Here is a 55,945-nt window from a genome sequence, read left to right as displayed (position 1 = left end):
CATTATCGCCCGTCCGGCGGAAACCGCCGCGTGAGTTCCCCCGGGTTTCGGTATTGTCTGCCGACCCTGACACCGATCAAGCCATGACCCCTGCCGCCTCCCGTCGTCGCGCCACCCTGGCCGGGTTCGCCGCGGTGCTGCTGTGGTCGTCGCTGGCCGTGTTGACCACGGCCACCGGCGACATCCCGCCGTTCCAGCTGCTGGCGCTGGGCTTCGGCATCGCCGGCGTGTCCGGCGTGCTGTTGCTGTTGCGGCCGGGTGGGCCGGGCTTCCCGGCGCTGAAACAGCCGCTGGCGGCCGGTGCGCTCGGCATCGGCGCGCTGTTCGGTTACCACGCGCTGTATTTCATCGCACTCAAGCGCGCGCCGGCGGTCGAGGCGAACCTGATCAATTACCTGTGGCCGCTGCTGATCGTGGTGTTCGCGGCGATGCTCGGTGGCGTAGCGGTGCGGCCGGCACAGTGGCTGGGCACGGCGCTGGGGCTGGCGGCGGCCTTCCTGCTGGTGTCACGCGGCGGGCGCGTCGACATCGATCCGGCGCACGTGCCCGGTTATCTCGCGGCGCTCGGCGCGGCCCTGGTCTGGGCCCTTTATTCGGTGCTCAACCGGCGCTTCGAAGCGGTGCCCAGCACCGCGATGGCCGGCGCCTGCCTGGCGGTGGGCCTGCTGGGCGCCATGGCGCATTTCGCGCTGGAGACCACGGTGGTGCCGACGCCGCTGCAGTGGGGCGTGATCGCCGTGCTCGGCCTGGGGCCGACCGGCATCGCCTTCTGGCTGTGGGACATCGGCACCAAACGCGGCGACATCGCCGTGCTGGGAACGCTGTCGTATGCGGCGCCGCTGCTGTCCACCGGCCTGCTGCTGCTCTTCGGCCGCGCCGCGCCGCATTGGACGCAGGCGGTAGCGGTGGGCCTGCTGCTGGCAGGTGCTTGGCTTAGCGTGCGTTCCGCCGGTCCGAAGGCCTAGCGCAGGGCCAGCTTCCAGGCCATCAGGGCGAACGGGAACGGGATCAGCAGGCCGATCACGACCATCCACATCGGATGCGTGAAGGACAGGAAGTTCATGACGATCAGGGCCAGCATCACGACGGCCAGGACAAAGGCGACGCCGCGCCGGTGCGCCAGGCTGATGGTGCTGGCGGTGTAGGCGCCCAGGAACATGCCGAAGGCGTAGGCGATCAGGACGAAGCCCAGGGCCATGGCGGGCATGGCGGCGATGGCGGCGTCCATGGCGGCGCGGTCGCTCATGTCCAGGGGCGGCGGCGGATACAGCGTGTGCCCCAGCCACTGCACTGCGGCCACGGTGATGCCCATCACCAGGAAACCCGCCAACACCGCCAGGATGCTCCGCAACATGTCTTCACTCCTTGCCCGGGATGGTCGGGAGCTTCCTGCTCCGCGTGACGGAAGGCAAGTGGCTTGGTGGGTATGGCGCCGTCGATACCGGAGAGTCGAAGGTCTCTTTCTGCTCAGTGAAGCCTTTTATTTCGCAGAAAGAGACCTTCGACTCTCCGGCACCGCCGGTACCACCCGTGTCGTTTCGTGAAGGGAGTTCCTGACGGCGTCGGCGCTTTGCTTGCGCGTAGGCCTTGCGGGCTTTCGCATGGAGGATCTTTCTTGCGCCACGCGGTTTGTTAAGTGGGGGCTCGCTCAAAATCGGGGTGGATCGCCTATCGTGGGGCGCGTTCCCCTGAACGCGTCCGGTGCCATTTCGGCAAGGTTGCGACGAAGACTCGCCGCTGGGCGGCGAACCGCAACTGCAACGACAACTGCGACGACAACTGCACATGGCAGGCCGCATACCCTTGGGCGGGTGATCACCTCGCCGCAAGGATTCCGTTTTGGCCTTTCGCCGCGCAGCGGCGAGTACGCCTGACCAGTTTGCGCAAATGGCACCGGACGCGTTCAGGGAACGCGCCCCACGGGAGGCGCGCTGCCGACAAGGGACGCGAGCGTTTTAGCAAACGACAAGGCGCAGGAAAGATCCCACATGCGGAAGCCCGCAAGGCCTACGCGCAAGCAAAGCGCCGATGCCGCTCATGAACTCCAATCAGCGATCCGGATGATCCGAACCGGAAGTGCCGGAGGAGTGAGACCCTCTTTCTGCGAAATAAAAGGCTTCACTGAGCAGAAAGAGGGTCTCACTCCTCCGGTGCTTCCGGCGACGCCAACCCCCAACCGCGAGCCCAAAGAAAGGGCCGCACAAGGCGGCCCTTTCCATCAAGCGAAACAGCAGGAATCAGCGAGCGGCGCGCGGATTGTCGCCACGGCCGCGGCTTCCGTCGCGGCTGCCGCTGTGGCTCTTCGGGCCGGCATGCGCGTGGCGCTCGCCATTGCCCGCGTGCGGACGGCGCGCATGGCGCTGCGGCGGACGCTGCCCACCCGGACGACCGGCCGGCGAAGGCGCATCGTTGCCCATGCGGATCGGACGGCTCGGCGAATAACCCTCGACCTCGACCATCTCGATGTCGGCCTTGAGCACGCGCTGGATCGCCCGCAGCAGACCGCCTTCGTCATGCGACACCAGCGAGATCGCCTCGCCGGACGCACCGGCGCGGCCCGTGCGGCCGATGCGGTGCACGTAGTCTTCCGCGACCATCGGCAGATCGAAATTGATCACCATCGGCAGCAGCGGAATGTCGAGGCCGCGCGCGGCGACGTCGGTGGCGACCAGCACCCGGGCCTTGCCCGACTTGAAGTCGCGCAGGGCCTTCAGGCGCTGCGCCTGGCTCTTGTTGCCGTGGATGGCGACCGAATTGATGCCGGCCTTGTCCAACTGCTCCGACAGGCGGTTGCAGCCGTGCTTGGTGCGGCCGAACACCAGCACCTGGTCCTCGTAGCGCTTGCTCAGGATCTCGAGCAGCAGGTCGCGCTTCCGGCTCGCATCCACCGGATGCACGATGTGGGTGACGTTGGTGGCGACGGCGTTGCGCACCGACACCTGCACTTCCTTCGGCTCGCGCAGGAATTCCATCGCCAGCTTCTTGATCGCGTCCTCGAAGGTCGCCGAGAACAGCAGGGTCTGGCGGCGCGACGGGATCTTGGCCATCACGCGCTTGATCGCGGGCAGGAAGCCCATGTCGAGCATGCGGTCGGCTTCGTCCAGCACCAGGATCTCGACGTGCGAGAGGTCCACGCTGCGGCGCTCGAGATGGTCGAGCAGGCGGCCCGGGGTGGCCACCAGGATGTCCACGCCGCGGCGCAGCGCGTCGATCTGCGGCTGCATGCCGGCGCCACCGTAGATGGTGGTGGCGTTCAGGCGCAGGTGCTTGCCGTAGGCGCGCAGGCTGTCGAACACCTGCACGGCCAACTCACGGGTCGGCACCAGCACCAGCGCGCGCGGCTTGCGCGGGCCGTGCATCGGGCCGGCCTGGGCCAGGCGGTGCAGCAGGGGCAGCGAGAACGCGGCGGTCTTGCCGGTGCCGGTCTGGGCGCCGCCCATCAGGTCGTGGCCGGCCATGACCAGCGGGATCGCTTCGGCCTGGATCGGGGTGGCGTTGGCGTAGCCGAGTTCGGCGAGCGCACGGTTCAGCTCGGGCGCGAGCCCAAGGGTTTCGAAAGACATGGTTGTACTCCGTTGCGTAACCCGGAGCGTTCCCTGAAACCGCGCTGCGAGCTGGTGAAGCTGGTTTTACGGCAGGGCCCAAGTCGGGCCTGACGGGTTTGCGCAGCGAAAGGCGTGCGGAGTGGGGCCAGACGCAGGGCGAGCGACGCTCGGGGCCTGGGTGGCGGGCATACCGGGGAAAACGGTCAGCCGTGCAGCAAACGCCGCGAACTGTACGCGAAAGCCGCGTCCGGGGCCAGTCGGCGCCCGGAAGGGGTGAATGGCCTGTTCAGGCTGAAGTAGGATGGGCGCGTGAAGATCTCATTCGAACTCGAACCCGGCGACATCGACCGTTTCCACGAAGCCCTGGCCCGTGCCGAGCGCCGGGTGGCCTGCGCCGAGGAATGCGACATCGTCGCCGCGGCCCGGCACGGGCTGGAAACCCTGCCCATCGCCACCGCCCCCGGCTACATCCGCCGCCGCATCCTGGAGGTGCAGGGGCTGATCGACATGCTGGAGGACGAGGCCTGGGCCCTGCCGCAGGTCGAACGCGCCGAGGTGTTGCGGCTGCTGGCCTATTTCAGCGACCCCGAGGACCTGATCCCCGACGACGTGGCCGTGATCGGCCTGCTCGACGACGCGATCATGCTCGAACTGCTGATGCGCCGGATCCGCCACGTGGTCGGCGCCTATGCCGACTTCTGCCGCGCGCGCCGACCAGGCCGTCGCGCCGGACAGCGACACCCGGATCCGGCTGGCCCGCGATCTGGCCCGCCGCCGCGACCGCCTGCACGCGCGCATGCGCCGGCGCGCCGTGCGCGACGCGCTGGCCGGCGCCGCCGACCCCGTCACGGATGTCTGAACCCACCCCGCCGCGATGCGGCAAGGAGCCGGTGCATGAGCGGTGAACAGCGCGAACTGACCTTCCGTTTCCTGGCCGAGCCCACCGACGTCAACTACGGCGGCAAGGTGCACGGCGGCGTGGTGATGAAATGGATCGACCAGGTCGGCTACGCGGCGGCGGTCGGCTGGAGCGGGCACTACAGCGTCACCGTCGCGGTCGGCGGCATCCGCTTCGTGTCGCCGATCCACACCTCCGACTTGGTGACGGTCACCGCCAAGCTGGTCTATACCGGCACCAGCAGCATGCATTTCGCGGTCGGCGTGCGCGCCCGCGACCCGATGCAGGACGGCAACGACAGGCTGTGCACGCACTGCGTGATCGTATTCGTGGCGCTGGACCAGGCCGATGGCCGGCCCACACCCGTGCCGCCCCAAACCCGTGGATGAAGACGATTGCCGCCTGGCCAGGTACGCGACCGAAGTGATGGCCCTGAGCAAGGACATCGAACAGGCCGTCGCCAACCTGCGCTCCTGATGGGCACTGGCCTCAAAGTCCGCCGCTGGCTGTGGCTGATCCTGGCCTATGTGTGCCTGGGCCTGGGCATCGTCGGCATCTTCCTGCCGGGCCTGCCGACCACGCCCTTCGTGCTGCTGGCGGCCTATGCCGCGGGCCGGGGTTCGAAGCGCCTGCATGCCTGGATGCTTGCGCACCACGTATTCGGGCCGATGATCCGCGACTGGGAAGCCAGCGGTGCGGTGAGCCGCAAGGCGAAATACTGGGCGATCGGCACCATGGGTCTGAGCGCGGTGGTGTTTTTCCTGACCGCGCCGGAATGGTGGATGGCCGCGACCGGCACCACGATCATGGTCGTCGTCGGCATCTGGCTGTGGCTGCGGCCGGAGCCGAAGCGCTGAGCCGGTCGCGCCGGGATGCTCCCGGCGTGATCGTCAGTAGGTCACGGTCGCCGTGACGGTGTCTTCATAGGTGCCGGTCGGCTTCGCCGCCTGCGGCGGCACCCGTCCGTACACCGGCACGGATTGCGCCAGGCCGTTGCCGGTGCCGCCGACCACGTTGCCGGCCGTGTTGCCCCAGACCAGGGTCCGTCCCGCATCGCGATAGAGCTGGTAGCTGACGGTGTTCGGTCCGGCGCCGAGGCGCATCTGTCGGTTGGCGACGGTGTTGGTGACGGTGCCGCCGTTCAGGGCAATGCTGTAGGCGGCGCTGCGGGTGCAGGTCACCGCGATGTTGCTGGTGGCGTTGTGGCCGGTCAGCGCGCCGACCGTGCCGAAGTCGAGTGGCGCCGCGGAGACGGTGCAGGCGGGGTTGAGCAGCAGGTGCGCCTGGAACGTGGTCGGTGCGAGGGTGGTGCCGCCCGTTGTTCCGCAATCCGGCGGCGAGCCGAACAGCGAATAGGGTTGCGCCTGCGCGGAGACCGTCAGCGTGGACAGGTAATTGCCGACCGAGTGCCCGGTCTGTCCCGGCGTGAGTTGGCCATGCACCGATACCGTCTTGGTCTGGGTGAAGGACAGGAACGTGTTGAACAGGACGAGGACGCGGGAATTGCCCGTGTTTCCGAACGCGGTCGCCAGCGACGGGTCCTGGTAGAGCGCATAGCCGATGTTGTCGGCCACCGGCGTGGTGATCGACATCCTGCGGCCGGCCACGGTGCTGCCGGTGCCCGTGCCCGCGGAGATGCCGACGCAGACCCGGATGCCCCAAGGCGGGACGCTCGCAGGTGATGTCGATGTCGGCGGTGACGGTGGTGCCTGGCGTCGGCAGCCCGACTTGGGTGCCGAACTCCAGTATCGGGTCGACGGTCGCGGTGCAGTTCTGCGCGAACGCCGGTGTGGCTGCGATCAGCAGCCCCAGCGTGCACGCCAGTCGGGCAAGGAAGGATTTCATCGCGCTCTCCATTCGCAGGCTACCGGCCCCAGGCGGACGGGCGTGCCATCGGTATTCGAATCGACGGCAGGCAGCGCGTGCCGGCAGACGCCATCGTCGGCCGGGGTTTCCAGCACGGTAGCCTGATCCAACGACTCGAAATAGGCCTCGCCGTCGAAACCGACGACCAAGGTGCCACCGTCGTCACGGTTCACGCGCTGGCCGGCGGGCAGGGGCTCGCCATCGCGGCCCAGCAGGACGGCGATCGCCGGCGCCTGCACATGCACATCGAACTCGACCAGCACACCGCTGCGGTCGGTCGGCGTCACCAGCCTTTCGATGTCGCCGATGCGGTAATTGGCCGGCAGTTCGTCCGGGTCGATCGCGACGCGGTTGCGCTGCCAGCCGCGCAGGTCGGGCAGCAGCAGGTGGCCGTCGGCGTCGGTATGGCCGTACAGGCGGTTTTCGTACAGCACCGGCACCCCGCCGATGCCGGTGGAGACCAGCGCGAAGGAGTCGTTGATGCGGCGCGCGAAGAAGACATTGCCGCCGAGCCCGACGATGCTGCCGGAGGTCTGCGCGAACATGCTGTCGGAATTCGGGTTGTGTTCGATGCCGGCGGCGGCTTCGATGTGATCGTTGCGATAGCCGGCGTAGGCGCGGCCCTGGCCCTCGCCATGGGTGCGGTCGCTGGCCTGCACGCCCCAGCCCCAGCCGCCCTCGTAGGGGATGTCCTGGCGCAGGGCGGCGACGGTTTCGGTGCCGCCGATCTGCGAATCCTGCACCGAGACCGACGCCTGCCGGTTGCCGGACAGGGGGATCGTGATGTTGATGCCGCCGCCGCGCTGGCCGCCGTCGTCGAAGACACTCGCGGTCAGGAAGAAGCCGGCCTCGAACTGCCGGTTCCAGGAAAGCGAGCGCACCTCGTTGCGGTTGCCGAAGCGGTCCTCGAAGCGGATCCAGCTCGCCGAGAAATCGCCGGCGATCGTCGGCACCCAGAACGTCGCCCGGTCTTCCTCGGGCAGCGAGGTGGGCAGTTCGTCGATGAACACACTGGCGTCGCCGAGGTCACGGAAGCCTTCGCTGCGGCGCTGGCTCTGCAGGTCCAGGCCCCAGTGGCGCGTGCTGTACTGATAGCCGATCGAATGCTGCCAACCGTCCTCGTCGCCGCTGTTGCGCGCGAACGAGGCATTGACCAGGCCCCAGCGGTTGCCCGGTGCCCAGACGATGCCGGCGCCCGCGAGCGTGAGTCCGCTGGTCGCTTCGGCATGCGCCTCGAGCGTGAGCGTGTCGGTCATGCCGCGGCGCCAGCTGGCGCTGGCGGCGGCATCGTCGCCATAGTCGTTCGCGCGGCCGCCGTAGCCACGGCGCAGCAGGCCGAGTTCGACGCTGAAGTCGGTCAGTCCGGTGGCGAGGCGCTCGTTGTCGAAATAGAGCGGGATGGTCGTGGTGGTCTCGCGGCCGAGCGCGTCGCGCACGACCAGCTGGGCCGTGCCGGCGCCGCTGATGGACGGGATCGCGTCGAGCACGAAGGGGCCGTCCTGCACGGTGCTGCCGAACTGGCGGACATTGTCGACGTAGAGCTCGACGGCCGACGGCAGCGTCGCATCGGCGCTGAAGCGCGGCAGCGGCATCGTCACCAGGTCGGGGCGGGTGGAGAAATTGCGGCGCCACTGGCCGCCACCCATGCGCACCGGGCGGGACCACGCCAGGCCGCCATTGACCAGGTCGCCGACGGTCCAGGTCCACATCCGTTCGGGATCGCTGTAGGTCCAGCGGGTGTCGAGACGTTCGAAGCCGCGGCCGGTACCGCCTTCCGGGGCGTCGGCGAGATGGGTGACGCCGTCCAGTTCGAAGGTGCCCAGCCGGCCGAACCAGGCCAGCGATGTTCCCAGGCCAGCGTGTCGATGTTTTCGGCATGCTGGCCGTAGGCGTCGTAGCCAAGCCGCCAGCCGCTCGAACGATCAGCCTTCACCGCCGTTGGCGCCTTGTAGCCGAGTGCCTGCTCCGGGCGCAGCGAGGGAGGGATGCCCAGGTGGAGGCGCTGCGCCGCCGCGTCGTAGCGCCATGACAGGCCGGGCAGGGCGTCCAGCGGCACCAGGCCCTCGTCGTCGGTGGCGAGGTTGGCGGGGACGATCAGGCCGATCTCGCCCAGCTCCTGCGGAGTGGCCCACATGCGCTGGTCGCGCAGGCGCATTTCGGCGACCAGGCCGATCGGCCGGTCGTCGTGGAAAATCTCGAGGAACAGGCGCTGTTCGCCCAGCGACTCCGCCTTGGACGGCGCCTCGTCGAGCGAAACATAGGCGCCGGCCGACGCATCCGCGCGCGCCCCGCCAGCCAGACCGAGGCAGGCGGCAGCGATGGCGGTGGCGATGAGCTTACGGCCGTCGTTCGACGGTGACGGTCGCGGCTTGGCCATTGATCCAGGTATCGAGAGTCATGGTGCCGGCGAGCGCGGGGCGTTCCGTCGGGAGCGTCCAGAGGCGCTCGCTGCCGGGCAGCACATAACCGAAGAGGCCCTCGCTGAGGGCCAGCTTGCTGGCTCCGGCGACCAGGGTGGTCGCGCCGAGCTGGGCCGGCTGGCCACCCGAGTTGCGGCAGGCCAGTCGGGTATCGCCATCGCGCAGATGGCAGGAAAGGGCAGGTGCCTTCGCACCTTTGGAGCGCACGAACGCGGGCAGCACGAAGCGCATGCGGACGCGGACGCCACTCGTGTCGGCGTCGGCCGAACCCGGAAGTTCGTCGACCACGACGCGGTAGGCCCGGTCCCGTCCGTCCGTCGGCGCGGGGCCGGCGAGCACGACGCGGACCAGGTGTTCGCCGCCCGCCGGCACTTCGGCGATCGGCGGGCTGGCGACCACGACATCGGTTTCCTGCAGTTGGTCTTCGCCGTCGACTTGCGTCCAGGCGTAGACACGGACCTGCGCCGCCACCAACTCGTCGCCGGTGTTGCTTAGCTGCAGGCGCGTGGACGTGGCCCCCGGCTGGATCTCGAGCAGCGTCGGTCCCGCCTGGAGTTCGCCGCGCGCCGAAACGGCGGACGCGGCGAACATCAGGCCCAGGGCCGTCGCGATGGCGGCGGCGCGGGAATGCATCAGTACGTCATCGTCGCGATGATGTCGGACGTGTACGTGCCGCCCGGCTTGATCGGCTGGCCGGCCGTGGTCTGGCCGAACACGGTGAAGGTACCGGTGCCGGTCAGGGCGACCGTGCCCGCGGGGGTGTTGTCGAGCACGGTGGTGTGGCCGATTTCCTTGTAGATGTTGTAGGAGATCGTGTCGGTGCCGTTGGTCATCAGTCGGCTGGCATAGGTGCCACCGCCGCTGCCGACGTTGAAGGTCACGGCGATCGGGCTGGTGGTGGTGCAGGTGACGGTACCGGTCGCGGTGGCGGTCTTGGCGGCGACCAGGTCGGTGTGGGACAGGAAGTCCAGATCGGTGATGCCGATCGTGCAGGTGTTGGCGATGGTGATCGACACGCGGAAGGTGTCGGTCGTCGTCGCCGCATTGGCGGTGGCGGCGAACATCGAGGCGGAAACGGCGATCGCGAGCAGGGAATTGCGGAGCAGGGTCATTGGTGGATCCTTTGATGGTTGACGAAGAGCCGCGCAGAAGCGCCGGTAGCAGGGCTTAAGCAAGTCCCATGCCAACAGGTCGATGCGAAGGTTTGGTGGGCCGAAAGGGGGTCGGATGACGCATTGCGTCACAGTTTGTCACCCAAACGGGAGCCTAGGGTGACGCAGTCCGCAAAAAATGGCCGCAACGGATCCGGAAATCCGTTCAGGCAATTCCGTCAAAGTACCCGGCGGGCGCCGGTGTAGACCCGACCCCAGTAGGGGCCGTCCAGCCGGTCCAGGCGGACCGTGCCGCCGGTGCTGGGGGCATGCACGAAGCGGCCCTCTCCGACGTAGATGCCGACGTGGAAGACCGAGCCGCGGTCGCCGAACAGCACCAGGTCGCCCGGCGCCAGCTTGTAGCGGGGCGGGGTGTCGGCGTCGAACTTCGCGATCTCTCGGGTGGTGCGCGGCAGGTAGACCTTGGCCGCGTCCAGGAACACATAACCGACCAGGCCGCTGCAGTCGAAGCCACCTTCGGGCGTATTGCCGCCCCAGCGGTAGGGGGTGCCGACCAGGCCTAGGGCGCGCATCAGCACATCGTTGGCGCGCAGCGGGTCGTCCGGGGTGACGTCCTCGACCTTGAACGGCGCCGTGGACGCGGCCGAGGGGCGGGGCGGGGGAGAAGACGAGCAGGCGGCCAGCAGCAGGGCCAGCAGCAGCGGAAGGGTGGCCGCAGCCCGGGGAACTGGCGCCGGGCGGGAGGGGCCGGGATAATGCGCGCTCGCTGTCACGGGCCGAGTTTGCCCGATCCTGCCGGTCGCGTCACCGGCCCCATCCCGGAATCCCCATGAAGATCGAGAAGAACCGCGTCGTCCGTTTCCATTACACCGTGTCCGAACCCGGCCAGCCTGCGATCGAGACGTCCAAGGAGCGCGAGCCCCTGGCCATCCTGATCGGCCACGGCGCCATCATCCCCGGCCTCGAGGCCGCGATGATGGACCACGCCGCGGGCGACAGCTTCGAGACGGTCGTGGAAGCGGACCAGGCCTATGGCCAGCGCCGCGACGAATTCACCCAGCGCGTACCGAAGAAACATTTCCGCGAGGCGCGCCTGCGCCCGGGCCAGGAAGTGATGCTCAACACCGCGATGGGCCCGCGCCCGGTCACCGTGCTCAAGGTCGGCGCCACCGTGGTGGACGTGGACCTCAACCACCCGATGGCCGGCAAGGCGCTGCAGTTCCAGGTCGAGATCGTCGACGTGCGCGAAGCCGAGCCGGTCGAGATCGAACACGGCCACGTGCACGGCGAGGGCGGCGCGCAGCACTGACGCGTCCTGCTCCGGAAACCGCGACGGCCCGCTTCGGCGGGCCGTTTGTTTTGCGCCGGGCTTGCGGCCGTGCAGGGCAGGCCGGATGATCCGGTGACTCTTCAAGCGAGCACGACCCGATGACCGGACCGACGATCGCCGCGCCCCTGCTGCCGCAGGAGCGCATCCAGGCCATGGACGTGCTGCGCGGCTTCGCCCTGCTGGGCATCCTGCTGATGAACATCGAGGGCATGGTCGGGCCGCTCAACGGCGCGCTCACCGGCGTGGACCAGGCGCTCACCGGCGCCGACCGGATCGCCGACACGCTGGTCTACCTGTTCGTCCAGGGCAAGTTCTATCCGCTGTTCTCACTGCTGTTCGGCATGGGCTTCGCGGTGATGCTGGTGCGCGCCGAGGCGGCGCAGCGGCCGTTCTTCATGACCTACCTGCTGCGCGTGCTGGCGTTGATGGCGATCGGCCTGGCGCATGCGCTGCTGGTGTGGTCGGGCGACATCCTGTTCACCTATTCGCTGATCGCGGTGGTGTTGCTGCTGTTCTTCCGCCGCACGCCGGTGTCGCGGCTGCCGAAGTGGGGCATCGCCTTCATCCTGCTGCCGTCGGTGCTGATCCTGGGCCTGGGGGCGCTCGTTTCGCTGGTGCAGATGGTGCCGGGGTCGGCCGCGCAGATGGATGCCTCGATGGCCGAACAGGGCGCGCAAATGGCGGCCGTGCTCGAGGCGCAGCGCCAGGCCTACGGCAGCGGGACTTTCGCCGAGGCCACGGCCCAGCGCCTGGCCGACCTGAAGATGATGATGGGCTTCCTGATGTTCTGGGGCCCGCAGCTGCTGGGCCTGTTCCTGGTCGGTGCCTGGTTCGTGCGCAGCGGCGTGATCGCGCGGCCGCAGGAACATGAGCGTTTCCATCGCCGCCTGCGCGTGGTGGCATTGCCGGTGGGCCTGGCCATGGTGCTGGTGTCGTACCTGCTGGCGCCGACTTCGGACATGGTCACGATGAACCTGCGGACTTCCACCGCCATGGGCCTGTTCACGCTCGGCGGCACGCTGATGGCGCTGGGTTACCTGGCCTGGATCGTGAAGGGCCTGCAATCGCCCGCGCTCGCCGGTCCGCTCGCGCGGCTGGCACCGGCGGGGCAGATGGCGCTGACCAACTACCTGCTGCAGTCGCTGATCTGCACCGGCATCTTCTTCGGTTACGGACTGGGGTATTTCGAACAACTGTCGCGCGCCTGGCAGGTGCCCTTCGTGTTCGCGCTGTTCCTGCTGCAGGTGCTGTGGAGCCGGGCCTGGATGTCGCGCTTCCGCATGGGGCCGATGGAATGGCTGTGGCGCGCGGCCACCTACCTGCGCCTGCCGCCTATGCGCCGCTGAGCGCCGGAACCCGCAGGTAGAATGGCGGCATGAACGAAGCCGGCGAAGCCGATGTCCTGATCCTGGGGGTGGCGTCATCGGCCTTGCCTGCGCGCACTACCTGCTGGCCGAAGGCCGCTCGGTGCGGGTGCTCGAACAGGGGCGGATCGGCGGCGGCGCCTCGCACGGCAACTGCGGAACCATCACGCCCAGCCACGCGCCGCCCCTGGCCGCGCCCGGCATGGTCGGACAGGCACTGCGCTGGATGCTTTCGCCGTCTGCACCGCTCTACATCAAGCCACGCTGGGACCCGGCGCTGATGCGCTGGCTGCGCACCGCGGCCGGGCGCTGCAACCACCGCGACTGGCGCGCCAGCGGCTTGGCCAAGGGCGCGATGCTGAAACATTCGCGCGCGCTGATCGAGGAACTGGTGAGCTCGCACGCGCTCGACTGCGGCTTCGAGCCGGGCGGGTTCCACTACGTGTTCCGCCGTGCCCGCGCGCTGGAGAAACAGCAGCGCGACCTGCCGCTGCTGGCCGAACTCGGCATCGAGGCGCAGGTGTTCGATGGCGCGATGCTGGCGGCCGACGAACCGGCGCTGCATCCGGGCATGGCCGGCTCGCTGTTTTTCCCGGGCGATGCACAACTGCGCCCCGAACGGTACACCGCCGAACTCGCGCGCCTGGTGCGCGCCGCCGGCGGCGTGATCGAGGAGGGCGTGCGCGTGACCGGGCTGCATCGTGGCCGCCATGGCATCGAGGCGGTGCAGACCACGGAAGGCCGCCATCGCGCCGGCAAGGTGCTGGTGGCGCTCGGCGCGTGGTCGCCGGAATTCGAACGCATGATCCGCATGCCGATCCCGATCCAGCCCGGCAAGGGCTATTCAATCACCTACGAACGCCCGGTGCTGGCACCACGCCGCCCGCTGGTGCTCAAGGAGCGCAGCGTCTGCGTCACCGCCTGGGCCGACGGTTACCGGCTGGGCAGCACCATGGAATTCAGCGGTTACGACGACCGCCTGAACCGCACGCGCCTGGACGCGCTGGAACGCGGCGCCGCCGAATACCTGCAACAGCCGGTCGGGCCGAGCAAACGCGAGGAATGGTGCGGCTGGCGGCCGATGACGCCGGACGACCTGCCGCTGATCGGCCGGGTGCCGGGCAACAACAATCTCTGGCTGGCGACCGGCCACGGCATGATGGGCATGGGCATGAGCGCCGGCACCGGCCGCCTGGTCGCCGACCTGGTCTGCGGTCGCGAGCCCGCGATCGATCCCGCGCCCTACGCGCCGGCGCGTTTCGCCCGCTAGACTGCCGGCATGGACGTACTGACCCTGCATCGCGGCAAGGCACCGCTGCTGATCAGCCTGCCGCACGACGGCATCGCGCTGCCCGAGGACATCGCCGCGCGCGTCACCCCGGAAGCGCGTGGCGTGCCCGACACCGACTGGTTCGTCAGCCGGCTCTACGATTTCGCGCGCCGGCTCGGTGCGTCGGTGCTGGTGCCGAACTATTCGCGTTACGTGGTCGACCTCAACCGTCCGCCCGACGATGTGTCGCTCTATCCGGGCCAGAACACGACGGGCTTGTGTCCGGCGGTTCGTTTCAGCGGCGATCCGGTGTATCTGCCTGGACAGGAACCGTCGGCGGATGAAGTCGCGGCGCGGGTCGGACGCTATTGGCGCCCGTACCACCAAGCGCTCGCGCAGGAACTGGCGCGGCTGCGCGCCGAGCACGGCCGCGTGCTGCTGTGGGAAGGACATTCGATCCGCAGCGTGGTGCCTTTCCTGTTCGAGGGCCGGCTGCCTGACCTGAACCTGGGCACGGCTGCTGGAGCCAGTTGTTCTCCGGCGCTGCAGGCGCGGCTGGAATCGGTGCTGGCCGCGCAGAAGGACTACACCTGGATCGCGAACGGCCGCTTCAAGGGCGGCTACATCACGCGCAATTACGGAAAACCCGCCGAGGGCGTGGACGCGGTGCAGCTGGAAATCGCGCAGTGCACCTACATGGACGAAGATGCCGGTCGTTACGCGCCGGAGCGGGCCGAGAAACTTCAGCGACTGCTGCAGGCCCTGCTGCGCGCCGGACTGGGTTGAGCAGCCGCGCGTTCAGCGCCAGCGCGTGTCCAAAAGTAAGCCGTCATCCGGCCGTTGCCGGGGTCAAAAAAACAGACCGCCTGGCGGGCGCGGACTAGCCGCGGAGCATTGCAGCCCAACGTGCGCGCGGCGCGGCCGTCCAGCCCCTGCAGGCCGACCGTGGCCTGGCCGCCCAGGCTGTCGTCAACAGAGGCGTACTGCAGAGCGATCTCGTGACTGTCGTGGTAGAGCACCGCCTGCGCCACCAGCGGGACAGTGCTCGGGATGGGGCCGGCCCGTTCGAAGCCGTTCCATTCGATCACGGTGCAGGCTTCCGGGCCGTTGCTTTCGCCGGTGCGTGGGCAGGTGGGGAAATAGGCCTGGCGCAGGCTGCCGCCGGCTCGGGGCCGCAGGTCGTCGTGGTAGACATAGATGCGGTTCTGGCTCGCCGGAAAATTGTTTGCCAGTACCGGCAGTTCGCAGTCGTTGCTGAAGTCGCTGCCGTCGTCTTCTTCCAGGAACCGGCTGCCGCAAGGTAGCCGTTGCCCGAAACGACCAGGGCGTGGATCGGCGACTGGTACAGCTCCATCGGCACCTGCAGCCCCAGTACCGCCCCGCCGTCGTCGGTAGCGGCACCGGGGCGTGACGACAGCGCCAGGCTCCGTCCGCCCGCACCCATTTCGACGTAGTCGTAGGGGCAGTCGGACGAGGCGGTGCTCTGGGCCATGGCGTAGCGGTAGAGTCCGGGATTGGCGTCGACTCCTTCGCGGGCCTGCAGTCCCACCGCCAGTGCCGCTCCGGCCAGCAGGGCCACGAGCGTGCGGATCAGCGACCGCGACAACTGGTCCTTGCGGGGTTGGGCGTTTCGGGGAGTAGGCGGCGAATGCGTCATATCAGGAGGCAAGAAGCAATTCGCGTGCCAGCCGGGGCACGGCAACCGCAAGTTCAAGCCATCGTTGATGTTGAAGACTGCCGACGGCAGCCGGGCGAGGCAAGACGGCCATCGCCGCCTGACCCACCGGGTCACATTTTCGCGGGCTGGGTCACACTTCGAGCGAGGCCAGGTCGCCCTTGGCCTCGAGCCAGGCCTTGCGGTCGCCGGCGCGTTTCTTGGCCAGCAGCATGTCCATCAGGCCGCGGGTGGCGTCGGCGTCGTCCACCGTCAGCTGCACCAGGCGGCGGGTGTCGGGGTGGATGGTGGACTCGCGCAGCTGCACCGGGTTCATCTCGCCCAGGCCCTTGAAGCGGGTGACGTTGACCTGGCCGCGGATCTTCTCCTTCTCGATCCGGTCGAGCAGGATCCGCTTCTCTTCCTCGTCCAGGGCGTAGAAGACCTGCTTGCCCACGTCCACGCGGAACAGCGGTGGCATCGCCACGAAGATGTTGCCGGCCCGCACCAGGGCCGGGAAATGGCGCAGGAACAGGGCCGAGAGCAGGGTGGCGATGTGCAGTCCGTCGGAATCGGCGTCGGCCAGGATGATGACCTTGCCGTAGCGCAGGCCGTCGATGTTCTCCACGCCCGGGTCGCAGCCGATGGCGACGGCGAGATCGTGCACTTCGGTGGAGGCCAGCACACCGGAGGACTCGACCTCCCAGGTGTTCAGGATCTTGCCGCGCAGCGGCAGGATCGCCTGGAATTCCTTGTCCCGCGCCTGCTTGGCACTGCCGCCGGCCGAGTCGCCCTCGACCAGGAACAGTTCGGTACGACCCAGGTCCTGGCTGATGCAGTCGGCCAGCTTGCCCGGCAGGGCCGGCCCCTGGGTGACCTTCTTGCGGGTGACCTGCTTTTCGGTCTTCAGACGGGCCGAAGCACGGTCGATGGCCAACTGGGCGATCTGCAGGCCGGTCTCGACGTGCTGGTTCAGCCAGAGCGAGAACGCGTCGTGTGCAGCGCCCTCGACGAAGGCCGCGGCCTGGCGCGAGCTCAGCCGTTCCTTGGTCTGGCCGCTGAACTGCGGGTCGGTGAGCTTGAGGCTGAGCACGTAGCTGACCCGGTCCCAGACGTCTTCCGGCGCCAGCTTCACGCCACGCGGCAGCAGGTTGCGGAAGTCGCAGAACTCGCGCAACGCATCCGTGAAGCCGGACCGCAGGCCGTTCACGTGGGTGCCGCCCCGGCGGTGGGGATCAGGTTGACGTAGCTTTCCTGCACCAGTTCGCCCTCGGGCACCCAGGCCACGGCCCAGTCCACCACTTCGGCTTCTTTGCCAAGGTGGCCGACGAAGAGTTCGGCCGGCAGCAGGTCGCGGCCCACCAGTTCGCCACGCAGGTAGTCGCGCAGGCCGTTTTCGTAGAACCATTCGTTGCGCTCGCCGCTGGCTTCGTCGAACAGCTTCACGGTCAGTCCCGGGCACAGCACGGCCTTGGCGCGCAGCAGGTGGCGCAGTGCCTTCACCGCGAACTTGGGGGTGTCGAAGTATTTCGGGTCCGGCCAGAAGCGCAGGCGGGTGCCGGTGTTGCGCCGGCCCACCGTGCCCACCACTTCCAGCGCCGAGCTGCGGTCGCCGTCGCGGAACTCCATGCGGTGTTCCTGCGACTCGCGCCGGATGAACACCTCCACCCGGGTCGACAGCGCGTTCACCACCGACACGCCGACGCCGTGCAGGCCGCCGGAGAAGGTGTAGTTCTTGCCACTGAACTTACCGCCGGCGTGCAGGCGGGTCATGATCAGCTCGATGCCCGGGATCTTCTCCTCGGGGTGGATGTCCACCGGCATGCCGCGGCCGTCATCGATGACCTCGCAGCTGCCGTCGGCATACAGGGTCACCTCGACCGTCTTCGCGTGGCCGCCCAGGCCTCGTCCACGGAGTTGTCGATCACTTGGGCCAGGTGGTTGGGCCGGGTGGTGTCGGTGTACATGCCGGGGCGGCGCTTGACCGGGTCCAGGCCCGAGAGGACTTCGATGTCGGCGGCGTTGTAGCGGGTGTTCATCGGGCGGGGGACTCGGTTCCGGGCGGTCTGGCGAGGCCGCAGGATGGGCGCCGGACCCGGGGCGGTCAAGCCGGTCCGGCCGGTTGCCGGGCGCAAGCCCTTGATCGCGAAAAGTTTCTCGCCGCCGGGCGGCCCAGCCGGTAGAATGCGGTTTTCCAGCGCCCCCAATCCCCATGACTCGTCTTATCTTCGTTACCGGTGGCGTGGTGTCCTCGCTCGGCAAGGGCATCGCCGCGGCCTCGCTGGCCGCCATCCTGGAAGCGCGCGGCCTGCGCGTGACCATGATGAAGCTCGACCCCTACATCAACGTGGACCCGGGCACCATGAGCCCGTTCCAGCACGGCGAGGTCTATGTCACCGACGACGGTGCCGAGACCGACCTCGACCTGGGCCACTACGAACGTTTCCTGCGCACCCGCCTGAGCCGAAAGAACTCGGTCACCACCGGCCGCATCTACGAGAACGTGATCCGCAAGGAGCGCCGCGGCGACTACCTCGGCGGCACCGTGCAGGTGATCCCGCACATCACCGACGAGATCAAGCGCGCCATCTTCGAGGCCACCGACGGCTTCGATGTCGGCCTGGTCGAGATCGGCGGCACGGTCGGCGACATCGAGTCGCTGCCGTTCCTGGAAGCGATCCGCCAGATCCGCACCGAACGCGGCCCGGACCAGGCGATCTTCATGCACCTGACCCTGGTGCCGTACATCGCCGCCGCCGGCGAGCTCAAGACCAAGCCGACCCAGCATTCCGTGAAGGAACTGCGCTCGATCGGCATCCAGCCCGACATCCTGGTCTGCCGCAGCGAAAAACCGCTGCCCGAATCCGAACGCCGCAAGATCGCCCTGTTCACCAACGTGCACGAGAAGGCGGTCATCAGCTGCGTGGACGTGGACAACATCTACAAGCTGCCGCTGTGGCTGCACAGCCAGGGTTTGGACGAGATCGCGGTCGAGCGCCTGCGCCTGGAAGACAAGGCCAAACCGGCCGACCTGTCCGAGTGGGAAGCGGTGGTGGACGCGGTCGAACATCCGGTGGACGAAGTCACCGTGGCCGTGGTCGGCAAGTACATCGACCACCAGGACGCCTACAAGTCGCTGTCCGAAGCGCTCAAGCACGGTGGCCTGCGCCAGCGCACCCGCGTGAAGCTGCGCTGGCTCGAGTCCGAGCAGGTCGAGAAGGACGGCGTGAAGGTGCTCGACGGTGTCGACGCCATCCTGGTGCCCGGCGGCTTCGGCGACCGCGGCTTCGAAGGCAAGGTGCTGACCGCGCAGCACGCCCGCGAACACAACATCCCGTATTTCGGCATCTGCTACGGCATGCAGGCGGCGGTGGTGGACTACGCCCGCCATGTCGCCGGCCTGGCCGGCGCCAACAGCACCGAGAACGACCGCAACAGCCCGCACCCGGTGATCGGCCTGATCACCGAATGGCGTACCGCCAGCGGCGAGATCGAGCGCCGCGACGAGAAATCCGATCTGGGCGGCACCATGCGCCTGGGCCTGCAGGACCAGCGCATCAAGCCCGGCACCCGGGCCCGCGAGCTGTACGGCAAGGACGTGGTCGGCGAGCGCCACCGCCACCGTTACGAGTTCAACAACCGCTACCGCACCCAGCTCGAGGACGCCGGCATGGTGATCAGCGCCAAGTCCATGGACGACCTGCTGGTCGAGATGGTCGAACTGCCGAACCACCCCTGGTTTGTCGCCTGCCAGGCGCATCCGGAATTCCTTTCGACGCCGCGCGACGGCCATCCGCTGTTCATTGGTTTCATCCGCGCCGCCCGCGAACAGAAAGCCGGTGGCCGCTTACTCAAGGAGGCGAGTGCCTGATGGACCTCTGCGGTTTCAAGGTTGGCCTTGACCAGCCGTTTTTCCTGATCGCCGGCCCCTGCGTGATCGAATCCGAGCAGCTGCAGCTCGACGTCGCCGGCCAGCTCAAGGAAATCACCGGCAAGCTCGGCATCAACTTCATCTTCAAGTCCAGTTTCGACAAGGCCAACCGCACCTCGGGCACCAGCTTCCGCGGTCCCGGCCTGGAAGCGGGCCTCAAGGTGCTGGCCGAAGTGAAACGCCAGATCGGCGTGCCGGTCATCACCGACGTGCACGAATACACGCCGATGGAGGAAGTGGCTTCGGTGGTGGACGTGCTGCAGACGCCGGCCTTCCTGTGCCGCCAGACCGACTTCATCCAGAAGGTCGCCAGCGCCGGCCGGCCGGTGAACATCAAGAAGGGCCAGTTCCTCTCGCCCTGGGAGATGAAGCACGTCACCGACAAGGCGCGTGCCACCGGCAACCAGCAGATCATGGCCTGTGAACGCGGTGCGTCGTTCGGCTACAACAACCCGAGGTATCCGACATGCGCTCGCTCAGCGTGATGCGCGACACCGGCTGTCCGGTGGTCTTCGACGCCACCCATTCGGTGCAGTTGCCCGGCGGTGCCGGCGGCAAGTCCGGTGGCCAGCGTGAGTTCGTGCCGGTGCTGTCGCGCGCGGCGATGGCCGTGGGCATCAGCGGCATTTTCATGGAAACCCATCCCGACCCGGACAAGGCGCTCAGCGACGGCCCCAACGCCTGGCCGCTGCCGAAGATGGCGGCCCTGCTCGAGACCCTGGTCGAGCTTGACCGCATCACCAAGAAAAACGGCTTCCCGGAGGCCTCCTGTGAGGCGCGTGATCGGGGTGATGCTGCCGGTATTGGCGCTGTGCGTCGCTTGCTCGCGCGGGCCGGAACCTGCAGGGGACGGCCTGCTGACGAAACTGTCCACCGACTACGCCCCATACCAGGCCTGCGTGGTGGATGGACTCAGGACGCGCCGGGATTTCGATGGCCGCCTGCCCGAGATGATCGTCCAGGCGGGCCTTGCGGACAGCCTTCAGGATGCGTCCCGGCGTTATCTGGGCCAGGCCAGCGACCTGGCCGCGCTGGATGAGACGGGGCGGGTGGAAGCCACCCGTCAGGCGCTGCAGGCCCTGGGGGCGTTCGGCGCAGCCATCGGGCAAGGAAGCGAACAGTCCTATCCGGACAACGTGCGCCGGCAGATGTCGATGGTCGAAGTCATGCAGATCATGGCAGCCGCGGCCTCCGTGGATTGCAGCCCTTCAGATTCCCTCTTGAGTGCGATGGAAGTTGCCAACAATGAATATTTCTAAGATCCACGCCCGCGAAATCCTCGACAGCCGCGGCAATCCCACGCTTGAAGCCGAAGTCACGCTGGGCAGCGGCCACGTCGGCCGCGCGATGGTGCCCTCGGGCGCGTCCACCGGCACCAAGGAAGCGGTGGAGCTGCGCGACGGCGACAAGAGCCGTTACCCGGGGCAAGGGCGTGAAGAAGGCGGTGGCCAACGTCAACACGACGATCGCCGAGGCGCTCAAGGGTTTCGACGCCGCCGACCAGGCGGGCCTGGACAGGAAGCTGATCAACCTCGACGGCACCGAGAACAAGGGCCGCCTGGGCGCGAATGCGCTGCTGGGTGTGTCGCTGGCCAACGCGCATGCCGTGGCCGCCGCCAAGGGCCAGCCGCTGTGGGCGCACCTGGCCGCGGGCCGCGAGGCCGTGCTGCCGGTGCCGATGATGAACATCATCAACGGCGGCGCGCATGCCGACAACAACGTGGACATGCAGGAGTTCATGGTGCTGCCGGTGGGCTGCGACAGCTTCGCCGAGGCGCTGCGCTGCGGCACCGAGATCTTCCATTCGCTCAAGTCGGTGCTCAAGGGCAAGGGCCTGGGCACCGCAGTCGGCGACGAGGGCGGCTTCGCGCCGGACCTGAAGTCGAACGAGGAAGCCATCGAAGTCATCCTCGAGGCCATCGGCAAGGCCGGCTACAAGGCCGGCGAAGACGTGTTGCTGGGCCTGGACGTGGCCAGCTCCGAGTTCTTCGAGAACGGCAAGTACAACCTGGTGGGCGAGGGCAAGCGCCTGACGTCCGAGCAGTTCGTCGATTTCCTGGCCGGCTGGAGCGCGCAGTACCCGATCATCACCATCGAGGACGGTATGGCCGAGAACGATTGGGCCGGCTGGAAGCTGCTGACCGAGCGACTGACGAGCAAGGTGCAACTGGTCGGCGACGACCTGTTCGTGACCAACCCGAAGATCTTCAAGGACGGCATCGACCAGCAGGTGGCCAACGCCATCCTGATCAAGGTCAACCAGATCGGCACGCTCACCGAGACGCTGGAGGCCATCGCCATGGCCGACGCCAATCGTTACGCCGCCATCGTCTCGCACCGTTCGGGCGAGACCGAGGACACCACCATCGCCGACATCTCGGTGGCCACCACCGCCACCCAGATCAAGACCGGTTCGTTGTGCCGCAGCGACCGCGTGGCCAAGTACAACCAGCTGCTGCGCATCGAGGAAGCGTTGGGCGCCAAGGCCCGTTACGCCGGTCGCGCGGCCTTCGTCAGCCTCAAGCGCTGAGTCCGCGCTTGCGCCGCTGGGGCCTGCTCGCCTTGCTGCTGCTGGTCCTCGCGGGCCTGCAGTACAAGCTGTGGTGGGGCGAGGGCGGCCTGGGCGAGGCGCGTGCGCTGCAGCAGCGTGTCAGCGAACAGCGCACCGAGAACGCGCGCCTGCAGCAGCGCAACGATGCGCTGGAGGCCGAGGTCGAGGACCTGAAGTCGGGCGAGGCCGCGGTCGAGGACCGCGCCCGCAGCGAGCTGGGCATGATCAAGCCGGGCGAAACCTTCTACCGCGTGGTCGAACCCGAGGCCGGCAAACCGGCCGACGACCTGGAAACGGATACGCCGGAGCCGGGGCAATGACCTGGGCGGTCGTTCCGCCGCCGGCCGCGGCAGCCGTTTTGGTGGCGAGACGCCCAAGCAGTACCTCACGCTGGCCGGCCGGCCCCTGATCGAACACAGCCTGCTGGCCGTGCTGTCGCATGACGATGTGGACGGTGTCGTGGTCGCCCTGGCGGCCGACGATCCATGGTGGCCGGGCTGGCGCGAGCTGGGCGGCAAACCGGTGCTGGCCTGCGTCGGTGGCGGTGAACGCGCCGATTCGGTGCTGGCTGGCCTGCAGGCGCTGCCGGCCACGGTGGACGATGACCAGTGGGTGCTGGTGCACGACGCCGCGCGCCCCTGCCTGCGTGCCGTCGACCTGGCACGACTGCTTGCCGTCGGCCAGGCCGATCCGGTCGGCGCGCTGTTGGCCGCGCCGGTGCGCGATACCCTCAAGCGTGCCGATGCCACCGGCCACAGCCAGGCCACCGAGCCACGCGACTGGCTCTGGCGCGCGCTGACGCCCCAGCTGTTCCGTCGCGGTGGCCTCACCCGTGCATTGCTGGCGGCCCTGCATGCCGGGGTGAAAGTCACAGACGAGGCGATGGCGATGGAGCGACTGGGCCTGAAGCCCGTGCTGGTCGAAGGCAGCGAGGACAACCTCAAGGTCACCACGCCCGCCGACCTGGCGCTGGCCGAATTCATCCTTTCCCAGAACCGGGCGCCGTGACATGACAGACATCCGCATCGGCCAGGGTTACGACGTGCATGCTTTCGGCGAAGGCGACCATGTCGTGCTCGGTGGCGTGCGCATCCCGCACGAGCGCGGCGTGCTGGCGCATTCCGACGGCGACGTGGTGATCCACGCGCTGTGCGACGCGCTGCTCGGCGCGCTGGCCCTGGGCGACATCGGGGTGCATTTCCCGCCCTCGGAAGCGCGCTGGAAAGGCGCCGACAGCCGCGTGTTCCTGCGCCATTGCGCCGGCCTGCTGGCCGAACGCGGCTGGCGCCTGGGCAATGCCGACGTCACCGTGGTCTGCGAGCGGCCCAAGGTGGCGCCGCATGCGGCTGCCATGCGCGCGCACCTTGCCGCCGACCTGGGTGTGGAGCCGGACGTCATCAGCGTGAAAGCGACGACCTCGGAGAAGCTTGGTTTCACCGGCCGCGGAGAAGGCCTGGCGGCGATGGCCGTCGCCCTGCTGGTGCGCGCGTGAGCGGGTTGCCGCGCGCCCACGGTGGTCCGGTGCTGTCGGCGCTGTTCCGCAGCCAGCCCGAAGACTTCCAGGTCGAGGAAGTGGATGGCTTCGAGGCCGCGGGGCAGGGCGAGCATCTGCTGTTGACGGTCGAAAAACGCGGCATGAACACCGCGCACGCCGCCAAACGCATCGCCCGCTGGGCGGGCATCCCCGAGATGGGGGTCGGATATGCGGGCATGAAGGACCGCCACGCCGTCACTCGCCAGCGCTTTTCGGTGCACTTCCCGAAGCGCGTGGCGCCCGACCTGGCCGAGCTGGTGTCCGACGACCTGCGCGTGCTCGCCTCCGTCTGGCACAACCGCAAGCTGCCGCGTGGCGCGCTCAAGGGCAACCGTTTCATCCTGGTGCTGCGTGGCGTCGAGGGCGATCCGGTCGCGATCGAACAGCGCCTGCAGGCGATCGCGGCAAAGGGACTGCCGAACTATTTCGGCGGGCAGCGTTTCGGCCGCGAGGGCGACAACGTCGAGTCAGCGCGACGGATGTTCGCCGGCCAGCGCGTGCATCGCGACCAGCGTTCGATCTACCTCTCCGCCGCGCGCTCGGAGATCTTCAATGCGGTGCTGGCCGAGCGTGTCGCCGACGGCAGTTGGGCCAGCGGCGCCGAGGGCGAGGTCTGGATGCTGGACGGCACCCAGAGCGTGTTCGGTCCCGAACCGGCCAGCGAGGAACTGGCGGCACGTGCCAGCCGCCAGGACATCCACCCGACCGGCCCGATGTGGGGTCTGGGCGAACTGCGTCCGACCGGCGCAGTGCGCGAGGCGGAGGAGGCGGCCGTGGCCCCCTTCGCCGAGCTCCGGGCCGGCCTCGAAGCGGCCGGCATGAAACAGGAGCGCCGGGCCCTGCGTGTGCGCGTGGACGGCCTGGCATGGCAATGGCTGGAACCTGGCCAGTTGCGCCTGGATTTCGGCCTGCCGCCGGGCGCCTATGCCACCGGCCTGCTGGACGCGCTGGGCGACGTCAGCGAGCCGCCCCGGGAGGGCTGAAACGCCCCGGGGCCGGCACTTGCGGATGCAACCGGCGGGAGTATTCTGACTTGGCGTTTTCCTGCCCAAGGAGTCCGCCATGAACACGATCAGAAAGTGTTTCTGCCTTGCTTCCGCCAGCCTGTTGCTTGCGGCCTGCGCCACCACCGGTGATCCGCCGGTCAGCAAACAGCCGAGCGCGACCAAGTACGACGCCGAATACATGGCCAACGTCGAGTACGTCAGCGGCCAGGCCGGCGTCGAAGTGCTCTGGATCAATCCGCCGCGCGACCAGGGGCGACGACGAAGATTGAGGTCTAGGCGGACGGGCCCTGCTCGGTCGCGCGTTTGCGGGCCAGCAGGGCCAGGACGGCGCCGGTACCCCCATCGCCTCCGGCGCGGAGGCGAAGGCCAGCACGTCCGCGCGTTGCCGCAACAATCGGTCCACCAGGGCCTTGAGCACCGAGCCGCCCTCGGCGGCGCGCAAGCCCTGCCATGGATGATGCGTACGCAGGCCACGCCCTGCGCGCGCGACTGCGCCAGGAACTCGCGCAGCCAGCGTTCCGCTTCGTGCGCCCGCAGCTGGTGCAGGTCGAGTTCGCCGCCGATGCTGTACTGGCCGCGCTTGAGGTTCTTCAGCACCTTTTCCGGGACTTCGTTGCGCCGGTAGCTCAGGGCTTCGGCGGCATCGATGGTGGCTTCCATCCAGGTCGTGGTGCGCGACTGCGCCAGCGCCTCGGCCTCGTCCCGCGCGTGCATGCGGGGTTCCGGCGCGGGTCGTGGACGCTCCGGCGCGGGCGGCGGCGGATCCAGCGGCCGCACTTCGCCGATCGCCTCGCGGAACAGGGCGGCATCCTCGGCGCTGATCGCGGGTGGTTTGCGCTTCATGCGTAAAGCCTAACCCGCCGAAGGTGACCACGAGGTGGCCGCGTGGCGGGGCGCATCCGTTATCATGGCCTCCTTTCCGCGGGACCCCCGATGCGCGTACTGGTGAGCAATGACGACGGCGTGGAAGCCCCGGCATCCGCGTCCTGGCCGAAGGACTGCGGGCCGCCGGCCATGAAGTGACCGTGGTGGCCCCCGACCGGGACCGGTCCGGCGCCAGCAATTCGCTGACCCTGGATTCACCGATCCGGGTCAGGGAAGTCGCCGAGCGGGTCTGGCGTGTCGGCGGCACGCCCACCGACTGCGTGCACCTGGCCCTGACCGGCCTGCTGGCCGAAGACCCCGATATCGTGGTTTCCGGCATCAACAGCGCCGCCAACCTGGGCGACGACGTCATCTATTCGGGCACCGTCGCCGCCGCCATGGAAGGCCGCTTCCTCGGCCTGCCGGCGATCGCGATGTCCCTGGTCACCGGCGAAAACAGCGCCCGCCATTACGACACCGCCGCCCGCGCCGCGCTGGAGATCACCGCGCGCCTGCTGGTGGACCCGCTGCCGGCCGACACCATCCTCAACGTCAACGTGCCCGACCTGCCCTGGGACGAAGTGCGCGGCTACGAAGTCACCCGCCTTGGCCACCGCCACCGCGCCGAGGCCTGCATCGAACAGGTGGACCCGCGCGGCCGGCCGCTGTGGTGGATCGGCCCCGCCGGTCCGGAACAGGACGCCGGCCCCGGCACCGATTTCCACGCGGTGCGCACCGGGCACATCTCGATCACGCCGATCCATGTCGACCTGACCCGCTACCAGGCGCTGGAGAAAGTCGCCAGCTGGGTCGGTGGCCTCGGCGAAGGACTGAACCCAAGCGCATGACCCCGCGTTTCCACAGCCAGCCCGCCGTGCACGGTCAGGGCATGACCTCGCAGCGCGCCCGCGACCGCATGATCGAACGCCTGCGTGCCGAGGGCGGCATCAATGACGAGCGCGTGCTGACCGCGATGCGCACCGTGCCGCGCCACCTGTTCATCGACGAGGCGCTGGCCAGCCGCGCCTACGAGGACACCGCGCTGCCGATCGGCAACGGCCAGACCATCTCCCAGCCCTGGGTGGTGGCGCGCATGACCGCCGCATTGATCGAACACGGCCTGCCCCAGCGGGTGCTGGAGGTCGGCACCGGCTCCGGTTACCAGGCGGCGGTGCTGGCCACGCTGGGGCTCGAGACCTACAGCGTCGAGCGCATCGAGGAACTGCTGCGGGTCGCCCGCCGCCGTTTCCGCAACCTGGCCTGAACGTGCGCACCCGCCACGATGACGGCCGCGCCGGCTGGCCCGAATATGCGCCCTTCGACGGCATCATCGTCACTGCCGGCAGCGCCGCGCTGGAACAGGCGCTCTACGACCAACTGCCGGAAGGCGGCACCCTGGTGGCGCCGCTCGGCGCGGCCAACGGCCAGCGCCTGCTGCGCCTGCGCCGCATCGACGGCGAGCTGGTGCGCGAGGATCTCGGCGCCGTGGTGTTCGTGCCGCTGCTGCCCGGAACCCTCTGAATGAAGCTGTTCGGACCGCTTTACGACCGCTGCCGACAACTCGCCGCCCATCCGCATGCGCCCTGGTACCTGGGTTTCATCAGCGCGATCGAGTCGATCTTCTTCCCGGTGCCCACCGACGTGATGCTGGCACCGATGGCGCTGGCCCGGCCCCGGGCATGGTTCCGTTACGCCATGCTGGCGGCGGTGACGTCGGTGCTGGGCGGCCTGGTCGGCTATGCGATCGGTTATTACGCGCTGGATGCAGTGATGCCGCTGATCGAGCGTGTCGGCTATCTCGACACCTACCACAAGGTGCAGGACCAGTTCGCACGCTTCGGGGTCTGGATCATGTTCGTCGCGGCATTCACGCCGATCCCGTTCAAGGTGTTCACCCTGGCCGGAGGTGCCGCGGCGATGCCGCTGCTGCCGTTCGCGCTGGCGTCGCTGGTGGGGCGGTCGATGCGCTTCCTGCTGGTCGCCGGGCTGGTGGCCTGGGGCGGTCCGCGCATCGAGCCGCATCTGCGCCGTTACATCGAAACCGTGGGCTGGATTGTGGCGGCAGTCATCATCGGCGCCATTGTCTGGTTGAATATCCGCGGATGATCATTCCGATGCCCCGGCTGCTGGCCTTGCTGACGATCGCCCTGCTGCTGGCGGGCTGCGGCCATTCGCGCGTGGTCAAACGCGAGGACGGGTCGCGCTCCGACCGGTCGGCGCGTTCGACATCGGTCAACGCGCGCGGCTCCAGCCGCGACGGTACCTATGTGGTGGCCCGTGGCGACACGCTCTACGGCATCGCTTTCCGGCATGGCCTGGACTATCGCGAGGTCGCGGCCTGGAATCGCATCCCGGCGCCGTACACGATCTATCCCGGCCAGCGCCTGAGCCTGCGGGGAAATCCAGCGGCGGCACGAACAGCGGCTCGGTCACCGGCATGCCGACGCCGGCGCGTCCGGTCACCTCACCGCCGGCCGGCCCGGCCGTGTCCACGCCGCTGCCGCCAGCCGCGACACCAGCCGCGGCCCCGGCTACCGGCACTACGGCGACTGCGCCGGCCACATCGGGCCCGGCACCGCCGGTGGCGGCCCCGGTCACGCCGCCGGCCGTGCCTTCCACCATCAGTGCCGCCGGCTGGCGCTGGCCGACCCAGGGCCAGCTGATCGGTCGTTTCGCCGCCAACGACCCCAAGCGCCAGGGCATTGATATCGCCGGCAGTGCCGGCCAGCCGGTGCTTGCCGCGGCCGATGGCGTGGTGGTGTATTCCGGTGCCGGCCTGGTCGGCTACGGCGAGCTGATCATCGTCAAGCACAGCGACGAATGGCTGTCGGCCTACGCGCACAACCGGCGACGCCTGGTGGCGGAGGGCAGCGCGGTGAAGGGTGGCCAGCAGATCGCGGAACTCGGCCGCAGCGGCACCAGCCGCGACATGTTGCATTTCGAGGTCCGCCGAAACGGCAAGCCGGTGGACCCGCTTCAGGTGCTGCCGCCGCCCTGAAAACCGGGAAGCAGGAAGGCCGCGACCACGCGCCGGCCTTCGGTCGCCAGCACATTGAAGGTGCGTGCCGCCGCGGCGCTGTCCATCACCTCGATGCCGATGCCGCGGGTGAGCAGGGCGGCCATCACCGCCGCGGACGGGAAAACCAGGCGGGTGCCGGTGCCCAGCAGCACCAGTGCCGGCTGCAGCGCCAGCACGGCGTCCATGTCGGCGGGTTGAAGGTCGGCGGACGAGGTCGGGCGCCAGCCGGGCACCAGCTCGTTGGGAGCCAGCAGGAAGCTGCGGTCCAGCGTTTCCTGTTTCACCAGCACGCCGGCGTCGCTGACGCCGCGCAGCACATACAGGAAGTCGGGGTTTTCCTGGGACAGTTGCACGGGTTCCCCCGGGCTCAGGCCTTGGGCAGCACGATCAGGGGCTTGTCCTGGCTGCGCTTGTACAACACGGCGATGTTGCCGATGCGCGCCACCAGGGCGGCCTGCGTGCGCTCGCAGAGGATGCCGATCCACTCGTCCCGCAGCTCGCGGTCACCGGCAGCCACGCGCACCTTGATCAGCTCGTGGTGTTCCAGCGCCAGCGCGGTTTCGGCCGCCAGGTTGTCGGTGATGCCCTTGGCGCCGACCAGGATGACCGGCTTGAGGTCGTGGGCCAGGCCGCGCAGGTAACGCTTCTGGGGATTGCTGAGGGCGGCGGCCATGACGTTCCGGACGGGTTCAAAAGGGGGCGTAGGGTATCATGGCCGCCTTTCCCGCCCCCGCCGACGGCGTCCCGTCGAACCCCATGGCCCGCAGCAAAAGCAGCCCCCGCTGGCTTGAAGAGCACTTCAAGGACCCCTTCGTGAAGAAGGCCCAGGCCGAAGGCATGCGCTCGCGTGCGGCCTACAAACTCGAGGAGCTGATCGAACGCGATCGCCTGCTCAAGCCGGGAATGGTTGTGGTGGACCTGGGCGCCGCCCCCGGCGGCTGGTCCCAGGTGGTGCGGCGCGACCTTGGTGGCAAGGGCCGCGTGGTCGCCCTGGACATCCTGGACATGCCGCCGATCGCCGGCGTGGAGTTCATTCACGGCGATTTCAGAGAGCCGGGGCCATTGTCCGAGCTGGAGTCCCTGCTGGGCGGCGCACCGGTCGACCTTGTGCTTTCCGACATGGCCCCCAATATGACCGGCGTGGATACCGTGGACCAGGCAAGGGCGATGTACCTGTCCGAACTGGCCCGCGATTTCGCGGAAACCCACCTCAAGCCGGGCGGCAACTTCCTGATCAAGCTGTTCCAGGGCGAGGGCTTCGATGCCTACGTCAAGGACCTCAGGACCCGCTACGACAAGCTGGTGATCCGCAAGCCGGCGGCCTCCGCCGCCGGTCGAACGAAGTCTATGCGCTGGCCATGGGCAAGCGCCGAGGAAAGAACTGATGAACGACCTGGCCAAAAACCTCCTGCTCTGGCTGATCGTCGCCGTGGTGCTGATGGCGGTGTTCCAGAGCTTCTCGGCCCCGGCCGGCGGCAGCAGTGAGCTGAGCTACAACCAGTTCATCCAGGAGGTGAAGGACGGGCGCGTCAGCTCGGTCAACATCGCCGACAACCAGATCGAAGTCACCGGCAAGCGCACCGACGGTTCCATCTTCACCACGGCGGCGCCGCGCGACGAGCTGCTGCTCGACACCCTGTTCGCCAACGACGTGCAGATCGTGCAGGAGAAGCCGCAGGGCCGCTCGCTGCTGTTCACGCTGCTGATCAACTTCCTGCCGGTGCTGCTGATCATCGGCTTCTGGTTCTTCATGATGCGGCAGATGCAGCAGGGCGGCGGCAAGGGCGCGATGTCCTTCGGCAAGTCCCGCGCCAAGCTTCAGGGCGAGAACGAGGTCAAGGTCACCCTGGCCGACGTCGCCGGCTGCGAGGAAGCCAAGGAAGAAGTGGGCGAGCTGGTCGAGTTCCTGCGCGATCCGGGCCGTTTCCAGAAGCTCGGCGGCAAGATCCCGCGCGGCGTGCTGATGGTCGGCCCGCCGGGCACCGGCAAGACCCTGCTGGCGCGCGCCATCGCCGGCGAGGCCAAGGTGCCGTTCTTCTCGATTTCCGGTTCCGACTTCGTCGAGATGTTCGTCGGCGTCGGCGCCAGCCGCGTGCGCGACATGTTCGAGCAGGCCAAGAAACACGCGCCCTGCATCATCTTCATTGACGAGATCGACGCCGTGGGCCGCCATCGCGGCGCCGGCCTGGGCGGCGGCCATGACGAGCGCGAGCAGACCCTGAACCAGCTGCTGGTCGAGATGGACGGTTTCGAGGGCGGCGAAGGCGTGATCGTGATCGCCGCCACCAACCGCCCGGACGTGCTCGATCCGGCCCTGCTGCGCCCGGGCCGCTTCGACCGCCAGGTCACCGTCGGCCTGCCGGACGTGCGCGGCCGCGAGCAGATCCTGAAGGTGCACATGCGCAAGGTGCCGCTGGACGTGGACGTCGAGCCGGCCACCATCGCCCGCGGCACTCCGGGATTCAGCGGCGCCGACCTGGCCAATCTGGTCAACGAGGCCGCGCTGTTCGCCGCCCGCGAGAATGCCAAGAACGTGCGCATGGAGCACTTCGACCGCGCCCGCGACAAGATCCTGATGGGCGCCGAGCGCCGCTCGATGATCATGAGCGAGGACGAGAAGAAGCTGACCGCCTACCACGAGGCCGGCCACGCCATCGTCGGCCGCGTCGTGCCCGAGCACGACCCGGTCTACAAGGTCACCATCATCCCGCGCGGCCGTGCGCTGGGCGTGACCATGTACCTGCCCGAAGGCGACAAGTACAGCTACAACCGCACCCACATCGAGTCCATGCTGTGCTCGCTGTACGGCGGCCGCGTCGCCGAGGAGATCATCTTCGGCAACGACAAGGTCACCACCGGCGCCAGCAACGACATCGAGCGCGCCACCAAGATGGCCCGCAACATGGCCACCAAATGGGGCCTGTCGGACGAGCTGGGCCCGATCGCCTACGGCGAGGAGGAGGACGAGGTGTTCCTGGGCCGTTCCGTGACCCAGCACAAGAACGTCTCGGACGACACCGCGCGCAAGATCGACGAAGTGGTGCGGTCCATCCTCGACCGCGCCTATTCGCGCACCAAGCAGATCCTGACCGAGAACATCGAGAAGCTGCACATCATGGCCGAGGCGCTGCTGACCTACGAAACCATCGATGCGCACCAGATCGACGCGATCATGGAAGGCCGCCGCCCGGGTCCGCCGGCCGACTGGGCCAAGTCCGGCCGCATCTCCAAGGACGACCCGGGCACCGGCCCGGCCGCCGGTTCGCTGGGCGGGCCGATGCCGCAGACCTGATTCCGGCTTGCCGCGGTCAACGGGAAAGGCCAGAGTCCGCTCTGGCCTTTTTCATTGGCGGAAACCTCATGTTCGACCTGACTCCGCAACTCGACTGCGCCGGGCGCGTGCTGGTCCTGGACCGCCCGCGGGTGATGGGCATCGTCAATGTCACCCCGGATTCTTTTTCCGACGGCGGCGCCCACGACACCGTGGAGGCCGCAGTGGCCCACGGCCTGCGCCTGGCGGCTGAAGGCGCCGACCTGCTCGATGTCGGCGGCGAATCCACCCGGCCGGGCGCGGATGAAGTCACGGTCGAGGAAGAACTGCGACGGGTGGTTCCGGTGGTCGAACGCCTGGCGCGTGAGACCGCGCTGCCGATCTCGGTGGACAGCTCCAAGCCCGAAGTGATGCGCGCCGCCGTGGCCGCCGGCGCGGGCCTGATCAACGACGTGTACGCCTTGCGGCGCGAAGGCGCGCTGGACGCGGCAGCGGCACTGGGCGTGCCGGTGGTACTGATGCACATGCAGGGCGAGCCGCGTTCGATGCAGGCGGCGCCGGCCTACGACGACCTGGTCGGCGAGGTGCACCGGTTCCTGGCCGAACGCATCTTCGCCTGCGAGATGGCCGGCATCCCGAAAAAACACATCGTGCTCGACCCGGGTTACGGTTTCGGCAAGACCAGCGCCCACAACCTGCTGCTGCTGCGCCAGCAGGCGCGCCTGCTGGACCTGGGCCTGCCGCTGCTGGCCGGCCTGTCGCGCAAGCGCACGCTGGGCGAACTCACCGGCCGCGAAGTGGGCGAGCGCCTGCCGGCCTCGCTGGCGGCAGCGGTGCTGGCCGCCGAGTACGGCGCCAGGATCCTGCGCGTGCACGACGTCGCCGCGACCGTGGATGCGATGAAGGTGTGGGCGGCCGTCAATGCGCAGCCATTGCCGAAGGCGACGGCGGCGAAACCGGCGATCCAGTGGCCTGACGACGACTGATCATCGACACGACTTGTGCACGATGTGGTCAACTAATAATCAAGGCTATTGACTCCCGCGCCAGCACTGGCGCGCAGCGATCCGTCCACAGGAGTTCTCCCAGGCTTGTCCACAGGCCGTGTGGATTGCCGTCATCGGCTGGTCAAAAACTGGCCGATGTGGCGCCAGCCCTTGCCACGCAAGGCGCTCAGCAATCCATCCACAGGCTTTGCCCGGAGGCTATCCACAGGGCGTGTGGATGACCCGATCGGTGCCGATGCCGGTCCGGGCCGCCGCCGCCGATCGCGTTAAGCTTGCCCGGCCCCAGCCACCCGACGAGCCGACATGAGCCAGCTGTCCCCGCTGCACATCACCTTCGCCATCTACATCCTGGGCATGGTCGGCATCGGTTTCGCCGCCTGGTACTACACCCGCAGTTTCGACGACTACATCCTGGGCGGGCGTTCGCTGGGCAGTTTCGTCACGGCGATGTCGGCCGGCGCCTCGGACATGAGCGGCTGGCTGCTGCTGGGCCTGCCCGGTGCGCTCTACCTCAACGGTGTGTCGGAGGCCTGGATCGCCATCGGCCTGGTGATCGGCGCCTGGGCCAACTGGCGTTACGTCGCCGCGCCGCTGCGCCTGTACACCGAGCGCAGCCAGAATGCGCTGACCTTGCCGGACTATTTCACCCATCGTTTCGAGGACCGCGGCAAGCTGCTGCGCGTGCTGTCGGCGCTGATCATCCTGTGTTCTTCGCGGTCTACTGCGCCTCGGGCATCGTCGCCGGCGCGCGCCTGTTCGAAAGCGTGTTCGACGTCCCGTACGATCGGGCGATGTGGTACGGCGCCGCCGCCACCATCCTCTACACCTTCGTCGGCGGTTTCCTGGCCGTCAGCTGGACCGACACGGTGCAGGCCACGCTCATGATCTTCGCGCTGATCATCACGCCCATCGTCGTGATCCTGGGCCTGGGCGGACCAGCCGAAAGCCTGGTCCTGGTGGAACAGCTCGACCCGAGCAAGCTCGATTTCTTCAAGGGCGCCAGCGTGGTCGGCGTGATCTCGCTGCTGGCCTGGGGCCTGGGCTATGTCGGGCAGCCGCACATCCTGGCGCGTTTCATGGCGGCCGAATCGGTGCGCACCATCCCGGTGGCGCGCCGCATCGGCATGACCTGATGGTGCTGTGCCTGGCCGGCGCGATGGCGGTGGGTTTCTTCGGCATCGCGCACTTCGCCGCGAACCCGGCCCAGGCCGGCGCCGTGACCGCGAACCCCGAGCGCGTGTTCATCGAACTCTCCAGCCTGCTGTTCAATCCCTGGATCGCCGGCATCCTGCTGTCGGCCATCCTGGCCGCGGTGATGAGCACGCTCAGCTGCCAGCTGCTGGTGTGTTCCAGCGCGCTGACCGAGGATTTCTACAAGGGCTTCCTGCGGCCGTCGGCCGGGCAGGCCGAACTGGTCTGGGTCGGTCGTTTCGCGGTGCTCGGCGTGGCCGTGCTGGCGATCTGGCTGGCCTCGGACCCGGACAGCCGCGTGCTGGGCCTGGTCAGTTATGCCTGGGCCGGGTTCGGCGCCGCCTTCGGTCCGGTGGTGGTGCTGTCGCTGTTCTGGAAGCGCATGACCCGCGATGGCGCGCTGGCCGGCATGCTGGTGGGCGCCGCCACGGTGATCCTGTGGAAGCAGTTCTTCGCCGCGACCGGCCTGTACGAAATGGTGCCGGGTGTCGCCCTGGCCACGCTCGCCATCGTCGTCGTCAGCCGCATGGGCAAGCCCACGCCGGCGATGGAAGGCCTGTACGACAGCGTGCAGGGCGAGCTCAAGCGCAGCGGCGTCTGAGCCATGCAGGACCAGCGCCCGCTGGCCATCGCCCTGATGGGCCCCACCGCCTCGGGCAAGACCGCCCTGGCGGTGGAGTGGCGCAGCGGCTGGGCACCGAGATCATCAGCGTCGATTCGGCCCCGGTGTACCGCGGCCTGGACATCGGCGCGGCCAAACCCGATGTGGACACGCTGGCGCGGGCACCGCACCACCTGCTGGACGTGCGCGACCCGCACGAGGTGTTTTCCGCCGCCGACTTCGCCCGCGAGGCGCTGCCGCCGATGCAGGCGTTGGCGGCCCGCGGCCGGGTGCCGCTGTTGGCGGGGGCACCGGCCTGTATTTCAGCGCCCTGCTCGAAGGCCTGTCGGAACTGCCGCCGGCGGATGCCGCGACCCGCGAAACCCTGGCCGCCGAAGCCCGCGACCGCGGCTGGCACGCCCTGCATGCCGAGATGGCGGCGAACGATCCGGCCGCGGGCACGCGCATCAAGCCACGCGACCACCAGCGCATCACCCGCGCGCTGGAGGTTTATCGCCTCACCGGCCGTCCGATCAGCGCCTGGCAGGGGATTCCCGCCGGCATGTGTTCCCGTTCCGCGTGTTGAAGCTGGTGCTGGCGCCGGCCGACCGCGCCGTGCTGCACGAGCGCATCGCGCTGCGTTTCGACCAGATGCTGGCGGCCGGATTCCTGGAAGAGATGCGCCGCCTGCGCGCCGACCCGCGCCTGCATCCCGACCTGCCGTCCATGCGGGCGGTCGGCTATCGCCAGGCCTGGCGCCACCTGGACGGCGAAACCGATACCGACACCTTCCGTGCCGAGGCCATCGCCGCCACGCGCCAGCTGGCCAAGCGCCAGTTGACCTGGCTGCGGGGACAGTTTGACGCGCGCTGGTTCGATCCGGCCACCGACCGGGCCGGGCTGGAGGCCGCACTGGCCGCCTTCATGACCCGCGGCTAACGGGGACAGCTGGTAGAATTGCCGGCATTCGCGGCCTCGGACCCTTTTGGCCGCAAATCGCGCCAGCTGGCGCGCCACAAAAAGAAGAACGGAGTCCACATGTCCAAAGGTCAATCCCTCCAGGATCCTTTCCTGAATGCCCTGCGCCGCGAGCGCATTCCCGTGTCCATCTACCTGGTCAACGGCATCAAGCTGCAGGGCACCATCGAAAGCTTCGACCAGTTCGTCGTCCTGCTGCGCAACACCGTCAGCCAGATGGTCTACAAGCACGCCATCTCCACCGTGGTGCCCGCGCGCAACGTGCGTGTCGGCCCGGGTGGCGGCCAGGTCGCGTCGGCCGGCGGTGAAGACGACGAGGCGGGCCAGGACGATTGAGCGTCCTGACGTCGTCCGATGTTTGAACGCGCCCGCAAGGGCGAACGCGCCCCTGCTGATCCAGCCGCATGCGCCGGGTCGGCAGGACCCGGCCCTGCTGGAAGAGTTTTCGGAACTGGCCCGTTCGGCCGGTGCGACCGTGGTCGGCACCGTGACCGCGCGGGTCGAGACGCCGAACGCGGCCTACTACATCGGCACCGGCAAGCTCGAGGAAGTGCAATCCGCCTGCGAAGCCACCGGTGCAGACCTGGTGCTGGTCAACCACCTGCTGACGCCCGGCCAGGAGCGCAACCTCGAGAAGGCGCTCAAACGCCGCGTGGTCGACCGCACCGGCCTGATCCTCGACATCTTCGCCCAGCGTGCGGCCACGCACGAAGGCAAGCTGCAGGTCGAACTGGCCCAGCTCAAGCACTGGGCCACGCGCCTGGTGCGCGGCTGGACGCATCTGGAGCGCCAGCGCGGCGGCGCCATCGGCCTGCGTGGTCCCGGCGAAACCCAGCTCGAGCTCGACAAGCGCATGCTGCAGAAGCGGCTGGAGTCACTGCAGGCGCGGCTGGAGAAGGTCGAAGTCCAGCGCACGCAGATGCGGCGCGCACGCATCCGCAACGAAGTGCCGCGCGTGGCGCTGGTGGGGTACACGAATGCCGGAAAATCCACCTTGTTCAATGCGTTGACCGGATCGGGGGTCTACGCCGATGACCGCTTGTTCGCGACGCTGGATCCGACGGTGCGCCGGGTGGATGGTGTCGCGCCGCTGGTCCTGTCCGATACGGTCGGCTTCGTTCGCGATCTTCCCCACGAGCTGGTGGCGGCGTTCCGGTCGACCTTGGCCGAAGCCCGCGAGGCCGACCTGCTGCTGCACGTGATCGACGCCGCCGACGAACTGCGCGACGAGCGCATCGGCCAGGTGGATCGCGTGCTGGACGAGATCGGCGCCGGCGACATCCCGCAGGTGCTGGTGTTCAACAAGATCGACCGGATCGAAGGCGCGCTGCCGCGGCTCGATCCCGAGGTCGAGGGGCGTGAGCGCGTCTGGCTTTCGGCCCGGGACGGCTTGGGCCTGGACCTGCTGCGCGACCTGCTGATCCGCCGGTTCGCCGAACGCCGCTTCACCGGCGAGCTGCGGCTGGCGCCGGACCAGGGCCGGCTGCGGGCGCGATTGCATGCCGCGGGTGCGGTCCGGTCGGAACAATCGGATGAATCGGGGTGGCTTCTGACCCTTGACTTGCCCTGGGCGGCGGCCGAGCGGCTGGCGGCCGAACCAGGTGGGCATCCGCTTCACGCGCTCTTGCTTGTGGCCCCCGGCGCCCCTACCTACAATCCTGACACTGACTAAAGCGCGCTTTCCCCGATCCTGGCCCCTGCCAGGGCAACGGCCCCGGCGGCGCGCGACGGAGCAAGCATGGCCTGGAACCAGCCTGGAAAAGGCAACCAAGATCCCTGGAAGGGCAAGGACCCCGGCAACGAGGTCGAAGCCTTCATCAATCGCCTCAAGGGCATGTTCGGCGGCGGTTCCGGCGGTGGGCGCGGCAGCGCCGCGGCCAACGGCTTCAATCCGCTGCCCTGGATCCTCGGCCTGATCGGCATCTGGCTGGTGTTCAACAGCTTCAAGCTGATGGACGAACGCCAGCGCGGCGTGGTGCTGCGCTTCGGCGAGTTCAACCGCATCATGACCCCGGGCCCGAACTTCAAGTGGCCCTGGCCGATCGAGACCGTCACGGTCGTGGACGCCACCCAGGTGGTCGAACTGACCGACCAGGTGCGCGTGCTGACCCGGGACGAGAATCTGATCGACATCAAGTTCAACGCCCAGTACACCCGTTCCGAGCCTCGCCTGTTCCTGTTCGGTTCGGTCAATCCGGAGCAGACCCTCAAGGACGCCGCGGAAAGCGCGGTGCGCGAGGTGGTCGGCCGCAGCAACATGGACACCGTGCTGTTCGATCGCGCCGAACTGGTGATCGAGGCCAAGGACCGCCTGCAGGAGTCGCTGAACTTCTACCAGACCGGCCTGACCGTCACCCAGTTCAACCTGCAGGACGCGCGTCCGCCGGAAGAGGTCAAGCAGGCCTTCGACGATGCGATCAGCGCCCGCGAGGACAAGGAGCGCATCGAGAACGAAGCCAAGGCCTACGCCAGCAAGGTGCTGCCCGAGGCCCGCGGTCGCGCGGCGCGCCTGCGCACGGAAGCCGAGGGTTACCGCGTGGCGACCATCGCCCGCGCCGAGGGTGACGCGGAGCGTTTCAGCCTGCTCGCCACCGAGTACCGCCGGGCCCCGGAAGTGACGCGCAAGCGCCTCTACCTGGAAACCATGCAGCAGGTGATGGCCGGCAACCCGAAGGTGGTCGGCGGCAACGACAACATCCTGTACCTGCCCATCGGCGGTGCCCCGGTCCGTGCCGGCGTGCCGGCCGAAGCGCCGGTGATCCGCCTGCCGGCCACCCAGGCCGCGTCCACCACTCCCGCCGATGCCACCCCCGAGCGCGATCCCCGCGCCGCCCGCCGCCAGGGAGGCCGCTGACATGCGCGCTTTGACCCTCATCCTGTTCCTCGCCATCGCCGGCCTGCTGGCCGCCATGGGTTCGGTGTTCGTCGTCAACGAAAGCCAGACCGCGATCGTGCTCAACCTCGGCCGCGTCGTGCGCAGCAACCTCGACCCCGGCCTGCACTTCAAGTGGCCGCTGGTGGAGGAGGTGCGCAAGTTCGACCAGCGCATCCTCTCGCTTGACGACGCGCCGGAGCGTTACCTGACCGCCGAGAAGAAGGACGTCAGCGTCGACTTCTTCGTCAAGTGGAAGATCGATGACGTGGCGGCCTACTACCGCGCCGCCAACGGCGGCAACGAAGAAGCCGCGCGCCAGCGCCTGACGCCGATCGTCAAGAACGCGCTGCGCAACGAGATCAACCAGCGCACGCTGCAGGAAGTGGTTTCCGCGGGCCGCGCCGAGCTGTCGGGCAGCCTGCTGGACCAGGTGAATGCCGGTGCGGCGACCCTGGGCATCGAGGTCGTGGACGTGCGCATCAAGCGCATCAACCTGCCCGAGGACAGCACGATCCTGGACACGGTCTACGGCCGCATGCGCACCGAGCGCACCCAGGTGGCCAACCAGCTGCGCGCCGAAGGCGTGGAGCAGAGCGAGACCATCCGTTCCGAGGCCGACCGCCAGCGCCAGGTGACCATCGCCGAGGCCGAACGCGATGCGCAGAAGCTGCGGGGCGAAGGCGACGCCCGCGCCGCCGAGATCTATGCCGCGGCCTACGGCGGCGATCCCGAGTTCTACGCTTTCTACCGCAGCCTGGAGGCCTACCGGAACTCGATGGCGGACGGCCAGACCGTGATGGTGCTCGACCCGGATTCGGAGTTCCTGCGCTACTTCGGCAACGACAAGCGCTGAACCCGGCGCTGTGTCCGACCTCTGGGCTGCGCTCTGCCTGGTCCTGGTGATCGAGGGGCTGCTGCTGTTCGTGGCCCCGGCCACCTGGAAGCAGGCCGTCTCGCAGCTGCTGGAACAGCCGGACCGGGCCCTGCGCGTGGCGGGTGGCGTGATGATGGCCGCCGGCCTGCTGGCCCTGTACTGGGTCCGGGCCTGATCCCGGCCCGGGCCGGCCCGCAGGGGCTGGCCCCGGCCCGGCAAACCGAGGATAATTTCGCAAAGCCGGGGCGACCTCCGGCTTTTTGCATGTCTGGGCCCCCGAACGGCCCGACCGCCGTCGCCCCCATCGCAGAAATCCTCTTTCGGAGTCAGGGTCATGGGTCAGTCGGTCGTAGTGCTGGGCGCGCAATGGGGTGACGAGGGCAAGGGCAAGATCGTCGACCTGCTCACCGAGGAAATCGGCGCCGTCGTGCGCTTCCAGGTGGCCACAACGCCGGCCACACGCTGGTGATCGGCGGCAAGAAGACCGTGCTGCACCTGATCCCGTCCGGCATCCTGCGCGCCGACGCGCTGTGCCTGATCGGCAACGGCGTGGTGCTGCATCCCGCCGCGTTGCAGAAGGAAATCGCCGAGCTCGAGTCCAACGGCGTCGAAGTGCGTTCGCGCCTGAAGATCAGCCCGGCCACGCCGCTGATCATGCCGTACCACATCGCCCTGGATCAGGCCCGCGAGAAGGCCGCCGGCGGCAAGGCCATCGGCACCACCGGCCGCGGCATCGGCCCGGCCTACGAGGACAAGGTGGCGCGCCGCGGCATCCGCGTCGCCGACCTGCACTACCCGGAACAGCTGGCCGAGAAGCTGCGCACGGCGCTCGACTACCACAACTTCGTGCTGACCAAGTACCTGGGCGTCGAGGCGGTGGATTTCCAGAAGACGCTGGACGAAGCACTGGCTTTCGGCGCCTACGTGGACCCGATGAAGGCCGACGTGGCCGGCATCCTGCACGAGCTGCGCAAGCAGGGTAAGCGGGTGATGTTCGAGGGCGCGCAGGGTTCGCTGCTCGACATCGACCACGGCACCTATCCCTACGTCACCTCGTCGAACACGACGATCGGCGGCGCCATGGCCGGCACCGGCGTCGGTGCCGACGCCATCGACTACGTGCTGGGCATCGCCAAGGCCTATGCCACCCGCGTCGGCGGCGGCCCGTTCCCGACCGAGCTCAACGACGACGTCGGCCAGGGCATCCGCGACCGCGGCCAGGAATACGGCGCCACCACCGGCCGCCCGCGCCGTTGCGGCTGGATGGACATCGTCGCGCTCAAGCGCGCGGTCGCCATCAACGGCATCACCGGCCTGTGCATCACCAAGCTCGACATCCTGGACGGGATGGAGAAGCTGAAAATCTGCATCGCCTACGAATACCGCGGCAAGCGCACCGAATACGCGCCGCTGGACGCCGCCGGCTGGGACGAGTGCACGCCGGTCTACCTGGAGTTCCCGGGTTGGGAAGAGTCCACCGCCGGCATCACCGAGTGGGACAAGCTGCCGCCCGCGGCCCGCGCCTATCTGCGTGCGCTGGAAGAACTGGCGGGCTGCCCGCTGGCCATCGTCTCCACCGGCCCGGGCCGCGAGTCCACCATCGTGCTGCAGGATCCGTTCGCCTGATCAGTGGCCGCCGGCCTCGCGCCGGCGGTGCGCGGCTTCGGCCAGCACCTTGGCCTGGTTCAGGCGCTGCAGCCAGAGTTCGTTCTTGTCGGCTTCCTGTTCAAGGCCCGCCTCCGGTATCCGGTTGAAGGAAATGCGCATCGGCGCCGCCGCCAGCGCGTCCTGGGCGCCGCCGAAGTAGATCTTGTTCAGGCCGTACTTGCGGTTGATGCGGTCCACCACGCCGTTGAGCGCCTGTGCCTCGGCGTGGTCCGCCTGGCCGAACAGCAGGCCGCTGGCCTGCCCGCGTGCCACCAGCCGGTGCAGGCTGACGCCCACCGCCAGCACCGGGCGCCGGTCGCGCCGCTGCGCCAGCAGGCGGGTGAGCAGGCGCATCAGCAGGCGGCTGTCGTCGTCATGGTCGAACTCCACCGCGGCTTCCCAGGGCTCTTCGCCCACGTAATTCACCTTCACCTGCATCAGGCCGGCCAGCAGCTCCGCCTCGCGCAGGCGCATCGCGGCCTTCTGCAGCAGTTTCTTCAGTACCGCGTCGGCGCCGGCCGTGGACCGGAACTCCGGGGCCAGCACGTGCGAGTGGCCGATGCTGGCACGTCGCGTCGGCGCCTCGGGCAGCTCGGTGCCGTGCAGGCGGGCGTGGAAACGTTCGCCCTCGATGCCGCCCCAGACGTGCCGCAACCGGTGCGCGGGCGACTGGCACAGTTGTTCGACAGTGTGGATGCCGTGCGCCAGCAGGCGCCCGTGCATGGCGGGGCCGATGCCGCACAGGTCCTGCAGTTCCAGGCCGAACAGCGCCTGCGGCAGCGCGTCCTGTTCCAGCACCACCAGGCCGTCGGGTTTCTGCATGTCCGAGGCGGTCTTGGCCAGGAAACGGTTCGGGCCGATGCCCACCGAACAGCGGATCCATCCGCCGACGTGTTCGCGCAGGCTTGCCTTCACCGCTGACGCCAGCGCGACCGCACGCTCGCGCTGGCGCCGGCTGCCGACCAGGTCGCAGGCCATTTCGTCGATCGAGCCGACGTGCACGTCGTTCTCCGGGAAGTTTTCTTCCAGGGCGGCGAGCGCGGCGTGGTGCAGTTCGACATAACGCGCCGGGCGGGCCGGCACGACCACCAGGTCCGGGCAGAGTTCGCGCGCCTCGCGCACCAGGGTGCCGGTGCGCACGCCGAAACGTTTGGCCTCGACGCTGGCGGCGATGCAGCAGGTGCTTTCGGCCATCACCGGCACCACGCCCACCGGGCGCCCGCGCAGGGACGGGTCGTCCTGCTGTTCGACCGAAGCGAAGTAGGAATTGAAGTCGACGAACAGGCAGCGCAGCGTCATGGCGCGGATCCGACGCGGGCGGCCGAGTCTACGCCGGGGGAGTTAAGCGGTCGTTTTCCATGCCGCGAGCCTGCCGCGGCGCCGTCTCAGGGGGCGAGAACGGCGCTCAGCAGCAGCGGCCGTTGCGGCCGCCGTAACGCGACTGCTGGCAGGCGCGGAAGAACTCCGTCTCGGTCATGGGCTTGCGGTCCGGGTGTTTTTCCCGGACGTGGGCGGCGTAGCGGGCGTAGTCGGGCAGGCCCACCATCAGGCGCGCCGTCTGCATGGTGCGCTGCCAGAAGTTCCTCAGGTCGACGGTCTGCATGCTCGTTTCCTCAGACGTTCGCCTGGTCGGCGCCCAGGGCCACATACGGTGTTTCGCGATCGGTGCGCGCCGTATTGGCCTGCGCCTTGCGGATCGCCAGCACCGCGTAGAACAGCACGCTCAGCACCACGCCAAGGAACAGCGCCGTCAGCCCGGCATTGACGTAGTTGTTGAACATGATCTGGGCCATGCCGTCGAAGTCCTTCGACGGCGCGATCAGCTCGCCGCGCGCGATCGCGTCGCGGTAGCGGTTGGCCTGCGCCAGGAAGCCCACCGCCGGATTCTCGTCGAAGATCTTGATCCAGCCGGCATAGGTGGTGCAGATCAGCAGCCAGGTCGTCGGCACGATCGATACCCAGGCATAACGCTGCTTCTTCATCTTGAACAGCACCACCGTGCACAGCATCAGCGCGATGCCGGCCAGCATCTGGTTGGCGATGCCGAACAGCGGCCACAGCATGTTGATGCCGCCCAGCGGGTCGGTGACGCCCCGGAGGAAATAGCCCCACAGCGCCACGCAGCCGGCGGTGGCCAGCAGGTTCGCGCCCCAGGATTCGGTCTTGCGCATCGCCGGCACGAAGTTGCCCAGCAGGTCCTGCAGCATGAAGCGGCCCGCACGGGTGCCGGCATCGACCGCGGTGAGGATGAACAGCGCTTCGAACAGGATCGCGAAGTGGTACCAGAAGGCCATCATGCCTTCGCCCGGTATCACCGCGTGGAAGATCTGGGCGATGCCGACCGCCAGCGTCGGCGCGCCGCCGGCGCGCGACAGGATCGAACTTTCGCCGATGTCGGCGGCGGTGGCGGTGAGCAGTTCGGGCGTGACCACGAAGCCCCAGTTGGAGATCACCTGCGCGGCGTTCACCGGATCGGTGCCGATCACCGCCGCCGGGCTGTTCATCGCGAAGTAGATGCCCGGATCGATCACCGAGGCCGCGACCATCGCCATGATCGCCACGAATGACTCCATCAGCATGCCGCCGTAGCCGATGTAGGGCGCGTGTTTTTCGTTGGCCAGCAGCTTGGGCGTGGTACCCGACGAGATCAGCGCATGGAAGCCAGACACCGCACCACAGGCGATGGTGATGAACAGGAACGGGAACATCGAACCTTTCCACACCGGCCCCGTGCCGTCGGTGAACTGGGTCAGCGCCGGCATCTTCAGTTCCGGCATCACGATCAGGATGCCGATCGCCAGGCCGACGATGGTGCCGATCTTCAGGAAGGTGGACAGGTAGTCGCGCGGCGCCAGCAGCAGCCACACCGGCAGCACCGCCGCGACGAAGCCGTAGCCGACCAGCATCCAGGTGATCTGGGTGGCGGTGAAGGTGAAGGCCGGGCCCCAGGTCGGGTGCGCGGCGACGTCGCCGCCGAACCAGATCGCCGCCACCAGCAGCACGATGCCGACCACCGAGATCTCACCGATCTTGCCGGGCCGGATGTAGCGCATGTACAGGCCCATGAAGATCGCGATCGGGATCGTCGCGATCACCGTGAACATGCCCCAGGGGCTTTCGGCCAGCGCCTTCACCACGATCATCGCCAGCACCGCCAGGATGATGATCATGATCAGGAAGGCGCCGAACAGGGCGATGGTGCCGGGCACGCGGCCCATTTCCTCGCGCACCAGGTCGCCGAGTGAACGGGCGTCGCGGCGGCTGGAGATCACCAGCACCATGAAGTCCTGCACCGCACCGGCCAGCACCACGCCGGCGATCAGCCACAGCGTGCCGGGCAGGTAGCCCATCTGCGCCGCCAGCACCGGGCCGACCAGCGGACCCGCGCCGGCGATCGCGGCGAAGTGGTGGCCGAACAGCACGTGCTTGTTGGTCGGCACGAAGTCGAGGCCGTCGTTGCGAAGGACCGCCGGGGTGGCGCGTGTGGGGTCGATCCCGAGCACCTTGTCGGCGATGAACAGCCCGTAATACCGGTAGGCCACCAGATAGATCGAGACCGAGGCGAACACGATCCACAACGCACTGATGTTCTCGCCGCGCCGCAGCGCCACCGTGCCGAGGGCGAAGGCGCCCAGGACGGCCAACAGGCCCCAGGCGGCGTGGCGGGCGAGCTTGTTCATGCGGAGGGATTCCGGAAAGGGTCTCCGGCCAGTCTAGTGACGGGCGGGGTCGGGGCCACCCGACCATCGTCGAATGTCCTCCCGGTGCCAGTCCGTGGCAAGCCCTCAGTCAGGGGGATAGCCCGGATACGAAGCGTGCGGGGCCCACTTCTCATTCATCGCCATCCCACTTCTCCAGAGGACCAATCTCGACAGTCCCGGTGGGGGCGTCATTCCACAGCTGATCGACCCATTTGTGGTACAGCTCGGGCTCCCAGAATTCATTGGCATAGAAATGATGCCCGCGGATGCGGATCGGCATTCCGGAGGGGCCGGGAACGATGACCGTGACATTCTTCCGCGGTCGACCGCCGATCATTGTCCATCGGGCCTTCCGCAAATGTTTGGTCAACCTCGTCCTGGCGACCGCGTCGCCAAATTCGTCCATGACGGGCTGTCCGATTTCAATCGCCCGGGTCCGATCTTCCGGCGCGAGATGGCCCCAATACGTCTCGCGAAGCACGATGAACAGTCGATATCCGCGCTCGGCGGACAGATCGGCCCAGACATAGCCGAGGACGCGATCTGCGGGCTGGCCGATCCCCTTCCATGCCATCTCCGCCAGCATCGCCTGCGATGGCTTGTCCGCGAATCGGGCGGCTTTCAGGAAACTGTCCCTGGCCTCATCGAAGCGCCCTTCCTCGTAGGCGATCAGGCCTTCATTCCGGAACTTCATGTCCGGATGGGCATCGAGGAAGGCCTTGGAACTCAAGGTGGCCTGCCGGTCGGTGAACCTTCCCTCATCACTGGCAAAAGTGGCGACCGAAGCGATCAGAAGCGCGGCGCCTGCAAACTGTCGAAAGCGCTCTCGCATCGGGGTTGCCATCAGCCGGTGAGCCCGTGGATGGATACTAGCCACCTCGAGCCAGCCCGTCGAAGTCGTTCTTGCGACCGGAACAGGCGTCCGTCACTCACTGGGCACCACCGGGCCATTGCGACCCCGGAAAACACGAAACCCCGCATGGGAGCGGGGTTTCGGAGGGGGTGACCCCGTACGTTGGTGCCCAGGAGAGGACTCGAACCTCCACGGTTTTACCCGCTAGTACCTGAAACTAGTGCGTCTACCAATTCCGCCACCTGGGCAGGTGCTTCCGGCGCGAGCGCCAGGAAGCCGCATAAGTTAATCGCGGGGCCGCGCCTTGTCAATTGTCTGCACGCGTTTCCGGACAATTAGGCCGGCCGTACAGGCGGGCGGGTGTACCATTCGGCCATGACAAAACCCCCGAAGAAGCCCGCAGCGGCCGGCAAACTGCCGTCCTGGATGCCGGAAAGCATGCGCGGCGCCACGCCCGCCAAGTCCGCCAAGCCGGGCGGCTCGCCCAAGGCGGGCAAGGCTGGCAAGCCAGCCAGGCCGGGCGGCCCGAAACCCGCCCGCGCCGCCGATTCCGGCAAACCCGCCCGCGTCGGCAAACGTTCCGGACCACCGGCCCGGGGCGGCAAACCGCCGCGTGGTCCGCGGCCCGGACCTGCCGGGGCCGCCAGGCACGACCCGCATGCGTCGCGCGAGGCGCAGAAATACGAACAGCCCATCACCAGCCGCGAGGCCATCGTCGAGTTCCTGGCCGAAAGCGACGGCCCACTGACCGCCGAGGACATCGCCAGGGCCCTGGGCCTGACCGCGCCGGACCGCTTCGATGCGCTGTCGCGCCGGCTGGCGGCGATGCTGCGCGACGGCCAGCTGCTGATGAACCGTCGCGGCGGTTATGCCGCCGCCCGCCAGCTCGACCTGATCGCCGGCACGGTGATCGCCAATCCCGACGGTTTCGGTTTCCTCAAGCCCGAGGACGGCGGCGAGGACCTGTTCCTGCCGCCCGGCGAGCTGCGCAAAGCCCTGCACGGCGACCGTGTGCTCGCCAGCGTCACAGGCGTGGACCGTCGCGGCCGCCGCGAAGGCGCCATCGTCGAAGTGCTCGAACATCGCCTGACGCGCCTCACCGGCCGCTACAGCGAACGTTCGCGCATCGGCATGGTGGTGCCGGACGACCGCCGCGTGCTGACCGAGGTGCTGATTCCGCCGGAAGACCGCAACGAGGCCCGCGAAGGGCAACTGGTGGTGGTCGAAGTCACGGCGCCGCCGGAGAAGGGCCGCCCGCCGATGGGCCGCATCCTGCTGGTGCTGGGCGACAAGCTGACACCGTCGCTCGTGGTGCAGGCGGCGATCCACGGCCACGACCTGCCGCACGAATTCCCGCGCGAGGCGCTGGCCGAAGCCGCGCTGGTGCCGGTGGAGGTGCCCGAGGCCGAAACCCGCGACCGCGTGGACCTGCGCAAGGTGCCGCTGGTGACCATCGACGGCGAGGACGCCAAGGACTTCGACGACGCCGTCTGGTGCGAACCGAATGCCGAGGGTTTCCGCCTGATCGTCGCCATCGCCGACGTCTCGCATTACGTGCGGCCCGGCACGGCGCTGGACGACGAGGCGGTCAAGCGCGCGACGTCGGTGTATTTCCCGGGTTTCGTGGTGCCGATGCTGCCCGAGACCCTGTCCAACGGCATCTGCTCGCTGATGCCGAAAGTCGAACGCATGTGTTTCGCCTGCGACATGCAGGTGGACTTCGAAGGCAATGTCACCCGCTCGAAGTTCTACGAGGCGGTGATGCGCTCGCACGCGCGCCTGACTTATACCCAGGTCTGGAAAGCCGTGGGCGAGGCCGACACCGCCGAGGGCGCCGAGGCGCTGGTGCAGGTCGGTTCGCTGCTGCCCCAGGTCCAGCGCCTGCACCAGCTGTACAAGGTGCTGGCCAAGGCCCGCACCCGCCGTGGCGCGATCGAGTTCGAGTCTGGCGAAGTGCGCTTCGTGCTCGACAACAAGGGCGAGGTGATCCAGGCCGGCATGCTCGAGCGCAACGACGCGCACAAGCTGATCGAGGAATGCATGATCGCGGCGAACGTGGAAGCCGCGAAATACATCACCGCCAAGCAGATCCCGGCCCCGTTCCGCGTGCACCCACGGCCGCCGGAGGCCAAGTACGCCGACCTGCTGGAATACCTGTCCGAGTTCGGCCTCAGCCTGCCGCCGTGGTCGAAGGTGCAGCCCAAGGATTTCACCCAGCTGCTGCGCAAGATCCGCGTGCGGCCCGACGCGCCATTGCTGGAAACCGTGCTGCTGCGCTCGCAGAGCCTGGCCGTGTACCAGACCGAGAACCTGGGCCACTTCGGCCTGGCGCTGGAGGCCTACGGGCACTTCACCTCGCCGATCCGGCGCTACCCGGACCTGCTGCTGCACCGTTCCATAAAGCATGCGCTGCTGTCGGGTGACCCGGATGGTTACCGCTACACGCTGAAGGAAATGTCGGCGTTGGCACTGCACTGCTCGACGATGGAACGTCGCGCCGACGAGGTCGAGCGCGAGGTGGACGAGCGTTACCGCAGCGCCTGGATGGAAAAACACGTCGGCGACGAGTTCGACGGCGTGGTCAGCGGCGTCACCAACTTCGGCCTGTTCGTCGAGCTGGCCGGCTCGAAGGTGAACGGCCTGGTGCACGTGACCCAGCTGCCGCACGACTTCTACCACTTCGATCCGCTGCGGCGTTCGCTGGGTGGCGAGCGCACGGGGCTGAAGTTCCGGCTGGGCGACCCGGTGCGGGTGCTGGTGCTCAAGGCCAGCGTCGAGGACAAGCGGATCGACTTCAAGCTGGTGGTGCCGGAAGGCGCGCCGAAGAAAAAGAAAAAGCCTGAGCCAGCGGCCGGGCCACACGGGAACAGACGATGAGCAAGAAAGACAACTGGATCGCCGGCATCAACGCGGTCGCCTCGGCGCTGGAGCACGACCTCGAACACGTGCGCGAGGTACTGATGGAAGCGGGCGCGAAGAACCCGCGCCTGACCGAGATCGAGGAAACGGCGCGCCGCCGCGACGTGTCGGTGCGGCGCATCCCGCTGCAGTCGCTGGAAGGCATCGCCGGCGGCCTGCGCCACCAGGGCGTGATCGCCCGGTACGAAGCGGCCAAGCCGACGGATGAGAAGGAACTGCCGGGCCTGGTCGAGGCAGCCGGCGGCAAGGCGCTCGTGCTGGTGCTCGACGGCGTGCAGGACCCGCACAACCTCGGCGCCTGCCTGCGCAGTGCGGCCGCGGCCGGCGTCACCGCCGTGGTGATCCCCAAGGACAAGGCGGCGCCAATCAACGCCACCGTGCGCAAGACCTCGGCCGGCGCCGCCGACCGCATCCCGGTGGTCAGCGTCACCAACCTGGCGCGCACGCTGCGCGCGCTGCAGGAGTTGGGCGTCTGGATCTACGGCCTCGACGGCAGCGCCACCCAGGCCATCCACGGCATCGACTTCACCGGCAATGTCGCGCTGGTGATGGGCGGCGAAGGCGAGGGCATGCGCCGGCTGACGCGCGAACACTGCGACGGGCTGGTGCAGATCCCGATGCCCGGCGAGATGGAGAGCCTGAACGTTTCGGTCGCCACCGGCGTGGCCTTGTTCGAAGTCGTCCGTCAACGGGGAGCTAAGGCATGAGCCTGCAATGGTTCGACTTCGTGGGACTGGCCGGCGTCGGTTTCGTGCTGGTGTCGTTTTTCCTGCTGCAGGCCGGCAAGCTGGCCGGGGATTCGGTCGGCTACCAGCTGGCCAACCTGTTCGGCGCGATTTTCATCCTGACCTCGATCTTCTGCTCGGATGCCGAGTTCAAGGACGTGATCTCGGCCACGGTGATGCAGTTCTGCTGGATCGCGATCAGTCTGTATGGCCTGTGGCGCGGCACCAAGGCCCGCGCGGCGCGCTTCCGCAACCGCGGCAATCCGCCCGCCGCCTGACCGTTTTCAATCCTGTCCGGCGGTCTGGCGCCAGCGGTTCAGCACCGCACAGAACAGCTGCGCCGTGCGTTCGGTGTCGTACACGGCCGAATGCGCCTGTTCACCATCCCAGGTCAGGCCCGCGGCCTGCACCGCACGGCTCAGCACCGTCTGGCCGTAGGCCATGCCCGCCAGCGTCACCGTGTCGAAGGTGCTGAAGGGGTGGAAGGGATTGCGCTTGTGGCCCACGCGCGCCACCGCCGCATTGAGGAAACCCAGGTCGAAGTGGGCGTTGTGCCCGACCAGGATCGCGCGCTGGCAGCCGTTGCGTTTCGCCGCGGCGCGCACCGGCGCGAAGATGTGGTCGAGCGCGGCGCGTTCCTCGAGCGCGCCGCAGCGGCGAGTCGAGCCGGATGCCGGTGATCGCCAGCGACTTGGGGTCGATCTCCGAACCCACGAAGGGTTCGACATGGGTGCTGACGGTTTCGCCCGGCACGTAGTAGCCATCGGCGTCGAGTTCGATCGGGATCGCGGCGATCTCGAGCAGGGCATGCCGGGTGCAGTCGAAGCCGCCGGTCTCGACATCCACCACCACGGGAAGGAAGCCGCGAAAACGTTCGGCCATGCGCGGCAGGGAGCTTGATTCCATGCCGCGCAGGATAACAGAGCAGCTCAGGCCAGCAGCAGGCGGTCCAGCGCCACCAGCAGCGCGCCGGCGATGGCGATCGTCAAACCCAGGGTCGGCAGCAGCAGGGCCAAGGGCAGGCCCACCACCAGACCGGCGAGACCCCAGGCCAGCGGGTCCTGCACCACCTGGCGCGGGCCGGCACCGGTGCGCGAGGCGATCAGCGCATCCAGGCTGAACTTGCCCGCGCCCTTGAGCACCAGCGGCAGCAGCATCACCGCGAAGATCAGCGGCAGCTTGAAGTTGCCGAAGCCCTTGTCACTGATCGCGTAGCCCATGGCCAGGTCCTGCAGCGTCTGCCAGTTCATCGGCCAGTGCACAGACGCAGTGGCCACCATCGTCAGCACGAACAGGTTGAAGGCGAAGAAGCGCGTGCCCAGGCCCAGCAACAGTGCGATCGCGCCGCCCAGTTCGAACCAGGTCGCCATCGTCCAGCTCAGGTCCGGCGGCATCCGGTTGAAAGGGAAGGGGAAGTCGGACTGGATGCTGCCGAACCAGTTCTCGCCGCGGTATTTCTCGATGCCGGCTTCCCAGAATTCCCAGGCCAGGATCAGGCGCAGGCCCAGCGGCGCCAGCCAGTCGCCGACGCCGTCCAGTCGTTCAGTGAGCGCGATCCAGCGCTCGCTCAAGTGGTTTCGCATGATGACTCCGTTGTCAGTTGCGGGTGCCGAGGACCACGCCGCCGGCACGCAGTTGATCGAACATGTCGCGGCCCGGCAAGACGAACGCCTCCGGGTCCGCTGACTGGGCTTCGGCCGCGAGCGCCAGCAGCTGTTCGCGGCCGGTGAGATCGGGCTGTTCCGACAGCCGCTGCAGCAGCCGGAAGGTGAGGGCACTGAGTTCGCTGAATCGCACTTTGTGGCTGGCGTCACGCTGCACCAGCAGGAAGGTTGGCGTATCCGGCATCGACGCAGGCTGGAACTCCGGCGACAGCCGATGCACCGGCCACGAATACGCCAGCGGCCAGGCCAGCGGCGAAGGCAGCGGCACGCCGGCGAGCAGGTCGCCCGCGGGATCGTGCGGTTCGTCGGCCGGATCGGCCTCGCTCAGGTCCAGCGCCAGCTCGGCCCATTCGTAATGCGCCAGCTCCGGCAGCCAGGGCGCATCGCCGCGGTCTTCCTCGGTGCGCAACAGCAGGTACTGGATGAACTCGCGGGGCAGCTCGGGGAAAAACGGCGTGCTGCAGCGGAATTCGCGATAGAAGTCCCGCACCAGCTCCTGCCAGCCGTCGGTGCCGAGGATCCTGCGGATGACCGGGAAATTCCCGGCCAGCAATCCCTGCAGACTGTTGAAGAACAGGTCGCGGTAGATGGCCAGGCGTCGCGCCTCGATGCCAGGCGGCGGCACCGCGCCGTCGGGGTCGCGGATGTACGCGGCCAGTTCGAACTGCTGCGCGCGCAGGCTCTCAGGCGCGGGCATGGCGGACCTCGGCCGGGGCATGCCGTGCGAGCACGGCGCGCATGGCCGCCACTTCCGCGACCAGCTCGGCATAGGGCGGGAAGTTGAAGTCGCGCTCGAGCAGGGCCGGGCGCGGGCCGAACAGGCGGCAGGCCTCGTCCAGCAGGGCGAACACGTCGGGCTTCACGGCGGCACCGTGGGTGTCCACCTTCAGGTCCTCGGCTTCGTCGTAGTGGCCGGCGACATGGAAATAGGCGATGCGTTCGCCGGGAATGCGGCGCAGGAATTCGTGGGCGTCGTAGCGGTGGTTGATCGCGTTGACGAAGACGTTGTTGACGTCCAGCAGCAGGTCGCAGTCGGCCTCGGCCAGCACCGCATTCAGGAAGTCGATTTCCGGCATCGCCTGGTAGGGCGCGGCGTAGTAGGAGACGTTCTCCACGGCGATGCGGCGCCCCAGGGCGTCCTGCACCTCGCGGATGCGGCCGGCGACGTGATGTACGGCCTCTTCGGTGAACGGGATCGGCATCAGGTCGTACAGCTGGCCGTCGTCGCTGCAGTAGGACAGGTGCTCGCTGAAGACCGGCACGCGGTGTTCGTCGAGGAAACGCCGCAGCTTCAGCAGGTAGGTCTGGTCGAAAGGTTCTACCGCGCCCAGCGAAAGTGACAGGCCGTGGCAGACCAGCGGATGTTTCGCCGTCAGTTCGCGCAATGCCTCGCCGAAGCGTCCGCCGACGCCGATCCAGTTGTCCGGCGCGCATTCCATAAATCGAAATCACCCGGCGCCGCAGCCTGCAGCGGACCCATCAGGGCCCGCCGCAGGCCGAGGCCGGCGGCCATCGGGGAAGGGGTCGGATGGCCGTCATCGCGCGATCAGCCGTTGCCGCCGCACTTGCCTTCGCCGCACTTGCCCTCGCCCTCGGCCTTCTTGTCGTCGCCGCACTTGCCTTCACCGCACTTGCCTTCACCTTCGGCCTTCTTGTCACCGCCGCACTTGCCTTCACCACACTTGCCTTCGCCGCACTTGCCCTCGTGGCCGGCCTTGTCGTCGCCGCACTTGCCCTCGCCACATTTGCCTTCACCGCACTTGCCTTCCTCGGCCTTGCTGTCGTCGGTCGCGGCTTCGCTGCCGGCGACCTGGTAGCCCTGGGCCAGGCTGCTCATGGCGAACGCGGAGTTGGCCAGGGCCATGCTGCCGAGCATCACGGCGCCGGCGGCCAGTACCACGGGTTTCAGGGTCTTCTTGGACATGGTCATCTCTCTCTCTTGGGATGGTGCGGGCGAACCCGCGGGAAAAGTCAGTCTTTCAGGTATTCACGGGCCAGTGAGCGCGCCCGGTGCAGTCGCGCCTTGGTGGCTTCGCGGGTCAGGCCCAGGCGGTCGGAAAGTTCCTCGATGGTCAGGCCTTCGAGGTCGCGCAGCAGCACGATCTCCCGGTAGTGGGCGGGCAGCGATTCCAGCGCGGCCGCCAGGTCCTGCGCCAGGCCCTGTTGATGCAGCGTGCAGGCGGCGGCGATGTCCTCGGTGATCGGTTCCTGGCGCAGGCCGCGCAGGCCGCGCTTGAGCCGGTTGCATTCGCGTTTGACGATGCGGAACAGCCAGGAGGCGAAACATTCCAGCTGGCGCAGGTCGGTGAGCCGGCGCGAGGCGGTGAACAGGGCTTCCTGCACGGCGTCCTCGGCATCGTTGACCACGCAGTGGTGCTCGGCGTAACGGCGCAGGTCCTGGCGCGACCGGCTGAGCACGCGCTCCAGCGCCGGGCGGTCGCCGGCACGGGCGGCTTCCAGGTCGTGGGTCCAGGCCAGGGTTTGCATGGGTCGGGCGTCCTCCGCGTTGCTCAGCATGGACCGGATCGTCGCTGCTGTCACACGGTGGAAAGAGCCCTGCGCCGGGGCGAAGGATTCGCGCGGCGGGCCGCAGGATTCAGTTCGCGTTTAGGTTTGCGGTGCGTGACGGGGAAGACTGCGCGACACCCCGGCGGCCAAGGCCACCAGTCCAGCCGAGGTCCACAGGCAGGCGGCCAGGCCGTGGGCCTGGTAGATCGCGCCTGACAGCACCGTACCCAGCAGCCGGCCCATGGCATTGGCCATGTAGTAGAAGCCCACGTCCAGCGACACGCCGTCTTCGCGCGCGTAACTGATGATCAGGTAGCTGTGCAGCGCCGAGTTGAGCGCGAACAGCACGCCGAAGCCCAGCAGCCCGCCGATCAGCACCGTCTGCGCCGGCCAGCCCGTGCCGAGTGCGAGAGCGATGCCGGCGGTCAGCACACACAGCGGCAGCGCCCAGCGCAGGGCGGTGCGGCCGTCGGGCACCGGTCCGCGGCGCAGGCCGGTGAGCGCCGGCGCCGCCGCCTGCACGAAGCCGTAGCCGATGATCCACAGCGCCAGGAAACCGCCGATCTGCGGATGGCTCCAGCCCAGCCGGTCGGCCAGGAACACCGGCAGCGCGACCACGAACCAGACGTCGCGCGCGCCGAACAGGAACAGCCGCGCTGCCGACAGCCGGTTGATGGCCGGGCTCTTCGAAAGCAGCTCGCGGAATTTCGGCTTGGCCTTCGCCTTGCCCAGGTCGGCTTTCAGGAAAACGAGGCTGCCGATCCACACCGCCGCCAGCACCGCCGCCATCGCCAGCACCGCGCCGTCGAAGCCCAGGGCCGCCAGCAGCAGCGCTCCCAGGAAGAAGCCGACGCCCTTGAGCGCGTTCTTCGACCCGGTGAGCACGGCGACCCATCGGTACAGGCGCACTTGTTGGTCGCCCGGCACCAGCAGCTTCAGGCTGCCCTTGGCGCTCATCTTGTTGAGGTCCTTGGCGATGCCGCTGACCGCCTGCGCCGCCATCACCCAGGGCACGGTCAGCAGCACCGCCGGCACGGCCAGCATCGCCAGCGCGCAGATCTGCAGGAACAGACCGAGGTTCATGGTGCGGTTCAGGCCCAGGCGCGCGCCGAGCCAGCCGCCGACCAGGTTGGTGATGACGCCGAACACTTCGTAGAACAGGAACAGCATCGCCACCTGCAGCGGCGTGTAGCCGAGCTCGTGGAAATGCAGCAGCACCAGCATGCGCAACGCGCCGTCGGTGAGCGTGAACGCCCAGTAGTTGCCGGTGACCAGCAGGTACTGGCCGGTCAGCGGCGAACCGGTGGACGCCGCCGGCGTCACGCCCGGCCGACCTTGCGCGCCAGTTCCACGGTGCGATTGGCGTAGGCCCATTCGTTGTCGTACCAGGCGAACACCTTCACCTGGGTGCCGTTGACCACCATCGTGAACGGGCCGTCGACGATGCTGCTGCGCGGGTCGGTGCGGTAGTCGATGGACACCAGCGGCCGCGTCTCGTAACCGAGGATGCCCTTGAGCGGGCCTTCGGCCGCGGCCTTGAACAGCGCGTTCACTTCCTCGACGGTGGTCGCGCGTTCTACCTCGAACACCGCGTCGGTGAGCGAGGCGTTGGCCAGCGGCACGCGCACCGCGTGGCCGTTCAGGCGGCCCTTGAGTTCGGGAAAGATCTCGGTGATGGCGGTGGCCGAGCCGGTGCTGGTCGGGATCAGGCTCATGCCGCAGGCGCGGGCGCGGCGCAGGTCCTTGTGCGGCTGGTCGAGGATGGACTGGGTGTTGGTGAGGTCATGCACGGTGGTGATGCTGCCGTGGCGGATGCCCAGGCCTTCGTGGATCACCTTTACCACCGGCGCCAGGCAATTGGTGGTGCAGCTGGCGGCGGTGACGATGCGATGGTTCGCCGGATCGAACAGGTGGTCGTTCACGCCCATCACCACGTTCAGCACGCCGGCTTCCTTCACCGGCGCCGTGACCACGACCCGCTTCACGCCCTGGTCAAGGTAGGCCTGCAGCACGGCGGCGGTCTTCATCTTGCCGGAGGCTTCGATCACCACGTCGCAGCCGGCCCAGTCTGTTTCCGCGATGGCCTTGTTGCGGGTGACGGCGATGCGCTTGCCATCGATCACGATGTTTTCGCCGTCATGGCCCGCCTCCCGGTCCCAGCGTCCATGCACCGAGTCGAAGTTGAGCAGGTGGGCGAGGGTGGCGGCGTCGCCGCCCGGGTCGTTGATGCGGACGAACTCCACGTCCGGCCAGGTCCAGGCCGCGCGCAGGGCGAGGCGGCCGATGCGGCCGAAGCCGTTGATGCCGATTTTCAGGGTCATGGGAAGGTCTCGTGCGTGGAGTTCAGCAGCAGGCCGAGGTGGACTTGGCCGGCGCGCAGCCGTTGCGGTCGCCACCGCAGCAATTTTCGGTCAGGTAATCGACCAGTCCCTGCATGGCGGCGAAGTCGGCGCGGTAGCGGATGTTGCGGCCCTGGGGTTCGGGCACGGCCAGGCCGGCCTGCTGCAGGGTGCGCAGGTGGAAGGAGAGGGTGTTGGCGGCCAGGCCCAGGTGTTCGGCGATCTCGCCGGCGAAGGCGCCGGCCGGGCCGAGCTCGACCAGGCGGCGAAAGATCGCCAGCCGGTGCTGCTGGGCCAGGGCGGACAGGGCGGTGACGGCGATGGTGGCGTCCATGGGCGGGTTCCTTGCGGCCGGTTGACGGCGGGGGCTTCGATTCGATATTACTTGAACAATCGAAGTATGCCAGCCCTCCCGGGACGATTTCAT

45 protein-coding genes, 1 tRNA gene and 17 pseudogenes are annotated in these 55,945 nt (G+C 68.3%); 35 read left to right on the top strand and 28 right to left on the bottom strand.

Annotated features, from left to right (window positions below; all coding sequences use genetic code 11):
* Positions 1–83: 83 nt before the first annotated feature.
* Positions 84–965 carry an aromatic amino acid exporter YddG gene (yddG, locus tag FRZ33_RS13760; RefSeq protein ID WP_146910304.1) on the top strand — a complete coding sequence of 294 codons (882 nt, stop codon included), beginning with the start codon at positions 84–86 and terminating at the stop codon, positions 963–965.
* Here yddG and FRZ33_RS13755 read toward each other — a convergent pair.
* Positions 962–1,354: a hypothetical protein gene (locus tag FRZ33_RS13755; RefSeq protein ID WP_146910302.1), complete on the bottom strand. Its 393-nt coding sequence runs from the start codon at positions 1,352–1,354 to the stop codon at positions 962–964. The genes yddG and FRZ33_RS13755 overlap by 4 nt on opposite strands.
* Positions 1,355–2,237: 883 nt before the next feature.
* Complete coding sequence (locus FRZ33_RS13750) at positions 2,238–3,563, bottom strand: DEAD/DEAH box helicase (protein WP_146910300.1); 1,326 nt, start codon at positions 3,561–3,563, stop codon at positions 2,238–2,240.
* 489 nt (positions 3,564–4,052) lie between these two features.
* On the opposite strand from FRZ33_RS13750, the pseudogene FRZ33_RS13745 reads away from it, so the two are divergent.
* The 3 genes and pseudogenes from FRZ33_RS13745 to FRZ33_RS13735 all read left to right on the top strand — a co-directional run.
* Positions 4,053–4,181: pseudogene (locus tag FRZ33_RS13745) on the top strand (DUF1232 domain-containing protein); the annotation flags it as partial.
* A 258-nt stretch (positions 4,182–4,439) separates the two neighbouring features.
* Positions 4,440–4,920 (top strand): annotated as a pseudogene (locus tag FRZ33_RS13740) (acyl-CoA thioesterase).
* Positions 4,920–5,300, top strand: a complete 381-nt coding sequence (locus tag FRZ33_RS13735) for a YbaN family protein (RefSeq protein WP_146910299.1) — start codon at positions 4,920–4,922, stop codon at positions 5,298–5,300. The pseudogene FRZ33_RS13740 and the gene FRZ33_RS13735 overlap by 1 nt, the downstream one beginning before the upstream one ends.
* A 33-nt stretch (positions 5,301–5,333) precedes the next feature.
* On the opposite strand, the gene FRZ33_RS13730 is transcribed toward FRZ33_RS13735, so the two are convergent.
* The 6 genes from FRZ33_RS13730 to FRZ33_RS13705 form a co-directional block, all read right to left on the bottom strand.
* Positions 5,334–6,098 carry a Csu type fimbrial protein gene (locus tag FRZ33_RS13730; protein ID WP_227978357.1) on the bottom strand — a complete coding sequence of 255 codons (765 nt, stop codon included), beginning with the start codon at positions 6,096–6,098 and terminating at the stop codon, positions 5,334–5,336.
* Positions 6,099–6,284: 186 nt separating this feature from the next.
* The gene (locus FRZ33_RS13725) at positions 6,285–8,018 is read right to left on the bottom strand and encodes a fimbria/pilus outer membrane usher protein (RefSeq protein WP_146910295.1); all 1,734 of its coding nucleotides are present in this window, start codon (positions 8,016–8,018) and stop codon (positions 6,285–6,287) included.
* Complete coding sequence (locus tag FRZ33_RS13720) at positions 7,904–8,686, bottom strand: hypothetical protein (protein ID WP_146910294.1); 783 nt, start codon at positions 8,684–8,686, stop codon at positions 7,904–7,906. The genes FRZ33_RS13725 and FRZ33_RS13720 overlap by 115 nt, the downstream gene beginning before the upstream one ends.
* Positions 8,646–9,362, bottom strand: coding sequence for a fimbrial biogenesis chaperone (locus tag FRZ33_RS13715; protein WP_146910292.1), 717 nt, complete (start codon positions 9,360–9,362; stop codon positions 8,646–8,648). Before FRZ33_RS13715 ends, FRZ33_RS13720 begins: the two co-directional genes overlap by 41 nt.
* Positions 9,362–9,841 carry a spore coat protein U domain-containing protein gene (locus FRZ33_RS13710; RefSeq protein ID WP_146910290.1) on the bottom strand — a complete coding sequence of 160 codons (480 nt, stop codon included), beginning with the start codon at positions 9,839–9,841 and terminating at the stop codon, positions 9,362–9,364. The genes FRZ33_RS13715 and FRZ33_RS13710 overlap by 1 nt, the downstream gene beginning before the upstream one ends.
* 218 nt (positions 9,842–10,059) lie before the next feature.
* The gene (locus FRZ33_RS13705) at positions 10,060–10,614 is read right to left on the bottom strand and encodes a C40 family peptidase (RefSeq protein WP_227977902.1); all 555 of its coding nucleotides are present in this window, start codon (positions 10,612–10,614) and stop codon (positions 10,060–10,062) included.
* A 56-nt stretch (positions 10,615–10,670) separates the two neighbouring features.
* On the opposite strand from FRZ33_RS13705, the gene FRZ33_RS13700 reads away from it, so the two are divergent.
* The 4 genes from FRZ33_RS13700 to hutG all read left to right on the top strand — a co-directional run bounded on the left by FRZ33_RS13700 (position 10,671) and on the right by hutG (position 14,591).
* Entirely contained in the window at positions 10,671–11,150 is a 480-nt protein-coding gene (locus FRZ33_RS13700) for an FKBP-type peptidyl-prolyl cis-trans isomerase (protein ID WP_146910286.1), read from the top strand.
* A gap of 119 nt (positions 11,151–11,269) precedes the next feature.
* Positions 11,270–12,517 (top strand): DUF418 domain-containing protein, encoded by a 1,248-nt coding sequence (locus FRZ33_RS13695; RefSeq protein ID WP_146910284.1) that lies wholly within the window; start codon positions 11,270–11,272, stop codon positions 12,515–12,517.
* 121 nt (positions 12,518–12,638) lie between these two features.
* The gene (locus tag FRZ33_RS13690) at positions 12,639–13,805 is read left to right on the top strand and encodes an NAD(P)/FAD-dependent oxidoreductase (protein ID WP_265468644.1); all 1,167 of its coding nucleotides are present in this window, start codon (positions 12,639–12,641) and stop codon (positions 13,803–13,805) included.
* Between the two features lie 9 nt (positions 13,806–13,814).
* A complete protein-coding gene (gene hutG / locus FRZ33_RS13685) occupies positions 13,815–14,591 on the top strand; it encodes an N-formylglutamate deformylase (RefSeq protein WP_146910280.1) in 777 nt (258 codons plus the stop codon).
* On the opposite strand, the gene FRZ33_RS13680 is transcribed toward hutG, so the two are convergent.
* From FRZ33_RS13680 to parE, 3 genes and pseudogenes are all read right to left on the bottom strand, one after another.
* Positions 14,549–14,893 carry a hypothetical protein gene (locus FRZ33_RS13680; protein ID WP_146910278.1) on the bottom strand — a complete coding sequence of 115 codons (345 nt, stop codon included), beginning with the start codon at positions 14,891–14,893 and terminating at the stop codon, positions 14,549–14,551. The two genes, hutG and FRZ33_RS13680, sit on opposite strands and share 43 nt — an antisense overlap.
* Positions 14,890–15,411: a hypothetical protein gene (locus tag FRZ33_RS13675; RefSeq protein ID WP_146910276.1), complete on the bottom strand. Its 522-nt coding sequence runs from the start codon at positions 15,409–15,411 to the stop codon at positions 14,890–14,892. Before FRZ33_RS13675 ends, FRZ33_RS13680 begins: the two co-directional genes overlap by 4 nt.
* Before the next feature lie 202 nt (positions 15,412–15,613).
* Positions 15,614–17,498, bottom strand: a pseudogene (gene parE, locus FRZ33_RS13670) (DNA topoisomerase IV subunit B).
* Positions 17,499–17,671: 173 nt separating this feature from the next.
* Between parE and pyrG the strand changes: the two are divergent.
* From pyrG to truD, 8 genes and pseudogenes are all read left to right on the top strand, one after another.
* On the top strand, positions 17,672–19,330 hold the full coding sequence (pyrG, locus tag FRZ33_RS13665; protein ID WP_146910274.1) for a CTP synthase: 1,659 nt from the start codon (positions 17,672–17,674) through the stop codon (positions 19,328–19,330).
* Positions 19,330–20,147: pseudogene (kdsA, locus tag FRZ33_RS13660) on the top strand (3-deoxy-8-phosphooctulonate synthase); the annotation flags it as partial. The gene pyrG and the pseudogene kdsA, both read left to right, overlap by 1 nt.
* Positions 20,148–20,160: 13 nt before the next feature.
* A complete protein-coding gene (locus tag FRZ33_RS15550) occupies positions 20,161–20,649 on the top strand; it encodes a hypothetical protein (protein ID WP_174754926.1) in 489 nt (162 codons plus the stop codon).
* A pseudogene (gene eno / locus FRZ33_RS13650) lies at positions 20,636–21,920 on the top strand (phosphopyruvate hydratase). The gene FRZ33_RS15550 and the pseudogene eno overlap by 14 nt, the downstream one beginning before the upstream one ends.
* 8 nt (positions 21,921–21,928) lie before the next feature.
* Entirely contained in the window at positions 21,929–22,261 is a 333-nt protein-coding gene (gene ftsB, locus FRZ33_RS13645; RefSeq protein ID WP_146910270.1) for a cell division protein FtsB, read from the top strand.
* Positions 22,258–22,949: pseudogene (gene ispD / locus FRZ33_RS13640) on the top strand (2-C-methyl-D-erythritol 4-phosphate cytidylyltransferase). Before ftsB ends, ispD begins: the two are co-directional and overlap by 4 nt.
* A 1-nt stretch (position 22,950) precedes the next feature.
* Positions 22,951–23,433, top strand: a complete 483-nt coding sequence (gene ispF / locus FRZ33_RS13635) for a 2-C-methyl-D-erythritol 2,4-cyclodiphosphate synthase (RefSeq protein ID WP_146910266.1) — start codon at positions 22,951–22,953, stop codon at positions 23,431–23,433.
* Entirely contained in the window at positions 23,430–24,458 is a 1,029-nt protein-coding gene (gene truD / locus FRZ33_RS13630; protein ID WP_146910264.1) for a tRNA pseudouridine(13) synthase TruD, read from the top strand. Before ispF ends, truD begins: the two co-directional genes overlap by 4 nt.
* A gap of 296 nt (positions 24,459–24,754) precedes the next feature.
* Here truD and FRZ33_RS13625 read toward each other — a convergent pair.
* Positions 24,755–25,325 (bottom strand): annotated as a pseudogene (locus tag FRZ33_RS13625) (Smr/MutS family protein).
* 90 nt (positions 25,326–25,415) lie between these two features.
* Here FRZ33_RS13625 and surE point away from each other — a divergent pair.
* From surE to FRZ33_RS13605, 4 genes and pseudogenes are all read left to right on the top strand, one after another.
* Positions 25,416–26,194, top strand: a pseudogene (gene surE / locus FRZ33_RS13620) (5'/3'-nucleotidase SurE).
* Positions 26,191–26,867, top strand: a pseudogene (locus tag FRZ33_RS13615) (protein-L-isoaspartate(D-aspartate) O-methyltransferase). The pseudogenes surE and FRZ33_RS13615 overlap by 4 nt, the downstream one beginning before the upstream one ends.
* Positions 26,868–27,452 (top strand): YqaA family protein, encoded by a 585-nt coding sequence (locus FRZ33_RS13610; RefSeq protein ID WP_146910263.1) that lies wholly within the window; start codon positions 26,868–26,870, stop codon positions 27,450–27,452.
* Positions 27,449–28,344, top strand: a pseudogene (locus FRZ33_RS13605) (peptidoglycan DD-metalloendopeptidase family protein). Before FRZ33_RS13610 ends, FRZ33_RS13605 begins: the two are co-directional and overlap by 4 nt.
* Here the strand turns inward: FRZ33_RS13605 and FRZ33_RS13600 are convergent.
* Positions 28,323–28,718 carry an Mth938-like domain-containing protein gene (locus tag FRZ33_RS13600; RefSeq protein ID WP_146910261.1) on the bottom strand — a complete coding sequence of 132 codons (396 nt, stop codon included), beginning with the start codon at positions 28,716–28,718 and terminating at the stop codon, positions 28,323–28,325. The pseudogene FRZ33_RS13605 and the gene FRZ33_RS13600 overlap by 22 nt on opposite strands.
* Before the next feature lie 14 nt (positions 28,719–28,732).
* Positions 28,733–29,038, bottom strand: a complete 306-nt coding sequence (yhbY, locus tag FRZ33_RS13595; protein WP_146910259.1) for a ribosome assembly RNA-binding protein YhbY — start codon at positions 29,036–29,038, stop codon at positions 28,733–28,735.
* Between the two features lie 83 nt (positions 29,039–29,121).
* On the opposite strand from yhbY, the pseudogene rlmE reads away from it, so the two are divergent.
* The 12 genes and pseudogenes from rlmE (at position 29,122) to FRZ33_RS13540 (ending at position 40,788) form a co-directional block, all read left to right on the top strand.
* Positions 29,122–29,750, top strand: a pseudogene (gene rlmE / locus FRZ33_RS13590) (23S rRNA (uridine(2552)-2'-O)-methyltransferase RlmE).
* A complete protein-coding gene (gene ftsH, locus FRZ33_RS13585) occupies positions 29,750–31,657 on the top strand; it encodes an ATP-dependent zinc metalloprotease FtsH (protein ID WP_146910257.1) in 1,908 nt (635 codons plus the stop codon). The pseudogene rlmE and the gene ftsH overlap by 1 nt, the downstream one beginning before the upstream one ends.
* Before the next feature lie 68 nt (positions 31,658–31,725).
* Positions 31,726–32,622: a dihydropteroate synthase gene (folP, locus tag FRZ33_RS13580; protein WP_146910255.1), complete on the top strand. Its 897-nt coding sequence runs from the start codon at positions 31,726–31,728 to the stop codon at positions 32,620–32,622.
* Between the two features lie 324 nt (positions 32,623–32,946).
* Positions 32,947–33,776 (top strand): annotated as a pseudogene (locus FRZ33_RS17850) (sodium:solute symporter family transporter).
* Positions 33,776–34,435: a sodium:solute symporter family transporter gene (locus tag FRZ33_RS17110; RefSeq protein WP_265468641.1), complete on the top strand. Its 660-nt coding sequence runs from the start codon at positions 33,776–33,778 to the stop codon at positions 34,433–34,435. The pseudogene FRZ33_RS17850 and the gene FRZ33_RS17110 overlap by 1 nt, the downstream one beginning before the upstream one ends.
* 3 nt (positions 34,436–34,438) lie before the next feature.
* A pseudogene (miaA, locus tag FRZ33_RS13570) lies at positions 34,439–35,374 on the top strand (tRNA (adenosine(37)-N6)-dimethylallyltransferase MiaA).
* A 99-nt stretch (positions 35,375–35,473) separates the two neighbouring features.
* Entirely contained in the window at positions 35,474–35,749 is a 276-nt protein-coding gene (gene hfq / locus FRZ33_RS13565; RefSeq protein WP_146910253.1) for an RNA chaperone Hfq, read from the top strand.
* An 18-nt stretch (positions 35,750–35,767) separates the two neighbouring features.
* A pseudogene (gene hflX, locus FRZ33_RS13560) lies at positions 35,768–37,085 on the top strand (ribosome rescue GTPase HflX).
* Between the two features lie 66 nt (positions 37,086–37,151).
* Positions 37,152–38,267 carry an FtsH protease activity modulator HflK gene (hflK, locus tag FRZ33_RS13555; RefSeq protein WP_146910252.1) on the top strand — a complete coding sequence of 372 codons (1,116 nt, stop codon included), beginning with the start codon at positions 37,152–37,154 and terminating at the stop codon, positions 38,265–38,267.
* A gap of 1 nt (position 38,268) precedes the next feature.
* Positions 38,269–39,141: a protease modulator HflC gene (gene hflC / locus FRZ33_RS13550; protein ID WP_146910250.1), complete on the top strand. Its 873-nt coding sequence runs from the start codon at positions 38,269–38,271 to the stop codon at positions 39,139–39,141.
* A 10-nt stretch (positions 39,142–39,151) separates the two neighbouring features.
* Complete coding sequence (locus FRZ33_RS13545) at positions 39,152–39,337, top strand: DUF2065 domain-containing protein (RefSeq protein ID WP_146910248.1); 186 nt, start codon at positions 39,152–39,154, stop codon at positions 39,335–39,337.
* 159 nt (positions 39,338–39,496) lie between these two features.
* Positions 39,497–40,788: pseudogene (locus FRZ33_RS13540) on the top strand (adenylosuccinate synthase).
* Here the strand turns inward: FRZ33_RS13540 and FRZ33_RS13535 are convergent.
* The 5 genes from FRZ33_RS13535 to FRZ33_RS13515 all read right to left on the bottom strand — a co-directional run bounded on the left by FRZ33_RS13535 (position 40,789) and on the right by FRZ33_RS13515 (position 45,611).
* The gene (locus FRZ33_RS13535; RefSeq protein WP_146910247.1) at positions 40,789–42,108 is read right to left on the bottom strand and encodes a DNA polymerase Y family protein; all 1,320 of its coding nucleotides are present in this window, start codon (positions 42,106–42,108) and stop codon (positions 40,789–40,791) included.
* Between the two features lie 106 nt (positions 42,109–42,214).
* Positions 42,215–42,412: a YbdD/YjiX family protein gene (locus FRZ33_RS13530; protein ID WP_146910245.1), complete on the bottom strand. Its 198-nt coding sequence runs from the start codon at positions 42,410–42,412 to the stop codon at positions 42,215–42,217.
* A 10-nt stretch (positions 42,413–42,422) separates the two neighbouring features.
* Positions 42,423–44,489, bottom strand: coding sequence for a carbon starvation CstA family protein (locus FRZ33_RS13525; RefSeq protein WP_146910243.1), 2,067 nt, complete (start codon positions 44,487–44,489; stop codon positions 42,423–42,425).
* A gap of 151 nt (positions 44,490–44,640) precedes the next feature.
* The gene (locus FRZ33_RS13520) at positions 44,641–45,354 is read right to left on the bottom strand and encodes an SEL1-like repeat protein (protein ID WP_146910241.1); all 714 of its coding nucleotides are present in this window, start codon (positions 45,352–45,354) and stop codon (positions 44,641–44,643) included.
* Between the two features lie 172 nt (positions 45,355–45,526).
* Positions 45,527–45,611: transfer RNA gene (locus FRZ33_RS13515), tRNA-Leu, on the bottom strand.
* Between the two features lie 178 nt (positions 45,612–45,789).
* Between FRZ33_RS13515 and rnr the strand changes: the two genes are divergently transcribed.
* From rnr to FRZ33_RS13500, 3 genes are read left to right on the top strand one after another with little or no spacing between them, the layout of a single operon-like run.
* Positions 45,790–48,240 (top strand): ribonuclease R, encoded by a 2,451-nt coding sequence (gene rnr, locus FRZ33_RS13510; protein WP_146910657.1) that lies wholly within the window; start codon positions 45,790–45,792, stop codon positions 48,238–48,240.
* Positions 48,237–48,989 (top strand): 23S rRNA (guanosine(2251)-2'-O)-methyltransferase RlmB, encoded by a 753-nt coding sequence (gene rlmB / locus FRZ33_RS13505; RefSeq protein WP_146910240.1) that lies wholly within the window; start codon positions 48,237–48,239, stop codon positions 48,987–48,989. Before rnr ends, rlmB begins: the two co-directional genes overlap by 4 nt.
* Positions 48,986–49,285, top strand: coding sequence for a CBU_0592 family membrane protein (locus FRZ33_RS13500; protein WP_146910238.1), 300 nt, complete (start codon positions 48,986–48,988; stop codon positions 49,283–49,285). The genes rlmB and FRZ33_RS13500 overlap by 4 nt, the downstream gene beginning before the upstream one ends.
* Before the next feature lie 6 nt (positions 49,286–49,291).
* Here FRZ33_RS13500 and rnt read toward each other — a convergent pair.
* The 9 genes and pseudogenes from rnt to FRZ33_RS13455 all read right to left on the bottom strand — a co-directional run bounded on the left by rnt (position 49,292) and on the right by FRZ33_RS13455 (position 55,852).
* A pseudogene (gene rnt / locus FRZ33_RS13495) lies at positions 49,292–49,889 on the bottom strand (ribonuclease T).
* 47 nt (positions 49,890–49,936) lie between these two features.
* Complete coding sequence (locus FRZ33_RS13490) at positions 49,937–50,590, bottom strand: HvfX family Cu-binding RiPP maturation protein (RefSeq protein WP_146910236.1); 654 nt, start codon at positions 50,588–50,590, stop codon at positions 49,937–49,939.
* A gap of 13 nt (positions 50,591–50,603) precedes the next feature.
* A complete protein-coding gene (locus FRZ33_RS13485; RefSeq protein WP_146910234.1) occupies positions 50,604–51,368 on the bottom strand; it encodes an HvfC family RiPP maturation protein in 765 nt (254 codons plus the stop codon).
* Positions 51,355–52,184: pseudogene (locus tag FRZ33_RS13480) on the bottom strand (HvfB family MNIO-type RiPP peptide maturase). Before FRZ33_RS13480 ends, FRZ33_RS13485 begins: the two are co-directional and overlap by 14 nt.
* A gap of 33 nt (positions 52,185–52,217) precedes the next feature.
* Positions 52,218–52,595, bottom strand: coding sequence for an HvfA family oxazolone/thioamide-modified RiPP metallophore (locus FRZ33_RS13475; RefSeq protein WP_146910232.1), 378 nt, complete (start codon positions 52,593–52,595; stop codon positions 52,218–52,220).
* A 47-nt stretch (positions 52,596–52,642) separates the two neighbouring features.
* On the bottom strand, positions 52,643–53,158 hold the full coding sequence (locus FRZ33_RS13470; RefSeq protein WP_146910656.1) for an RNA polymerase sigma factor: 516 nt from the start codon (positions 53,156–53,158) through the stop codon (positions 52,643–52,645).
* Between the two features lie 120 nt (positions 53,159–53,278).
* On the bottom strand, positions 53,279–54,502 hold the full coding sequence (arsJ, locus tag FRZ33_RS13465) for an organoarsenical effux MFS transporter ArsJ (RefSeq protein WP_227977901.1): 1,224 nt from the start codon (positions 54,500–54,502) through the stop codon (positions 53,279–53,281).
* Entirely contained in the window at positions 54,499–55,500 is a 1,002-nt protein-coding gene (locus FRZ33_RS13460; protein WP_146910228.1) for an ArsJ-associated glyceraldehyde-3-phosphate dehydrogenase, read from the bottom strand. The genes arsJ and FRZ33_RS13460 overlap by 4 nt, the downstream gene beginning before the upstream one ends.
* 22 nt (positions 55,501–55,522) lie before the next feature.
* Positions 55,523–55,852 carry an ArsR/SmtB family transcription factor gene (locus FRZ33_RS13455; protein ID WP_146910226.1) on the bottom strand — a complete coding sequence of 110 codons (330 nt, stop codon included), beginning with the start codon at positions 55,850–55,852 and terminating at the stop codon, positions 55,523–55,525.
* Positions 55,853–55,945: the final 93 nt, after the last annotated feature.

The sequence above is a fragment of the Arenimonas daejeonensis genome, assembly GCF_007993735.1.
Lineage (GTDB): Bacteria > Pseudomonadota > Gammaproteobacteria > Xanthomonadales > Xanthomonadaceae > Arenimonas > Arenimonas daejeonensis.
The sequence above is the reverse complement of the archived record's forward strand: the minus strand, read 5'-3'. Positions and strand labels throughout refer to the sequence as shown.

Bases quoted from the DNA above. Each gene is read 5' to 3' on its own strand.
- ftsH (WP_146910257.1), top strand. From the start codon at position 29,750: ATGAACGACCTGGCCAAAAACCTCCTGCTCTGGCTGATCGTCGCCGTG.
- FRZ33_RS13520 (WP_146910241.1), bottom strand. From the start codon at position 45,354: ATGGCAACCCCGATGCGAGAGCGCTTTCGACAGTTTGCAGGCGCCGCG.
- FRZ33_RS13725 (WP_146910295.1), bottom strand. From the start codon at position 8,018: ATGTGGACCTGGACCGTCGGCGACCTGGTCAATGGCGGCCTGGCGTGG.
- FRZ33_RS13490 (WP_146910236.1), bottom strand. From the start codon at position 50,590: ATGCGAAACCACTTGAGCGAGCGCTGGATCGCGCTCACTGAACGACTG.
- hflK (WP_146910252.1), top strand. From the start codon at position 37,152: ATGGCCTGGAACCAGCCTGGAAAAGGCAACCAAGATCCCTGGAAGGGC.
- yddG (WP_146910304.1), top strand. From the start codon at position 84: ATGACCCCTGCCGCCTCCCGTCGTCGCGCCACCCTGGCCGGGTTCGCC.
- yhbY (WP_146910259.1), bottom strand. From the start codon at position 29,038: ATGGCCGCCGCCCTCAGCAATCCCCAGAAGCGTTACCTGCGCGGCCTG.
- folP (WP_146910255.1), top strand. From the start codon at position 31,726: ATGTTCGACCTGACTCCGCAACTCGACTGCGCCGGGCGCGTGCTGGTC.
- FRZ33_RS13470 (WP_146910656.1), bottom strand. From the start codon at position 53,158: ATGCAAACCCTGGCCTGGACCCACGACCTGGAAGCCGCCCGTGCCGGC.
- ispF (WP_146910266.1), top strand. From the start codon at position 22,951: ATGACAGACATCCGCATCGGCCAGGGTTACGACGTGCATGCTTTCGGC.
- FRZ33_RS13500 (WP_146910238.1), top strand. From the start codon at position 48,986: ATGAGCCTGCAATGGTTCGACTTCGTGGGACTGGCCGGCGTCGGTTTC.
- FRZ33_RS13700 (WP_146910286.1), top strand. From the start codon at position 10,671: ATGAAGATCGAGAAGAACCGCGTCGTCCGTTTCCATTACACCGTGTCC.
- FRZ33_RS13460 (WP_146910228.1), bottom strand. From the start codon at position 55,500: ATGACCCTGAAAATCGGCATCAACGGCTTCGGCCGCATCGGCCGCCTC.
- rlmB (WP_146910240.1), top strand. From the start codon at position 48,237: ATGAGCAAGAAAGACAACTGGATCGCCGGCATCAACGCGGTCGCCTCG.
- hutG (WP_146910280.1), top strand. From the start codon at position 13,815: ATGGACGTACTGACCCTGCATCGCGGCAAGGCACCGCTGCTGATCAGC.
- FRZ33_RS13720 (WP_146910294.1), bottom strand. From the start codon at position 8,686: ATGGCCAAGCCGCGACCGTCACCGTCGAACGACGGCCGTAAGCTCATC.
- hflC (WP_146910250.1), top strand. From the start codon at position 38,269: ATGCGCGCTTTGACCCTCATCCTGTTCCTCGCCATCGCCGGCCTGCTG.
- FRZ33_RS13485 (WP_146910234.1), bottom strand. From the start codon at position 51,368: ATGCCCGCGCCTGAGAGCCTGCGCGCGCAGCAGTTCGAACTGGCCGCG.
- FRZ33_RS13455 (WP_146910226.1), bottom strand. From the start codon at position 55,852: ATGGACGCCACCATCGCCGTCACCGCCCTGTCCGCCCTGGCCCAGCAG.
- FRZ33_RS13525 (WP_146910243.1), bottom strand. From the start codon at position 44,489: ATGAACAAGCTCGCCCGCCACGCCGCCTGGGGCCTGTTGGCCGTCCTG.
- pyrG (WP_146910274.1), top strand. From the start codon at position 17,672: ATGACTCGTCTTATCTTCGTTACCGGTGGCGTGGTGTCCTCGCTCGGC.
- FRZ33_RS13535 (WP_146910247.1), bottom strand. From the start codon at position 42,108: ATGACGCTGCGCTGCCTGTTCGTCGACTTCAATTCCTACTTCGCTTCG.
- FRZ33_RS13475 (WP_146910232.1), bottom strand. From the start codon at position 52,595: ATGTCCAAGAAGACCCTGAAACCCGTGGTACTGGCCGCCGGCGCCGTG.
- FRZ33_RS13610 (WP_146910263.1), top strand. From the start codon at position 26,868: ATGAAGCTGTTCGGACCGCTTTACGACCGCTGCCGACAACTCGCCGCC.
- FRZ33_RS17110 (WP_265468641.1), top strand. From the start codon at position 33,776: ATGGTGCTGTGCCTGGCCGGCGCGATGGCGGTGGGTTTCTTCGGCATC.
- FRZ33_RS13710 (WP_146910290.1), bottom strand. From the start codon at position 9,841: ATGACCCTGCTCCGCAATTCCCTGCTCGCGATCGCCGTTTCCGCCTCG.
- FRZ33_RS13715 (WP_146910292.1), bottom strand. From the start codon at position 9,362: ATGCATTCCCGCGCCGCCGCCATCGCGACGGCCCTGGGCCTGATGTTC.
- FRZ33_RS13530 (WP_146910245.1), bottom strand. From the start codon at position 42,412: ATGCAGACCGTCGACCTGAGGAACTTCTGGCAGCGCACCATGCAGACG.
- FRZ33_RS13735 (WP_146910299.1), top strand. From the start codon at position 4,920: ATGGGCACTGGCCTCAAAGTCCGCCGCTGGCTGTGGCTGATCCTGGCC.
- rnr (WP_146910657.1), top strand. From the start codon at position 45,790: ATGCCGGAAAGCATGCGCGGCGCCACGCCCGCCAAGTCCGCCAAGCCG.
- hfq (WP_146910253.1), top strand. From the start codon at position 35,474: ATGTCCAAAGGTCAATCCCTCCAGGATCCTTTCCTGAATGCCCTGCGC.
- FRZ33_RS13750 (WP_146910300.1), bottom strand. From the start codon at position 3,563: ATGTCTTTCGAAACCCTTGGGCTCGCGCCCGAGCTGAACCGTGCGCTC.
- FRZ33_RS13695 (WP_146910284.1), top strand. From the start codon at position 11,270: ATGACCGGACCGACGATCGCCGCGCCCCTGCTGCCGCAGGAGCGCATC.
- FRZ33_RS13755 (WP_146910302.1), bottom strand. From the start codon at position 1,354: ATGTTGCGGAGCATCCTGGCGGTGTTGGCGGGTTTCCTGGTGATGGGC.